The following is a 56033-nucleotide window of genomic DNA, read 5'->3' as shown; positions in this document are numbered from 1 at the left end:
TTTGGATGACAGGGCTCTACGGAATGTAATTGCCCAACCCTTGGGTTTACCCGAAGCGCTCCTCGTTCCCATTCTCAAACATCTCTCGATCGTACGAAATAGCTGCGCGCATCACGCTCGTCTGTGGAACCGCGGATTTCTGATCAGGCCGAAACTGCCTAACAAGCCCGCCGACCTAGCCGCAACCTTGGAACCGCCGGCTGGAAATGGCCCTGCTATGCTTTACAATTCGCTGGTCTTGATCGGCTTTCTTGCTGGAAAGGTGGATCCGACTTCTACTTGGGCGGCCGATCTGAAGGCGTTGCTAGCGACCCATCCGACAGGTCACCTTACGATGATGGGATTTCCGGCTGGGTGGTCTGGCCGTCCTTTATGGCTTTAGGGCAGGCGGCGATGGCAAGACATTCGATGCGATCTCCCACATTAGCGCGACACCGGCGACTGGGTCTGCCGAAGCAATACGAAACTGCAAATTCGAAACCTCAGTTTTTACCGCGACTTCAAATCCGCGCATAAAGTTCTGGATGTGCCTGAGCCAGCTTGAGCCTCGCGGCGCGCGCCACTGAGGTGGTCTCGCTTTTCTGGACAGGGTGCTAAGCTAATCCCGACCTGATGGATTGGTACGGGAATGAAGACGACGAGGAAGCGCTACAGCGCCGATTTCAAAGCCAAGGTGGCGCTGGAAGCGATCCGGGGTGACCTGACGTTGGCGGAGCTGGCGGCAAAGCACGGCGTGCACCACACGATGATAGCGTCGTGGAAACGCCAAGCGATCGACGGGATGGCGGGGACGTTCTCCGGGGCGGGTGAAGCGGCCAAGACCGTCACCGAAAGCGAGGTGGAAAAGCTGCACGCGAAGATCGGGCAACTGGTGGTGGAGCGGGATTTTTTGGCGAAAGCCTTCGGTCGATGAGCGTAGATCGGAGGCGAGCGATGGTGGAAGTTGCTCACAGCCGCCTGTCGATCTCGGCGCAATGCAGTTTGCTACGGATCAGCCGCTCTTCCTATTACTACGCTCCGGTGCCGGAAACGGACGAGACGCTGGGACTGATGAGGGTCATCGACGAGACCTTCATGGAGTGCCCATGGTACGGCAGCCGCCAGATGGCGCGGCACCTGCGCCGGGCAGGTCATCAGGTAGGGCGCCGCCGGGCTCGGCGGCTGATGGCAAAGATGGGCCTGACGCCAATCTACCAACGGCCGCGCACGAGCGATCCGCACCCGCAGCACCGGGTCTATCCGTACCTGCTGCGCAAGTTGGTGATCGAGCGGCCCAATCACGTCTGGTGTGCCGACGTGACTTACATCCCGATGCGGCGCGGCTTCCTCTATCTGGTGGCGATCATGGACTGGGCAACGCGCAAGGTCTTGGCCTGGCGGTTGTCGAACACGATGGATGCCGGCTTCTGCGTGGCGGCGCTGGAGGAAGCGTTGGGCCGCTTCGGCAAGCCGGAGATCTTCAACACCGATCAGGGCAGCCAATTTACGTCGCAGGCCTTCACCAGCGTGTTGCGCGACGCCGAGGTCCGCATCAGCATGGACGGTCGGGGCCGGTGGATGGACAACGTCTTCATCGAGCGCCTGTGGCGATCCTTGAAGTACGAGTGCGTTTACCTCCATGCGTTCGAGACTGGCTCGGAGTTGCGTGCTGGCCTTGGCCGGTGGATCACCTATTATAACACCCAGCGTCCGCACTCAGGTCTTGCCGGAAAAACCCCGGCAGAGGCCTATGGGCGGTCCGAGCAATCAGATCATGGGGGGCATGCCCCCCATGATCTGATGATCAAGCAGGCGGCATGAACGACAACCGGGATTAGCTTAACTCAGCCGCCAAACTGTCCAAGAAGGCGGGACCACCTCACCACCTCGAGTCGAGGAATGGTCGCCTCCCAGGCTGCCAACGCCGCAACCAGATGCCCGGATCGTTGCAGAATTCGATCAGCCAATTCCACGACAACGAGATTGGGTGTAGCCTCAGGGCGGACCGCCAGCAGGCGATCGAGCGCTTCGCGTTCTGCGCCCGGACCAAGCCGGTCGGCAATTATGGCTAGAGCGATCGCGGTCGAGCGCCCGACGCCGTGAAAGCAGTGAACTAGCAAAGAACCTTCCATATGGAGCCGAGCAAATTCTATCGCCGCGCCAACCTGCTCAGCGGTTGCAACGCGGATGCCAAGGCTCGTGACATCCACATCCTCAAACGTCAGGACAAGATGCGCTGGCGCAGGCTTACCTCCAAATCGAAGCCGCAAATTCTGCCGTGCATGCGGATCTTCAAGAGTGATGATGGCATCAAATCGTCGCTTGTGCCTCTTTGCCTGAGCAAGGCTTCCTACCGCGATCGAGCCAGGGACAGGTTCACTAATTTCCGAAGACATGCTTCGATCTCCCCCAGTTCGCCCAGCCTACGACGCTCACTTCGTTGCGCGCCTGAAATTCGCCTTCAGCACCTTCCCGCCGGTCTGCAAGTCATCAAGGTAGTTCGACCAGTGCCGCATCATCCTGACACGCTCGTCCCAATGAGTGCCGCGCGCATACGCTCGTCGAACATCATTGGATTCGACATGCGCCAACTGGCGTTCGATGGCGTCCGGATGCCACTTGCCCATTTCGTTCAGGAGCGTGCTTGCGGTGGCCCGGAACCCATGGGCCGTCACCTCGTCTTTCCCGAAACCGCCTTCGCAGCACCTTCGGCACGATCTTTCGCTACGCGATCGTGACCGGGCGCGCGCAGCGGGACGTGGCCGTCGATCTTCGCGGCGCCCTGATAACGCCGAAGCCGCAACACCGGGCGGCGATCCTGGAGCCCAAGGCACTTGGCGGCCTCCTTCGCGCGGTCGATGCCCATGACGGCCAGCCCACTGTGCGAATCGCGCTGAAGATGCTGCCGCATATGTTCCCGCGCCCTGGCGAACTGCGAATGGCTGAATGGAAGGAATTCGATTTCGAGGCGGCCGTCTGGACCATCCCGGCGGCGAAGACGAAGATGCGTCGTCCCCATAAAGTGCCGCTCACGCAGCAAGTCCTGGACATGCTGGCCGAACTGGAACCGATTACCGGCAGCGGCAAATATCTCTTCCCCAGCGTTCGTTCCGCTGATCGACCGATTACCGACAATACTCTCAATGCCGCGCTGCGACGGCTCGGGTTGCCGTCTCATACCGCCCGCGCACCTCAACCGTGCGGAGGACTTCCAGCAATTCGGGTGCAGTGAGGTCTGCGATGGGCCGGTTGCCAATGAGTGGGTAGGCGAGATCGAGCAGCCAGCGCATCTTCTGGAGCGTCTTGGACGCACGCCCCTCGATCTCAAGGCGGGCAAGCCACTCATCGGCGATCGCCTTGAAGGTTTCCTCTGATTTGGCCTTTGCCTCGCGAACCTTGGCCTTCCGCACTTCAGCCGGGTCTTGCCCGTCCGCCAGCGCTTCCCGCGCCGCCGTTCTCTTCTCGCGAGCCTTGGCGAGAGATACTTCGGGGTAGCTGCCAAAGGAGAGCGTCTTCTGTTTTCCGAGGAAGCTGTAGTTCATCCGCCAGAGGCGGCCGCCCGTCTCCTTGACCAGAAGATATAGGCCCAAGCCATCGGTCAGCTTGTATGGTTTATCCTTTGATTTTGCTGCATTTATCGCCGTCACCGTGAGGGCCATCATGGTATCTCCGAAATGGCAAATTGCCGGATACCATGAAAATACCATGATCAGGGGGTGGCTGACAGTGCACCCCCGGGGACGTGGGGGGACGAGGGGCTATTGAAAAACCCACGTTTTCCGCCATTTTCTGGATGGCACTGGACGCTGCTGGATGAGGAAAAAAGAACAAATGGTGCCCGGGGACGGATTCGAACCGCCGACACTGCGATTTTCAATCGCATGCTCTACCAACTGAGCTACCCGGGCATCGGGTCATCGGCGGAGGCGTCCGCCGGTTGGAGGCGTGCCTATAAGCGTCAATCCGGCTCGCTGTCCAGCCCATAATTACCGTTTTTTTGCATGTCGCTATCGGCAGGCGGGCCGGGGACGCGATAGCCCTCGCCCAGCCATTGCAGCAGGTCGCGGTCGCGGCAGGCGGGGCTGCAAAAGGGGCGCATTGCCGTATGCGACGGCTGACCGCAGACGGGGCAGGAGGCAGGCTTATGCGACATGGCCACCGGCAAGGTCCATCGTGGCCTCCGCCTTCAATGTGATCGCGCCACCGCGTCGCTTGGCTAGTAGTTCGATCCAGTCGGTCCGCTTGTGCAGAAGATCGATGATCGCGGGCGCGGCGGTGATGGTCGCGGCGCCACCCTGGCCATGGCGTTCCGCGCGGCGCAGCAGGGCCAGCGCAGCGGTCAGCACCGGATCTTCGCGCAGCAATTCCATCAGGTTCGCGCGCTCGCGGCGGCGGATGATCTGGAGGAAGCCGAAGCCGTTCACCGCCGTGCGTTCGAAGGGCAGCGGCAGGAATTTGTCGATCTGGGCGGCGGCGATCATCCGCTCGTCCTTGTTGTTCATCGTCGGCAGGTCGATGCCGATCGACCCCGAAAGCCCCATGCGCCGCACCGCCTGCGCCGCCAGCTTCGCGCCCTTGGGGCCAAGCTGCGCAGGGGGGAGCGACCCGTCGACGTCAATCAGCACCATGGCCGGCGTCAGGAACAGGCGCAGCGCGGCGTCTTCCGCGCCGACCTCGCCGCTGATCGCCTCGTCCATCAACTCGCTCCAGCCATGGGCTTCCAGCCGGTCTTCCTCATGCGCGGGGCAGGGGACGACGGGCGTGCCGGTGGCGCGGATGCGCTGGAGCAGGCTGGGGCCGGCATGGGGCTTCGATCCGGGCTGGGGCATGCGGCCCTTGGCGCGCTTGGGGCGGCCTTCCTCGGCAATCGCCTCGCGGATGATCTCGACCAGCACATTGGCGCCTTCGGACAGGCGGGGCGGGATCGGCTCCAGCAGCACTTCTTCGCCCGAGATCAGCCGAACGACGCCGCGCTTCTTGGGGATGAGGGTCGCGACCAGCCGCCCCTGCGCCACCGCGCCCGGACGAACGGCATCGCCGTCGCGCTCGATCAGCGCCTCGACCAGCTTGCCCTTTTCGATCAGCGCGGCGCGGGCCTCGCCAATGCCTTCTTCATAAAGCCATTCGGCCATGTGCGTTCCTAATCGAGGCTATAGCCAGCCGCCTTGAGCAGCGTGCGGGTTTCGTAAAGCGGCAGGCCCATGATCGCGCTGTGGCTGCCCTGTATCGTGCGGATGAGTCCCGCGGCGCGGCCCTGTATCGCATAGCCGCCCGCCTTGCCGCGCCATTCGTCGCTGGCGATATAGGCGTCGATCTCGGCCGGCTCCAGCCGCTTGAAGATGACGATGTTGGTGGACAGGCGATGCCAGGCCCGCCCTTCGCCATTGATGAGCGTGATGGTGCTATACACCTGATGCCGCCGCCCGGACAGCAAAGTGAGGCAGGTGCGTGCCTCGTCCTCGCTCTCCGTTTTGGGCAGGATGCGCCGGCCCACCGCGACCACCGTGTCGCCCGACAGGATCAGCGCACCGGGATGGCGCGCGGCTACCGCCACGCCCTTTTCCGCTGCCACGCGCGCGGCATAGGCGGCGGGCAGTTCGGCCTTGCGAGGAGTTTCGTCGATATCCGCCGGGTCGACCGCATCGGGGGCGACACCGATCTGGCCCAGAAGGTCACGCCGTCTGGGAGAAGCCGAAGCTAGAATAAGCCGCATCAGTCCTGCGGCTTATTTGAAGCGGTAGGTGATCCGACCCTTGGTCAGGTCGTAGGGGGTCAGCTCGACAAGCACTTCGTCGCCCACCAGCACACGGATGCGGTTCTTGCGCATCTTGCCGGCGGTGTGGCCGAGGATTTCGTGGTCATTTTCAAGCCGCACGCGGAACATGGCGTTGGGGAGAAGCTCCACAACCTGCCCGCGCATTTCCAACAGTTCTTCTTTAGCCATTATTGTCCCGAATTCGCAAAATCGCGCCGCCATAGCGCCAAAATGCGGAAAATGAAAGTCAGGGTTGCATGCCGAATATATCGCCGGCTTCGGCGAGGGCCGCAAAGAGCCGATCGAGCTGATCGGCGTCCAGGCAATAAGGCGGCATGAGGTAGATGGTGTTGCCCAGCGGCCTTAGCAAGAGGCCGCGTTCCAGGAAGAAGGCGCGCAGCCGCGGGGCAAGGTCCGACAGATAGCCGGCGTCGGCGGCGATCAGGTCGATTGCGGCGATCGTGCCCAGCTGGCGCGCATTGGCGAAGGCGGGGTGGGTGGCCAGCCGGGCGAGGCGCATGGCGATGCCATCGGCGAGTCGTGCGATACGGCCCAGCACATCCTCCTCCCGCCAGATGGCGAGATTCGCGGCGGCGGCGGCGCAGGCGATGGCGTTGGCGGTATAGCTGGACGAATGATAGAAGAGCCGCGCGCGATCGGTCGACAGGTGCGCGTCGAAGATCGGGGCGGTGGCCAGCGTCGCAGCCAGCGGGATCGCGCCGCCGGTAATGCCCTTCGCCACGGCCATGATGTCCGGCACGATGCCCGCTTGCTCGCACGCGAAGAGCGTGCCGGTGCGGCCCCATCCGGTCATCACCTCGTCCGCGATGAACAGCACGCCATGCTTACGGCAGATCGCCGCCATCTCGCGCAGCAGATCGGGCGAATAGGGCAGCATGCCGCCCGCGCCCAGCAGCAGCGGTTCGACGATGAAGGCGGCGGGCTTGTCGGCGCAGGCGGCCTCCAGCGCATCGATACTGGCCTGTTCCTGACCCGCTGCGGGAAAGGGGATGGTGCCGACGTCGAACAGCAAAGGCTGCCAGGCGGCATTATAGACGCCGCGCTCGCCGATCGACATCGCACCGATCGTGTCGCCATGATAGCTATGTTCCAGCACCAATATGCGGCTGCGGGCTTCCGCCAGCCCGTCCAGCGCCAGATTATGCCAGTAACCCAGCGCCATTTTCAGCGCGACTTCCACCGCCGTCGATCCGCTGTCGGAATAGAAGACATGGGCGAGTTCGGGCTGGCCCTCCGCGCGGGGGGCGATGGCGATCAGGCCGCGTGCGACTTCTTCCGCCGGTGCATGGGTGTAGGCGGCGAAGATCAGCTGGTCGAGCTGGCCGGCCTGCTGTGCAATGGCGGCGGCGATGCGCGGATGGCAATGGCCGTGTGTCGTCACCCACCAGCTCGAAATCGCGTCGATCAGCGTGCTGCCGTCGTCCAGATGCAGCGTCGCGCCCTGCGCCCGGACGACTTGGGGGATCGGCTCGTTCAGGCCATGCTGGGTGAAGGGGTGCCAGACGGGAGAGGTCATGACGGAGCCTTACGCGCGGCCGCGCGCAATTTCTACGGCTTTGCCCCGCCTTCTGCCTTGGTCGGTTCGGCCTGATTGGCGACGACGGGCGGCGGCACCATCACGGCTGGCAGCGCCACATGCACCTCGACCCGGCGATTCTTCGCCCGGCCTTCGGGATCGTCCTTGCCATCTTCGGTCGCATTGGGCGCGGCGGGGCGGGCCTCGCCCAGTGCGACGATGCTGATCCGCGCCTTGTCCACGCCCCTGGCGACCAGATAGTCCCGCACTTTTTCCGCCCGGATGCGTGACGCGACCTTGTTGTCGCCGTCATTGCCGCGCGAATCGCTGTGGCCACGCAGGGTGATCGGCCCGCTTTCCTTCATCGCCGGGGTGGCGAGCAGCGTATCGAGCGCGGTCCTGGCATCATCGTCCAGCGCCATGGGCGATGCGCCGAACCCGACCAGCGCGTCGACCGGCTCGATCTTCGGTTCCTCCACCTCCGGCACCACTTCGGGGCGCAGGATGGAGCGTTGCGGTTCCACGCCATTGTCGGCGGCGTTGGCGGCCATGATATTGGCACCATTGTCCGCTTCGTTGGCCGCGTTGCTGGCGCTGCCGTCCGATGGCGGCTGGCAGGCGGCGAGCGCCGCGCTCAGGATGATGGCGGCCGGGGCAAATCTTGTCATTCTTCCTCTCCTTTCGGCCTTTTCGGGGTTGGCGGGACATAGGATAAGATCGTGTCGCCGGGCTGCGGCGTCGGCCGCGACGCATGGGTGAAGAAGCGCAGCGCGCCATTTTTCCGCAGCAGCAGCAGCATGTCGCCATCTTCCGGCAGCGAAGCGCGGGCGGCATCATAGTCGAACTGCTCGCTGATCCGCGTCTTGCGAAAGGCCCAGCCCTGCTCCTCGCGCTCCATGATGTCCTCGACGCCATGGCCCGACGCGAAGAGGGCGCGACCGCGCAGGGATTCGGGCAGGGTGCGCGGATCGTCATCGTCGCTGGCGTCGCCCAGCTGATGCACATTGTCGCGGCCGATCTCCGGCGCGAACTCGTTACAGACCAGCGCATTATAGGCTTCGTTGTCGGTCGTCGCGGCCAGCACCTGAAACTGGGTCAGGTCCAGCCGTTCCTCGGTCGCTTCGGACAGGATTTCGCCATGATAGGTGGGGATGCCCTGATGCCGGGCCGGGGCCAGCCGCTGCCAGCTGGTGTCGGCAATGGTCACCGGCACCTCCAACTGGCGCAATTGCGCGGCCATGCCCAGACTGAACGGCGTGGCGCCCACGATCAGCAGCCCGCGCTCCGAAGCACCGGTGACCTTCAACAGTCGCGCCGCCGCCTTGATCGAAAAGCCATGGGCAATGATGGTGGCCACGACCACGGCGAAGGACAGGGTGACCAGGATCGACCCGTCGCTATAGCCGAGCCGATCGAGCCGCAGCGCGAACAGGCCGGAAATGGCGACCGCCACGATACCGCGCGGGGCGATCCAGGCGACCAGCAGCCGCTCGTTCCACGGCACTTTGGAGAAGGCGAGGCTGAGCAGCACCGTCGCCGGGCGCACGACGAACAGCAGTGCCAGCAGGAAGGCGAGGAAGCGCCATTCGAACTGCCGCAGGACATTGAGGTCGAGCGAAGCGGAGAGGATCACGAACACGCCGGAAATCAGGAGGACGGTGACATTCTCCTTGAACGGCTGGATATCACGCAGGGAATCGAGCCGCATATTGGCCAGCGCGATGCCCATCACCGTCACCGCCAGCAGGCCGGTTTCCTGCTGGATCATGTTCGACCCCACGAACACGCTGATGACTGCGACCAGCAGCACCGGGGCCTTGAGATATTCAGGCACATGGCCACGCGGGAACAGCCAGCCGATGATGCGCGCCGCGATCCAGCCCATCAGCCCGGCGACAACGGCGGCGGCCAGCAACGACAGGATGACCGACGCCAGCGTACCGCCTTCGCCGGCCCGGCGCAGATATTCATAAGTGACGACGCCCAGCAGCGCGCCGACTGGATCGTTGACGATCGCTTCCCATTTCAGGATGGCGCGGGGGCGGGCGGCGACATTGGACTGGCGCAGCAGCGGCAGCACCACGGTCGGCCCGGTCACGACCAATATGCCGGCGAACAGGATGGCGACCGGCCAGACCAGCCCCGCGACATAATAAAGGGCGAGCGACCCCAGTACCCAGCCGATCGGCGAGCCTAGCAGGACTAGGCGCGTCACCGCGCCGTCGGTCTTGCGCAATTCGCGGAAATTGAGGCTGAGGCCGCCTTCGAACAGGATCAGGGCGACGGCGACCGACACCATCGGTTCCAGCAGGTCGCCGAACACGGCGTGGGGGTGGATCAGGCCCAGCACGGGGCCGCCGATGACGCCTGCGGCCAGCATCAGCGCGATCGCCGGCCAGCCTGTGCGCCACGCCACCCACTGCGCGCCGATCCCCAATATGCCGATCAGCGCGATGGAAAGAGCTTGTTGCTGCATTGCGGCAGAATAGACGGACCGAAACGCGCGCGTCACGCCCGATATTTTTCGTGGGACGGGGAACAATCCGTCCGGCCATGTGTGGCGCGCGGCTGATGCGCAAAGAAAAAGGGCCGGTAAATGACCGGCCCTTTCCAAATTATCTTATTGCGGCTGCTGGCCGGGCTGCGCCGGAGCAGCCGGGGCTGCGGGCGCCGCAGGGGCGGCCGGTGCCGGCGGTGCGGCTGCCTGAATACGCTGCTGGAGCGCGGGGTCGGCAGCGGCGGCCTGACCGATCTGGTTGAACTTTTCAGGCGGCATGCCTGAAGCCTGCAAGGCGGCCAGCATCTTGGGCTGCTTGTCGGCGTCGGCGATCGACGTGTCCGACTGAATCTTGGTCACTTCGACCGCAGCGGCGGCGAAGGCCTTGATGTCGGCGTCGCTGAAGTTGCTGGCGCCGGCCGCAGGGGCGGCAGCGGCCGGTGCAGCCGGGGTCGCCGGTGCGGCGGCATCCTGCGCCAATGCGGGATAGGCAGCGAAAAGGGCGACCGAAGCAAGACCCGTTTTCAGCAGGGCGGTGGTTTTCAGACCCGTCAACTTTTTTCTCCTCTTGACCGATATGCTGATGAACAGACGGCCAAGCTGTTGAAATCGTTCCGGGCGGGAAAGGGCGCAACGGTGAGTCGTGCGATTCAAGGGGTAACGAGACTCGCAAAAACGGCTCGTCCCCCGGCAGGCGCTATTCGTCGCAGCCGTTATTCGCAGGTGCGGAATACACAGCGGCCCGGACTCGTAGTCCGGTCCGGGCCGCTGCCTTTGGCTTACCAGATCTTCACGCGATCCTTGGGCGCGAGGTAAATCTTGCCGCCCGGTGCGGGTTTGAACGCATCATACCATTGGTCAAAATTGCGCACGATATCGGTGCGATATTGCGACGGTGCATGCGGATCGGTGACGAGGCGCTGGCGCAGATTGGCCTCGCGATAATTGCGGCGCCACACCTGCGCCCAGCCCAGGAAGAAGCGCTGGTCGCCGGTCATGCCGTCGATCACCGGCGCGGGCTTGCCGCCCAGCGACGCATGATAGGCGTCGAGCGCGACGGCGAGGCCACCCAGATCGCCGATATTCTCGCCCATGGTGAAGGCGCCCTTCACATGCGCGCCGGGGAACGGCTCATAGGCGTCATATTGCGCGCCCAGCTTGCCGGTCAACGCCTTGAAATTAGCGACGTCCTGATCGGTCCACCACTGGTTGAGCTTGCCCGTCTCATCATATTTCGCGCCCTGATCGTCGAAATGATGGCTGAGTTCATGGCCGATCACCGCGCCGATGCCGCCATAATTGACCGCCGGGTCGGCGTGCGGATCGAAGAAGGGCGGTTGCAGGATGGCGGCGGGGAAGACGATCTCCACCATGCCGAAATTGGCATAGGCGTTGATCTCCATCGGGGTCATGCCCCATTCCCAGCGATAGATGGGCTTGCCGAGCTTCCCGATATTATAGTCGAACTCGAACTGGTTGGACCGCAGCGCATTGCCGAACAGATCGGTGCCGTTGATCGACAGGCCGCTATAGTCGCGCCACTTGTCGGGATAGCCGATCTTGGGCGTGAAGGCCGCCAGCTTCTTGTGCGCGCGCGCCTTGGCCGTGTCGCTCATCCACGGGAGCGCGTCGATGCGGCGGCCCATGGCGGCGAGCACATTCTTGACCAGCACGTCCATCGCCGCCTTGGTTTCGGGCGGGAAATATTGGGCGACATAGGCCTTGCCCACTTCCTCACCCAGCGATTCCTTGAGGAAATCGACGCCGCGCTTCCAGCGCGCTTCGCGTTCTGGCGTGCCGGACAAAGTGGTGCCGTAAAAGGCAAAGTCGGCGTTGGCGATATTTTCCGGCAGCTTGTCGGCAAAGCCATGCAGGCTACGAAGTAGCAGCGCGTCCTTCAGCACGCTGATCGGCGTCTTCGCAATCAGCGCGGCTTCACCGGTGACGGCGCTGGGCTGGGCCACCAGCAGGCTGGCCGGGGTCAGGCCGTTCGCCTTGTAATAAGCCGCGAAATCGAAGCCCGGCGCGGCCTTCTGCAAATCGGCCAGCGTCATCTTGTTATAGGTCTTGTCGGCGTCGCGGCTGTCGACCTGGGTCCAGTGGACCTTAGCCACTTCCGTCTCGAACGCCATCAGTGCGGCGGCGCGCGCCTTGGCATCGCTTTCGCCGGCCAGGGTCAACATCTGTTCCAGATGCGCGACATAGGCGGTGCGGATCGCCGCCATCTTCTCGCCCGCGTCCAGATAATAGTCGCGGTCGGGCAGGCCGAGGCCGCCCTGACCCATGGACAGGATGTAGGTTTCGGGGTCCTTGTCGTCCTGACCCACATAGAAGCGGAACGGGCCCTGCACGCCGGCACGGGCGGCCTTGGCCGCGACCTGTGCATAGCCGTTCAGATCCTTGACCGCCTTGATCTCGTCCAGCCAGGGCTTGATGGGGGTCAGGCCCTGCTTTTCGACGGTGGCGCTGTCCAGATAGCTGGCATAGGCCATGCCGATCTTGCTGTTGGGATCGGTTTTGGCGGCTTCCAATATGCCCTTGGTCCGCTCGCGCGACAGGTCGTCCAGCGTGTTGAACGCGCCATAGTTGGACTTGTCGGCCGGAATCGGCGTGTTCTTCGCCCAGGTGCCGTTGGCATAATCGTAGAAATCGTCGCCGGGCTTGACCGACTTGTCCATGCCGGTCGCGTCGAAGCCATAGCTGCCATAGGTCGGCTTGGCGGCAGTTGCGGACGAGGCGGCGGGGGTGGCGGGCTGATCGGCCTGCGCCATGGTGGCGGCCAGCGCCAGCGCGGTGGCGGCAGCGCCCAGAAGGAGAGTTTTCATCAAAGCATCCCTTGCTTGTGATAAATGGGCTTGTGACAGATGGGCGCGCGTTAGCAGGCCCGGCGTGACCGGGACTTGAACGCCCGTGCAACAGGCTTGTCCATGTCGTTGGTCGAAAATTGTCGACCGTTGAAATATTAGGGAAGGCGCTTCGGATATTGATCCATCCCGTCATTGCGAGCGCAGCGAAGCAATCCATGGTGCGCCACGATGGATTGCTTCGCTGCGCTCGCAATGACGATTCAGGTGGATCTTATCCCACTTTAGGGCAGTCGGATGTTCGCCGCGAACGCTGCCTTAAGGGACACCGGGTCTAGCCGGTCCAGATGCGGCAACCGACCGAGCGAGGGCACGCCGGCCAGTTGGGGTATGATCCGCTCATTCTCCGCATGCGGATCGCCGATGAAGGCGATGCCCGCCAGTTGCGCGCCGCGCGATCGCAGCGCCTCTATGCTGAGCAGGCTGTGGTTGATCGTGCCAAGCCCGGTGCGCGCGCACAGGATCACCGGCTGGCCCCAATAAGCGAACAGGTCGGCCATCAGCAGCGTTTCGGAAATCGGCACCAGCACGCCGCCCGCGCCCTCCACCACCAGCGGCCCGTCCACCTGTGGCAATGCCAGTTGTTCTAGGGCGATGGTGATGCCGTCAATGCGCGCGGCGAGATGGGGAGAAGCGGGCGTCTTGAGGCGAAAGGCTTCAGGCAGGATGCGTGCCGAGGGCAGGCCGGACAGCGCGGCCACCGTTTCCTTGTCCCCCTCCGGATCGACGCCGGCCTGGATCGGCTTCCAATAATAAGCGCTCAGCGCGCCGGCGAGGCCCGCGGCGAACACGGTCTTGCCGATGCCGGTATCCGTGCCGGTGACGATAAACACGCTCATTTCATCGCCTTTCGCAGCACATCGCCCAGCGCGGCGACATCGTGGCGGCCGACATTCAGGGTCAGCGAAATGCGCAGCCGACTGGTGCCGGCGGGCACGGTCGGCGGGCGGATGCCGCGCACGTCGAAGCCGGCCTCCTGCAAGGCCACCGCCACTGCCATGGTGCGCACATCGTCGCCCAGGATCACCGGCACGATCTGGCTGCGGGGCGAAGGCAGGCCCAGCGGGGCGCAGATGGCCTCGGCCGCGTCCTGCCGCAGCGTCGTCAGCCGGTCGCGCAGGTCGCTTGCCTGTTCGATCCGGTCCAGCGCGGCCGACGCGGCCACCGCCATCAGCGGCGAAGGCGCGGTCGAGAAGATGAAGGCGCGGGCGCGGTTGATGAGATAGTCGATATGGATGCGCGGGCCGCAGATCAGCGCGCCTTCCGTCCCCATCGCCTTGCCGCAGGTATGGAGCGTGATGACATTGTGCAGCCCGTCGAGGCCCGCCGACAGGCCGCGCCCGCCAGGTCCGAACACGCCGGTGCCATGCGCTTCGTCCAGCAGCAGCATCCCGCCATGGGTGGCCGCCAGCTTGGCGAGGTCGGCCAGCGGCGCCATGTCGCCGTCCATCGAATAGAGCGTCTCGACCGCGATCCAGACGCGCCCGGTGCCGCCCTCCTTGCGCCAGCCGGCGATCAGGTCGGCGAAGCTCTGCACATCATTATGGCGGGCGAACACGGCCTGTGCCTTGCCCATGCGGATGCCGTCATGCGCGCTGGCATGGATCAGTTCGTCCGCGACGATCAGGTCGCCGCGCTGCGGCAAGGTGGAAAACAGCGCCAGATTGCCGACGAACCCGTTGGCGACGAACAGGGCTGCCTGGGTGCGGAAGAAGTCGGCGGCCTTCGCCTCCAGTCCTTCATGTTCCGGCGCATTGCCGCGCAGCAGGCGCGATCCGCCCGATCCCACCGGCACGCCGCGCCCGATCGCGTCGGCGACGGCCTGGGCGATGATCGGATCGCCGGCCAGGCCCAGATAGTCGTTGGAGGCGAAGTCGCGGCCGGCACGGGGGATCAGGCGACGCAACCGCCCGCGCGACTCCAGCGCGGCAAGCTGCTTGGCATAGGGTTCGGCGGTCATGGCGCGGGCTATAGGCCCGCCCGGAAGAGGCGGCAAGTGATGCCGCCTCTTCCTGTCGTTCAGAAGCTGAAGCTCAGCGAGACGGAGGCGACATTGTCGTTGCTGTCGTCCGCATCGGGGCGGAAGCCATGCTGGTGCAGATAGCCGATTTCCGCATTCACATTCTTCGCCACCGGGGTAGTGATGGCGATCAGGTTGCGCATCCGCTCCTCGCCCTGGACCCGCTGGAAATTGGTCTTGTTGAGGTCGAAGAAGCTTTCATGACTCAGCACCAGTGCGGTCTTGCCGCCCTCGCGGAAAGGCATGACCAGCTTCACATAGGGGCGCAGCCGCCAGGCGGTGCCGTCCACACCCTCGCGCCAGCGCTCCTCCATCCGCATGCGGGCGCTGATCGAGACGCGGCCGATCTTCGCGATATTGTCGAACGTCACCTGCTGGCGGCCGCGATGCTCCATCACCGTGAAGTCGCCGCCGGCATATTGCGGGTCATGGGTATAGCCCGCCCAGACCGTCACCGCCTTGGACAGCTTGTAGCCGACCAGCGTGTTGGATTCGACTTCATACAGGCCCTTCCGGTCGTCGCTGAAGCGGGCGACGATTTCCTGCGACAAGCGCCAGTGATCGCTCAGCTTTACCGTCGCGCTGGCGGTGGTCCACAGTTGCTCGTCTTCGCTGGCATGGGCGGCCGCGGGCAAAGCAAGGGTGGCAATCAACGACAGAAGAACGAGGGTCGGGCGCATCGGGCATCATCTCCACCGCCGGCCTTGGCAGTGGCGCGCCTCTATGACGGTTACATGACTCCTTGGTTACACATGCATGTCATTTTGATGACAATGCGTGTCCACCCCGTGTCCCGTCGGCTTTTCCCGTCATGCCGGGTTATGGGCCTTCAGAAATGCGTCCATCTTTTCAAGGAATTCGATCCGGTCTGCCTCGCGAGAGAAAAAATGGTCGGCCAATGGCTGCTCGACATATATATAGTCGCGTCCTTCCACCTTGCCGGCCGCCTTCAGCTTTTCCGCCATTTCGCGCGACTGGCTGACCTGCACCCGCCGATCCTTCTTGCCGTGCATCAGCAGGATGGGGGTGGAAAATTGCGCAGCGAAATTCACCGGGGACACCGCGCCGAAATCGGGCGCCTGCTCCTTCATCCAGTCCTTGCGCGTGCCATGATACAGGAACCGCCTATCATAGCGCATCATGGCCGACAGGTCGGACACGCCGGCATAGGATATGGCACAGCGATAGCGGCTGCCGTCGCGCTGGGCGGCGCGCATGGCCGCGTAGCCGCCATAGGAGGCACCGACCATGCAGACCCGCTTGGCATCGGCGATCCCCTGCTGCACCGCCCAGTCGACCGCGTCGTTCAGGTCGTCCTGCATCGCCAGTCCCCATTGGCCTTCGCCCTTTTCGGCGAAGGCCGTGCCATAGCCGGCCGATCCGCGATAATTGGGTTGCAGTACGGCATAGCCGCGCCAGGCCAGAAACTGCACCCACCAGTCCCATTGCTCGCTGTCGCGGGCGAAGGGGCCGCCATGGGGCATCAGGATCAGCGGCAGATTCTTCGCCTCGCGACCTGCCGGCACGGTCAGCACCGCCGCGATCTCCAGCCCGTCGCGCGCCTTGTAGCGGATGGTCCTGACCGGCGCGAGGCGGGCCTTGCCGGCAAACCGTTCGCTGACGCTGGACAGCAGGCTCATCGCGCCGGCCGACGTGTCGTAATAATAATAGGCGCCCGGCTGGTTGGCGGTGCCGACATGCACGATCATTTTCTGGCCATCACGGCTGGTCGAAATGATGCGGGCACGACGGTCGCCCACGGCCTTGTCGATGTCCGCCTGAATCTTGGCCAGATTCGCGTCGAACCAATGCACGCCGGGCGCATCGGCGGTGTAGCGGACGCCGGCCAGTGCGGTGCCGGGGGCATCCTCTTCCACGCCACCCAGATCGAATCCGGCTATGGAAAAGATCTTGCGGCCCAGTTCCAGGCTGTTCAGGTCGAATTCGTATAGCGCGTCGGTCCCTTCTCTGTCGTCGCGCGCGATCGCCTTGCCCGGATCGGCGGTGAAGAGCAGTGGCACCACGAGCGATTCGTCGCGGCGCCGGTTGGCCTTGTCGACCACGCGAAAACTTGCCTTGCCATCGGGACGATAGAGCAGGGTGGCCGTGCGGTTCGCATCATTATAGCCCACGCCCATCCGCACCGTGCCGACGGCGTCGGCATACCAGTTCCTGACATGCTGCCGGGAGCCCACGACGCCGTGCATGCGCCCGGTGCTGATGTCGATTTCGTCCACTTTGGGCCAGAAGCCGGGCTGGTTGTAATAGATGGATGTCTGGTAGGACAGCAGGATGCGGGGGCTGCCATCGCGCGCCGTCCAGATGACATCGTCCGCATTTTGGGCGGCGACATTCTTGGCCAGCAGCAACACCTTGCTGCCGTCGCGTTTTACGCTGACGACGCGGCTGAGATACCACGGCACGCCCTGGACACTGGATTCATTGCCCACGCCGGCGATCAGCCAGTCGTCATTGACCCATTTCCACCAGTTGAGGTCATTGTCGCCCAGGCCCATCGAGCGGATGCGATCAGGCCCTTCATGGACGTCAGCGATGACCAGTCGCTGTTCGCCGTTGATGGCGACCCGGCTGGCGATGTGCAGGCCGTTCGGCGACAAGGTGGGGCGTTCCATCAGCGGCAGCGCGCCGAAATCCTGTACCGTCCATTGGCGCGGGGCGGCCGGTGTCGCCGGGCCGGGCGCCGGCGTCTGAGCCATGGCGTTCCCACCCAGCGCCACGCCCGCCAGCAGCAGCATGATCCGCGTCATCCGTTCCCCCTCTTGACCCCGGGCCGACTATAGGGTCGGGGGCTGGGAGCGTCATATGAAATTGACTGTTAATCAATCCCTTGTGACGGAAGGCGTCAGGCCGCATATTCCCTGGCCAGCGGCGCCAGCACGGCGCGATTGCGGCCGCTGCGCTTGGCTTCGTACAGCGCGGCGTCGGCTGCGGCGATCCAGTCGTGGCTGGTGATGCGGCCGGGGCCGATGGCGGCCAAGCCGAAACTGGCAGTGACATGCAATGGCGGATCATGGGGAATCTCCATCTCCGCGATCGCGGCGCAGAAACGGCGCGCGGCGGCCAGTGCGTCGACCTCGCTCGTTTCGGGCAGCAGCAGGGCAAATTCCTCGCCGCCGATCCGGCCGAGCGAATCGCTGGGGCGCGATAGTGCGGCGCAGCGTTTCGCCACCGCCTCGATCACCCGGTCGCCGACCGGATGGCCGTGGCTGTCGTTGATCTGTTTGAAATGATCGATGTCGAGCATCACCAGTGCGGCCGGGCGCTGGTGCCGGACATACAGCGCGATGCGCTTGTCGATTTCGGCGACGAAGGCGCGGCGGGTCATCGCCCCGCTCAAATGGTCGCGCTCGGCCAGCATGCGCAATTCCATCTGTTCGACCACGATCGGGGCCAGGCTCTTCAATATCTCTATCTGTTCGGGCGGAAAGTCGCGGGCGCGGGTGTCGATGGCGCACAGCGATCCGATATTATAGCCATCGGGCGTGCGTAGCGGCACTCCGGCATAGCTGCGGATGCGCGGATCGCCGGTGACCAGCGGATTGTCGCGGAAACGCGGGTCGTCGAGCGCGTCGGTGACGATCAGCGGCTCGTCCTGGCGGATGGCATGGTCGCAAAAGGCGGCGCTGCGCGGTGTTTCTGTCGCCTCGAGGCCGTCGAGCGACTTGAACCATTGGCGATCGGTATCGATCAGCGACACGGCCGACATGGGGACGCCGAACAGCGCGCGGACCAGGCCGGTGACCTTGTCGAACGCATCTTCGGACGGGGTGTCGAGTATCCGATAGCGCCGCAGGGCCGCGATCCGGCCGGGCTCGTCGTTCACAATGGCGTGCATCATCAAGGCATCCGCTCCACGAACCATGCCATGCCGATGGGCATGACGGAACATCCGTTGCGGCGCGGCCCGCCCCCTGATCGGCCGACCACCCCAGCAGACTGCGCTTGTGGCCTGAAGAAAGGGTTAAAAAAGGCTATGGATGCCCGATCCGCGACCGGCCGGGCCTGTCATGGGGGGAGGAGAGGCTTGCTGCCCCTCCTCCATCCCGTCATCAATCAGCCGCCATGCGCCAGCGCCGCCAGCAACAGCAGCGCAACGATATTGGTGATCTTTATCATCGGGTTGACCGCCGGGCCGGCAGTGTCCTTATAGGGGTCGCCGACCGTGTCGCCGGTCACGGCTGCCTTATGCGCCTCGCTGCCCTTGCCGCCATGATGGCCGTCCTCGATATATTTCTTGGCATTGTCCCACGCGCCGCCGCCCGACGTCATCGACAATGCGACGAACAGGCCGGACACGATGACGCCCAGCAGCAATGCGCCGAGCGCGGCAAAGCCATTGTCGCTGCCCGCCACCGCCGCGATCGCGAAATAGACGATGATCGGCGCCAGCACCGGGAGCAGGCTGGGGACGATCATTTCCTTGATCGCGGCGCGGGTGACCAGGTCCACCGTGCGGGCATAATTGGGGCGCGACGTCCCTTCCATGATGCCCTTGTTGGTGGCGAACTGGTCGCGCACATCCTTGACCACGTCGCCGGCCGCGCGGCCCACGGCGGTCATGCCCATCGCCCCGAACAGATAGGGCAGCAATGCGCCCAGCAGCAGGCCGACGATGACATAGGGATTTTTCAGGCTGAAATCGACCGGCTGGGTCAGCCCCAGCGCCGAGCCATAATAGTCCAGATCCTCGGTGAAGGTGCCGAACAGCACCAGCGCGGCAAGACCGGCGCTGCCGATGGCATAGCCCTTCGTCACTGCCTTGGTCGTGTTGCCCACCGCGTCCAGCGCGTCGGTCTTCACCCGGACGCTGTCGTCCAGATGCGCCATTTCGGCGATGCCGCCGGCATTGTCGGTGACCGGACCATAGGCGTCGAGCGCCACCACCATGCCGGCCAGCGCCAGCATCGCGGTCGCGGCGAAGGCGATGCCCATCAATCCGGCAAGCTGATAGGCGACGATGATGCCGACCACGATCACCAAAGTCGGCAGCGCGGTCGATTCCAGGCTGATGGCCAGCCCCTGAATGACGTTGGTGCCATGGCCGGTTTCCGATGCTTTCGCGATGGAGCGGACCGGGCGATAGGCGGTGCCGGTATAATATTCGGTGATGACCACCAGCAGGCCGGTGACGGCGAGGCCGACCAGCATCGCCCAGAACAGGGCCATGCCGGTATAGCCGCCGACCCCGTCCAGATCCGCGCCGAACACGGCGTTGAGGTCGCCCAGCGTATATTGGGTGGCGAAGTAGATGGCGGGCACGGACAGGATCGCCGTGGTCCAGAAGCCCTTGTAGAGCGCGCCCATGATCGACTGGCTGGCGCCCAGACGGACCATATAGGTGCCGATGATGGAGGTGATGATGCACACGCCGCCCACGATCAGCGGCAGCGCCATGAGCTTCATCAGGAAAGCATTGTCGACGCCCGTTACCAGCAATGCGGTCAGCACCATGGTGGCGCCGACGGTGACGACATAGGTTTCGAACAGGTCGGCCGCCATGCCGGCGCAATCGCCGACATTGTCGCCGACATTGTCCGCAATGACGGCGGGATTGCGCGGGTCATCCTCCGGGATGCCGGCCTCGACCTTGCCCACCAGATCCGCGCCGACGTCTGCCGCCTTGGTGAAGATGCCGCCGCCAAGACGCGCGAAGATGGAAATGAGGCTGGCGCCGAAGGCCAGCGCGACGAGGCTGTCGATCACCAGCCGGTCGTCGGGCGCATGGCCGGCGGGGCCGGTCAGATACCAGAAGAACAGGCTGATCGCGAGCAGGGCGAGGCCCGCCACCAGCATGCCGGTGATCGCGCCCGCCCGGAAGGCTACGGTCAGGCCGCTCTGCAATGTGCCGCGCGATGCTTCGGCGGTGCGCACATTGGCGCGGACAGAGATGTTCATGCCGATGAATCCTGCCGCCCCCGACAGGATCGCGCCGATCAGGAAGCCGATCGCGGAAATATGGCCAAGAAAGTAAAAGACCAGAGCGGCCACCACCACGCCGACGATGGCGATCGTGGTATATTGGCGGCCGAGATAGGCCTTGGCCCCCTCCTGAATCGCCCCGGCGATCGCCTGCATGACGTCATTGCCGGGTGGCTGGCTCAGAACCTGGCGACTGGTGAAAAGCCCGTAGAGCACGGCCAGCAGGCCGCACCCTATGGCGATATAGACAATCTGCATGGATGTTCCTCTCCCCCTGTTATGACTGTCATCGACCACTCCGCAGGGAATGACGGGCAGGCGACAGGCGTAGAGGCGGGCGGCCGGACGAGGACGGTCCGACATCGGGCACCGCGTCAATCAGCAACTGGATCATGCGCATCGCAAGCGCTCCAACCGGCTGAGAATAGGGTGCAAGGAAGCTACAGACCTGACCGCGCGCGTCAAGATGGCTGGGGGAGAGGATGGCGCATCCCCATCCTTGTGGATAAAAGAGAGGCAGAGAGAGGGGGCGGGCATGGACAATGCGGACAGCAGGCCGATCATGCGACTGTCGCGCATCATCGAGATGAATCTCGGCTTCCTGGGCATCCAATTCTCCTTCGGCCTGCAACAGGCGAATATGGGGCCGATCTATCGTTATCTGGGCGCGGATGAGGCGAGCCTGCCCTTGCTGTGGCTGGCCGGGCCGGTCACCGGCCTGCTGGTCCAGCCGATCGTCGGCGCGATGAGCGACCGAACGGTCAGCCAATGGGGCCGACGCACCCCCTATTTCCTGCTTGGCGCGATCCTGTGCAGCATCGGCCTGCTGGCTATGCCCTACAGCCCGACGCTCTGGTTCGCGGCCAGCCTGCTCTGGATGCTCGACGCGGCCAACAATATCACCATGGAACCCTATCGCGCCTATGTCAGCGACCGGCTGAACGAAAGGCAGCGTAGCGTCGGTTTCCTGACGCAAAGCGCCTTCACCGGCCTTGCCCAGACACTTTCCTATCTCGCGCCCTCGCTGCTGGTCTGGTGGGGCGCCGACGCCGATCTGGTCGACGCCAATGGCATACCGGACATCACCCGCATCGCCTTTCTGATCGGGGCGGTGGTGTCGCTTTCCACAATCCTCTGGTCGGTGCTGCGGGTGCGCGAATTGCCGCTTTCGGGGGAGCAGGTCGCGCATATGCAGGCGCAGCCATTGTCGCTGCGCACCGCTCTGCGCGATTTTGGGGCGGCGGTACGGGACATGCCACTGCCGATGCGCCAATTGGCCCTGTCCATGGCGTTCCAGTGGTTCGCGATGTTCGCCTATTGGCAATATATCGCCTTCGCGCTGGCCCGCTCGCTGTTCGGAACCGCCGATCCGGCCAGTCCGGCCTTTCGTCAGGCGGTGTTGCTGGCGGGGCAGGCGGGGGCGCTCTACAACGCCATCGCCTGCGTGGCCGCCTTTGCCATGATGCCCCTGAGCCGCCGCATCGGCGTGCGCAACCTCCACGCCCTGTCGGTCGCGCTGTCGGGCGCGGCGATGATCGCCATCCCGCAGGCGCGCGACACGGCGATGTTGTTCGCGCTGATGATTGGCATCGGCATCGGCTGGGCCAGCATGATGGGCAATCCCTATGTCCTGCTGTCGGGCGCCATCCCGCCCGAGCGGACTGGTATTTATATGGGCATTTTCAACATGTTCATCGTCCTGCCGATGCTGGCGGAAACGCTGGTCGTGCCAATCATCTATCGCCCGCTGCTGGGGAGCGATCCGCGCAGCCTGATCCTGCTGGCGGGCGTGATGATGCTGTGCGCCGGGGCGGCGACCCTGCTGGTCAGGGTCGATCCGCAGAACATTGTGAAAGCAGCAGATTTAGCCTAGTCTGCGGCCATGGACGATCAGGGTTCCGGTCCGCTCAAGAGCATCGCCGATCTGGCGCGTCTGGCCGGCGTGTCCGTGTCCACCGTGTCGCGGGCGCTGACCGGCAAGGGCGCACTGAACAAGGGCACGCGCGAGCGGATTCAGGCGCTGGCCGATCGCCATGGTTTCCGCCTGAACGTGGCCGCTCAGAATCTGCGGCTGGGACGCACCGGCGCAGTCGCCGTCTTGATGCCTTTGGGCCATGCGCGCGGCCAGCAATTGTCCGATCCCTTCTTCCTGACCATGCTCGGTTATCTGGCCGATGCGCTGACGGATCGCGGCTATGACCTGCTGCTGTCGCGGGTGCTGCCGGACCGGGACGACTGGCTCGACACCTTCATTCGCACCGGCCGCACCGATGGCGTCATCGTCATCGGCCAGTCGGATCAGGGTGCGGTGCTGGCCAGCGCTGCTGCCAAATATCGACCGCTGCTGGTCTGGGGCGAGCAGGCGCCCGGCGATGGGCCGACGACGGTGGGAACGGACAATGTCGCCGGCGGCAGGCTGGCGGCGCAGCATCTGGTTGATCGCGGCCGGCGCAAACTCGCCTTTTTCGGCGATGTCGGCGTGCCCGAATTTGCCGCGCGCCATGCCGGCTTCCTCGCCTGGCTGCCGTCCGAACTGCGCGACGATGTGGCGCTGGTCCCCAGCCCGGTGACGCCCGAAGCGAGCGAAGAGGCCGCGCGCGACTGGTTTGCGGCGGGCAACCGGCCCGACGGCATTTTCGCCGCGTCTGACGTCGTGGCGATGAGCCTGATCGCCGCCGCCGAGCAGCAGGGACTGCATGTGCCGCGCGATCTGTCGATCATCGGTTTCGACGATATTCCGCTGGCCCGGCTCGCCCGCCCGCCGCTCACCACCATCCGTCAGGATATAGAGGCGGGCGCGCATCACCTGGTCGACCTGCTGTTCCGCCGGATCGGCGGGGAAGAGGCCGGATCAGTCCAGATCGCCCCCGAACTGGTGGTGCGGGAAACGTCTTAAAGGTCCGCGATAACGATATATTGCTTCGTGAATTAATCCCATGTCATTGCAGTCTAAAGATCGGCGACGATCGCTTTCGCCGCGCGGGTGACATCGTCCCAGGTCAGGTCGAACCCGGCATCGTCGCCAAAATAGGGATCGACTACGCCCGTCCCCTCGCGCCCCGGCACCATGTCCATCAACAGGCGCAGCGTGGCCGTCCCGTCAGACGGCCGGATGCGCCGCAGCTTCTTGAGATTGTCCGCATCCAGCGCGAAGATATGGGTGAAACGGCGGAAATCCTCCGCCGTCACCTGCCGCCCGGCATAGGCGCTGATGTCGATGCCATGCTTGCGCGCCACCGCCTGCGCGCGACGGTCCGGCGCATCGCCGACATGCCAGTCGCCGGTCCCGGCCGAATCCACGACGATATCGACACCCGCCTTCTCCGCCTCCACCCGCAGCGCGGCTTCGGCCAGCGGCGACCGGCAGATATTGCCAAGGCAGACGAAGAGGACCAACGGCGTAGCCATCAGTCCGCCGCCGCCGTCGACAGGCCAAGGCCCGGCACGCCGATCGAGCGCTTGCCCGAAAAATCGGTGCGCGCGACGATGACGCCCAGTTTCTCCATATAGTCGATCAGGCGGCGGACGCGGCCCGGCGAACTGGTGCCATAGGCGCGGGCGAGCAGCGTATCGTCCGGGCAGGGCTGCCCGTCCAGCGCCGCGCGCGCGATCAGCAGGAAGGGGGCCAGCATATCCTCCGGCACCGGCTCCGCCGCGCGGATCGCATCCTGCCAGCGCACATCATCGGCATCGGCCATCCCGGCCTGTGCCATGGCGAAGCGCTTGCGGAAGGCGGGCAGGTCCAGCGGCGATCGCTTCAGCCCCTTCATCCGGCAGCGCACGCCGAAATCCTGATAGAGCGCCGACACACTGGGCGCGGCATCGCCAAGGTCGGCGACGATATCCTCCAGCACGGCGATGACGACCGGTTCATTCTCGCCGAAATCCAGTTCCGGTGCGGCGGGCTTGGCGGCGGGCGTGTCGGCCAGCGCGCGCATGATATCCTCGGCCGGGCGAACGGGCGGTTCGGGGCGCGGCGGGGGCGGCGGCAGCGCCTCCTCCTCGACCCGCGCGAACAGCATTTCCTGAAAATCGCCGCCGGTCGTGACCGGGGGCGGCATCAGCTTGTGCGTGCCGCCGCGCGTGCCGGTCTTCACCGAACCGATCTTCACCGCCACCGGCCGCCGCGCGATGGCGGGGCCAAGGCCCAGGAACCGCCCGCGTTCCAGATCGCGAATCTGCTCCGCCTGCCGCCGCTCCATGCCCAGCAGGTCGGCCGCGCGGGCCATGTCGATGTCCAGAAAGGTGCGGCCCATCAGGAAGTTGGACGCTTCGGCCGCGACATTCTTGGCCAGCTTGGCGAGCCGCTGGGTGGCGATCACGCCGGCGAGGCCACGCTTGCGGCCACGGCACATCAGGTTGGTCATGGCGGCAAGGCTGAGCCGCCGCGCTTCGTCCGACACATCGCCGGCCGATACCGGCGCGAACATCTGCGCCTCGTCCACCACCACCAGGGCGGGATACCAATGGTCGCGCGGCGCATCGAACAGGGTGGACAGGAAGGATGCGGCGCATTTCATCTGCGCCTCCAGCTCCAGCGATTCGAGGCTCAGCACCACCGAGGCGCGATGTTCGCGGATGCGCGTCGCCATCTTGACGATCTCGCGCTCATTATAGTCGCCCGCGTCGATCACCACATGGCCATATTGGTCCGCCAGCGTCACGAAATCGCCTTCGGGATCGATCACCACCTGCTGCACCATCGGCGCGCTTTCCTCCAGCAGGCGGCGCAACAGATGCGACTTGCCCGACCCCGAATTGCCCTGAACGAGCAGCCGGGTGGCGAGCAATTCCTCGACATCGACCAGCACGTCCTTGCCGTGATGATCGGTTCCTATGCTGATGCTGGCGGTCACTGATGCCCTTTGGCCCAAGCGGGCAGGGGAGTGCAAGGGCGCTTGACGCTAATCCGGTTTGACCCAGTCGAGGATGACCATGACCGACTCTTTCGGGGCTCGACCGCTCATCCAGCTTTCCTTGCAAAATTCGACGGTTTCAAGACGGCTGGGCGCAATATGTCTGGCGATCAGCAAATCCCGGACGACAGCGCGCCGCTTTACCGCTTCGTTCGAAGACGACGGAATCGAACAGATTGTGACTTTATCGTCGGGAAAACTATTCATGATGGCGACGATCAGGTCTGCGACCTGGGCTTGATCGGCCGGCGCGCTGAACTCCCCCTCAAAGCGGACATAGACGGGGCCGAAACTCAGCGACAATGCAGAGGCGGGAAGCGTCGCCATCGCCCATAACAGAGCTGACGCCAGGATCGACAAACGGGACATGGGCGGATGCTATCTGCTCGCCGGATGCAGGTCGATGCTCATTCTGTTCAACCTCCCCTTGACCATCGACATGTTGCGGTGCAGCATCGACACATTATGGAGAGAACAGCACCCGCCACGCCCGCGGCGCAGGCCGCCCCTGCGATCACGCAGAATCCCGATATCCGCTATCTGGGGCGGCTGCTCGGCGACGTCATTCGCGCCTATGGCGGAGACAAGCTCTACAAGCAGACCGAATATATTCGCTCAGCCTCGGTCGATCGGGCGCGGGGCTTGCAGGGGGCGGACCTGACCGACACCGGGCTGGATGCGCTCAGCCTGGACGACACGCTGAATTTCACCCGTGGTTTCATGCTCTTCTCGATGCTCGCCAATCTGGCCGAGGACCGGCAGGGCGTGGCGGCGGAGCCGGGCGCCGATGTCGCCTCCGCTGTCGAACGGCTTGCCGCCCACGGCGTCGACCGCAGCGCCGTGCTGGATCTGCTGTCGCACAGCCTGATCGTGCCGGTGCTCACCGCCCACCCGACCGAGGTGCGGCGCAAGAGCATGATCGACCACAAGAATCGCATCGCCGACCTGATGCATCTGAAAGACGCCGGCCGCAGCGAAACCGACGAGGGCGAAAATCTGGACGAGGCGATCTTTCGCCAGATCGCCTTGCTGTGGCAGACGCGCCCGCTGCGCCGCGAAAAATTGTTCGTGCAGGACGAAATCGACAATGTCCTGACCTATTTCCGCGACATCTTCCTCCCCGTCCTGCCGGCGCTCTATGCCCGGTGGGAACGGGTGCTGGGCGCGCGACCGCAAAGCTTTTTGCGCGTGGGCAATTGGATCGGCGGCGACCGCGACGGCAATCCCTTTGTGCAGGCGGATCAGCTGCGGTCGGCGCTGGGGCGCGGTTGCGACGCGGCGTTGGCCTTCTACATGGACGGCATCCATGGGCTTGGCGCGGAACTCTCGCTCTCGACTGAACTCGCCCATGTGCCCCAGGCGGTGCTGGCTCTGGCCGAAGCCAGCGGCGACGCCTCGCCCAGCCGGCAGGACGAACCCTATCGCCGGGCGCTGTCGGGCATTTATGCGCGGCTGGCCGCCACTTATGCCGCGCTGGTGGGGAAGGCGCCGCCGCGCCCCTCTGCGCTCAAGGGCGAAGCCTATGCCAACCCCACCGATCTGCGCCATGATCTTGTCGTCGTCGCGCAGGGGCTGGCGAGCGAGGGCGACGGTGCGTTGTCGACCGGCGGCGCGCTTGGTCGCCTGATCCGCGCGGTCGAAACCTTCGGCTTCCACCTCGCCACGCTCGACATGCGCCAGAATAGTGCCGTGCACGAGCGGGTCGTGGCCGAACTGCTCAAGGTCGCGGGGGTCGAGGCGGATTATCTCGCGCTCGACGAATATGCGCGCATCGCGCTGCTGCGCCGCGAACTGGCCAATAACCGGCCGCTCGGCGGGCGTTTTTCCGCCTATTCGGAGGAAAGTGCGTCCGAACTGGCGATCGTCCATGCCGCGGCGCAGGCGCATCGCACCTACGGCCCGCAGAGCATCACCCACTATATCATCTCCAAAGCCGAAAGCGTGTCGGACCTGCTGGAGGTGAACATATTGCTCAAGGAAGCGGGCCTGTGGCAGGCCGGCATTGACGGCGCGCCGCCGCAGGCCGCGATCATGGCGATTCCTTTATTCGAAACCATCGCCGACCTTGAAGCCGCGCCCTCCATCATGACCGCCTATTTCGGCCTGCCCGAAATCGCCGGCGTGGTGAAGGATCGCGGCCATCAGGAAGTGATGATCGGCTATTCGGACAGCAACAAGGATGGCGGCTACATCACCTCCACCTGGAGCCTGTACAAGGCCAGCCTCGCGCTCGAACCGGTCTTTGCCGATGCTGGCGCGGCGATGCAGCTGTTCCACGGGCGCGGCGGCGCGGTCGGGCGCGGCGGTGGTTCGGCATTCAAGGCGATCCAGGCGCAGCCCAAGGGCAGCGTACAGGGCCGCATCCGCATCACCGAACAGGGCGAGGTGATCGCTGCCAAATTCGGCACGCGCGACGTCGCCATGACCAATCTGGAAGCGATGACCAGCGCGACCCTGCTCGCCAGTCTGGAGCCGGAGGGGATTTCGGACCGCGACGCCGCCCGTTTCGCGGGCGCGATGGACGAACTGTCGAAGAACGCCTTCGCCGCCTATCGCGACCTCGTCTACGGCACCGACGGCTTCAAGGAATTCTTCCGCCAGCTGACGCCGATTCAGGAGATATCGGGCCTGAAGATCGGATCGCGCCCCGCCAGCCGGACCAAGAGCAATGCGATCGAGGATCTGCGCGCTATCCCCTGGGTGTTCAGCTGGGCGCAGGCGCGCGTCATGCTGCCGGGCTGGTATGGCGTGGGGCAGGCGCTGTCCGCGTTCGAGGACAAGGCGCTGCTGGCCGACATGGGCCAGCATTGGTCCTTCCTCAAATCCGCGCTCGCCAATCTGGAAATGGTGCTGGCCAAGTCCGACCTCGGCATCGCCGCGCGCTACCTGCCGCTGGTCGAGGATCAGGCAGCGGGTGAGGCGATCTTCGGCCGCATTCGTGAAGGCTGGCAACAGGCGCATGACGGGCTGCTCGCCGCGACCGGCCAGTCGCGCCTGCTGGAAAATAACCCGGCGCTCGACACCTCGATCCGGCTGCGCCTGCCCTATATCGAGCCGCTCAACCTGTTGCAGGTCGAATTGCTCAAGCGCCATCGTGCGGGTGAGGATGATGCGCGCATCAAGGAAGGCATCGAACTGTCGATCAACGCGATCGCCACCGCGTTGCGCAACAGCGGGTAGGATTTCCCCTATTTACAACCTCGATGGGATGCCTGCTACACCAGCCCCAATTTCGTCAGCTCGCTCATCAGCGCCGGCGGCATCGCGTCCAGATCGTCGGCCTCGCCGCCGTCCAGATCGGCCGGCGCGTCCTTGTCCTCCAGATAGCGCCAGCCCTGATGCGCGCGCTTGGGCTTGGCCCGCACCGGGATCAATTTCGGCTCCAGCCTGATCCAGTAACGGCCCTGCCCCGTTTCCTCGAAACCCAGGATCGGACTGCGCCCGACCAGCATATGCCCGTGAATCCAGTAAAGCGACCCGCCCGCCATTTCCTCCACCCGCTTGGGCAGATAACGGGTGCTGGTCCGCGCTTCCCCCGCATGGCTTTCCAGCCAGGCGCGCAAGGTGGCGGGGCTTTCGGCGCCAAAGGCGATCTTGGTCATGTGCAACGGCATGGATCGGCAGATGGGTGACGCGACCCCGCGGGTCAATGCGGCATCAGGTCAGGAAGAGGGTGGCCAGTCCCAAAAAGGTGAAAAAGCCCATCGAATCGGTCATCATCGTCACGAACACCGCCGATGACACGGCCGGGTCGATATTGCTGCGGTCCAGCGTGACGGGGATCAGGACACCCGCCAGTCCCGCCACCATATTGTTGATGAGGATCGCGGCGGCGAACACCAGCGACAGGCCGATCTGGCCATAGACCAGATAGGAACCGATCCCGATCAGGACGCCAAGCACCGATCCATTGGTCGCGGCGATGCGAAATTCCCGCACGATCATGCGCAACGTGTTGGAACTGGTGACCTGATTGGTGGCGATGGCGCGCACCATCACCGCAAGCGTCTGGGTGCCGGCATTGCCGCCCATGCCCGACACGATGCCCATCAGCGCCGCCAGCATCGCCAGATGCTCGATCGTCTGTTCGAACAGGCCCACGACCGATGCGGCGATCATCGCCGTGCCCAGATTGACCACCAGCCAGACCAGCCGGGTACGTACGGTCATCAGGATCGGCTGGTTGATGTCGCCTTCGCCCGCACCCGACAGGCGCAGGATATCCTCGCCGGCTTCTTCGGAAATGATGTGGACGACGTCGTCGACCGTGATCATGCCGACCAGCCGCCCCGCATTGTCCACCACGGCGGCGGAGATGAGCGCATATTTCTGGAAGCGCAGCGCGACTTCTTCCTGGTCCATGTCGACCGGGATCAGCGTCTGCTCGCGCTTCATCAGGTCGGCCATGGCGATGCCGCGCGGGCAGGTCAGCACCCAGCTCAGCTGGCAATAGCCGATCGGCCGGTGCATCGCATCGACGACGTAGATTTCCCAGAAATCGCGGGTCAGCTCGTCATTGTCGCGCAGATAGTCGATCACCTGACCGACCGTCATATGTTCGGGCACCGCGACCAGATCGCGCTGCATCAGGCGGCCGGCGGATTCTTCCGGATAGGACAAAGCGGATTCGATCGCGGCGCGATCTTCCGGCTCCATCGCCTCCAGCACGGCCTGCTGGTCGGCCTCCTCCATATCCTCGATGATGGCGACGGCGTCGTCGGTATCGAGTTCGGCGGCAAATTCGGCGACCTGCTGCGGCAGCAGCGCGCCGATCAGGTCGTCGCGGACATAATCGTTCAGCTCGGACAGGACTTCCGCGCCGACCAGATCGCCCAGCGCGGCTGCCACCTCGGCGCGCCGCTCCGACGGCGTCAGTTCCAGAAGGTCGGCAATGTCGGCCGGATGCAGCGGCGACACCAGGTCACGCGCCGTCTCGCTGTCGCCTTCCTCCACCGCGTCGAGCACGGCGGACAGGAATTCGGGCTTCAGCCGGTCATCCTCGTCCAGGCTCGTCTCGGCCTGTTCCAGGATGATGTCTTCGTCAGTCTCGTCCCCATGCAACAGGGGTTCGGCTGTATCGCCGCGCTCGCTCATGGCGCCCCCTACTGTCCGGTTCCTGTAACATGGGGCTGCTTTCGCTTATGCACCATCGAATTGCAATGGGGGTCTGGCCGGTTACGACCCTTACTCACAAGAAACTTCCATCCCCTTTTGAAGCCTCTATATGGGGGCATCACTCCTTCAACACCGAGAGGAAGCCTCATGGCCGACGAAACGCTTACATTCACCCTCGACAGCGGCGGCGACGTCGTCATCAAACTGCGTCCCGACCTCGCCCCCGGCCATGTCGCGCGCATCGTGGAAAATGCCAAGGAAGGCTTTTATGACGGCGTCGTGTTCCACCGCGTCATCGCCGGCTTCATGGCGCAGGGCGGCGACCCGACCGGCACCGGCATGGGCGGCCATCCCAACAAGCCCGACCTGAAGGCGGAATTCAGCCGTGAACGCCATGTCCGTGGCGTCTGCTCGATGGCCCGTTCGTCCAACCCGAACAGCGCCAACAGCCAGTTCTTCATCTGCTTCGACGACGCCACCTTCCTCGACGGCCAGTACACCGTCTGGGGCGAAGTGACGTCGGGCATGGAGCATGTCGACGCCCTGCCCAAGGGCGAGCCGCCGCGCACGCCGGGCAAGATCCTCAAGGCAACCGTCGCTTAAAGCGCTTTCTAAGCAGATGGAATCATCTGCTGACTCGGAAAGCGCGGCAAACCAAAAACTTAGAGCAGCCGCGCCGGTGCAATCGGATCGCAAGCTGCTCTAGAGCATCGTGCGGAAAAGTGGGGACCGGTTTTCCGCTTAAAACGATGCGACAACAAAACTTAGAGCATGCGATCCGCGTCGAATTTAACGCAGCATGCTCTAAGGAACGGGCCAAACGGATGGCAAAAGGCGCCCGATCATACGATCGGGCGCCTTTTTTCATGTCAGTCGCTGGCTGCTTCCGGCGTCAGGGCTTTTTCGCCATGCCGTCCGTCATGGAAATGGCATGGCCCGCCTCTGCGCCATTATCTGCGCCGGGCATATGTGCCGGGGGAACATAGGCGCCGATCGATTCGATATGCCAGCGCCGCTGCTCCGCCGTCGATCCTTCTATGTCGTCCACCCGGCGCAGTTGCACCTGCCGCAGCACATGCCAAGGCTTGCCGTTGGCGGCGATGCGGCCGTAGACCTGCACCGGCACCGTGACATAGATTGACCCGGCAGCGCCCTCCGGATCGGACGGCGCGCCGATATTGGCGTGAATCTCGCTGAAGCCACGGAAGCGCGCCGCGAAATGCGCTTCATCCTGCGATCCGATCGCGCCGCTCTGATCCCACAGATCCTGCGCATCGACGAAGCGCTTCTCTTCCAGCAGGCCATAATAGCCCTGCACCACCTGCGCCGCGCCCTGCGCGCTGTCGGGCGTGATCGATCCTTCGACAATCGGTTCGGGATCGACCGGCAGGCCGCCGGGCGTGCCCGGCTCCGGCGGGTTCAACGGTTCCATCAGGGCCATCGCCTCGGCCCGGACATTATTGCCCAGTTGCGCCGCATTGGCGCCATTGGCCAGATTGTCGATCGCGCTCTCCTCCCGCCCGTCGCAGGCCGCGACGAGCAGGAGGGGCAGCAGAAACATGGTCTTCGTCGATACCCGCATCAGTTAGGGCGTACCCGCGCTGCCGGTTCGCGTCCACCACCCGATCGCATGCCGCCGCCCCAACTGCGCTGCGGGCGCGGCTGGTTCATTTGCGGCCGGCTGGGCCGGGGTTGCTGCACCTGCGGCTGGCGCAAGCCGGGCTGGGGCGTCGGGCGCCCCCCATTTCCGGTGCCGTCATTGCCGCGCCAGCGGTTTCCGCCCTGGCCCGGCGTGCGATCCCGGCCCCAGTTGCGGTCGGGCCTGTTGCCATCGGGGGTAGTCGTGTCTTGCGGCGGTCGTGGCGGACGGGTCCAGTTGCCCGGCCGGCCATCGCGATCCCGCCAGTTGCCGTCGCGGTCGCGCCAGTTGCCGTCGCGGTCCCGATCGCGCCAGCGGTCATCGTCGCGGCGGTCGCCCCGGCGCCCTTCCCAATAACGGCGCTGGCCATCATTCCACCGGTGACGTCGACCGCCCCGATCGTAGACATAGTAGCCGCTGCCCGGATAATAATAATTGTCGTACCAGCCGCTGTAGAGGCCGGGCTGATAATAGCCCGACGGCCCATAATAGCCGTCGCCATAATAGCCACCGCCGCCATAATAGCCGGTGCCAACATTGACGCCGCCATAGCCATAACCGTCGTCATAGGCGCAACCGCCCAGTGCCAGCGCACCCGCCAGCCCGATCACAGCCAGAAACCGATGTCGGATGCCCGTCATCGCCTTTCTCCTCATCTCCATCTTCTGTCAGGCGTAACGCAGTCCGCTTGAATTGGTTGTGAATGGATTATCCTTTATGCACCAGCGTTTATCGCAGGTTCAGAAAAAGCCCCTTTCGTTCATCGGGCTGACAGAAAGCGTGTTCTTTCCGTCACATAATCGCCTTTTGCCGCGCTTTTATGATCTGTTCAGGAAACCTTCCGCCCCGGCCGGCCATTATCTCCCCTGTCGACAGCAGCCGCTTTGAGCGCTCGCATCGGCCCGGCGGGTCCAAACCGCCGCATAAAATCCACGATAGAAAAAGGGTCATACCCATGAAGACACTGCTTTTTTCGGCAGCCGCTGCCGCATGCCTGTTGCCCGCCGCCGCGATGGCCCAGGATGATGCCGGTTCCTCCACCCGCCGTATCGAACCCTATGTCGGCGTGATGGGCGGCGTGCATAATTTCGACAGCGAAACCGGCAAGGAAGGCATCCCGCCCGTCGGCTATAAGGGCCGCATGGTCGAAGGCGTCGCCGGCGTGAACTATAATGTCGCCGGCCCGGTCGTCGTCGGCGTAGAAGGCACCGCGTCCAAGGGCGTGTCGGGCGATATCGACTGGGAATATGGCGTGGCGGGCCGCGCCGGGATCAAGGCGGGCAAGGACAGCCTGATCTTCGGCAAGGTCGGGTATAAGTGGGTCAATTTCGACGCGCTCGGCCCCGACAGCCCTGACTTCCATGGCACCACCTATGGCGCAGGCGTCGAACTGTCGCCCGCCGACATGGGCGGTTCAGCCCAGAGCAGCAATATCCGGCTGCGCGTGCAGGCCGACACGATGGGCAATTTCCGCTCGATCCGCCCGATGGCGGGCGTCGTCGCGAAATTCTGATCTTTATCGGTTAGGCGGGGGCGGGTCTGCGCGATCCGCCCCGTCATCTGGTCAACCTCCTGTCCGATATCCTCTTGAGCCAGGAGTTTGGGGTGCGGAACGGTTTTTAGGACTGCAACCGTTCCGCATTCCCACATCGCCTTCTGCGCCGGGCCAGTCATGGACGCTGGCCAAAGGCCGGCAACCCCGTCATCCCCTATCGCACAACGCAAAAAAGCGGCCCGGTTAGGGGCCGCTTCTTATGCCGAAACGAATCGAGAGAATCAGGCTGCGACGGCAGCCTTCTTCTTGACGATGTCGCGCTTCAGGCGACGTGCCTTCAGCGACAGCTTGTCGTCGCTGGTCTTGACCAGCCAGTTGTCCAGGCCGCCATTATGCTCGACCGAACGCAGACCATGGGTCGACACGCGCAGCTTCACGGTGGTTTCCAGCGCTTCGGAGATCAGCGACACGTTCTGCAGGTTCGGCAGGAACACGCGCTTGGTCTTGTTATTGGCGTGGGAAACATTGTGACCCACCTGGCGACCCTTACCGGTCAGCTCGCAAATGCGCGACATAGTCAATCAACCTTTGAAATTCGGGTTCGTTCGGAAAGCCGCGCCGATAACGGGATTCGTTCATCCCGTCAACCCGGCGCATGGCTTCATTCGGCCGTATCGCAACCCTTTTGCGGGGATGCGCGTTGAAAGCCCGTTAACGCAAAGGAGGCCGACATGCGAATCATTGGTGGCTTACTGGTCATTATATTGCTCGTTCTCGCCGGCGGCATCGCGACCGGCTTCATCGATCTGCAAAAGACGCAGGATGGGCGCCTGCCCGAAATCGCGGTGAAGGAAGGGGCGCTGCCCAAATATGAGGCGAACGTCGCCAAGGTGGAAGTCGGCACCCGCAAGGAAACGGTCGACGTGCCCACGGTTGACGTGAAGAAGCCCTAACTTTCTTCCAGCTCCAACTTTCTTCCGGCCCCAACTTCTTTCCGGGCGGACAATCCTGTATCGGGCGGGGCCGATGGCTCCGCCCTTTCCCTTGCCTGCGCCGATGCGCCGTGCGCTCGATCTCGCCCATGCGGCAGAAGCGGCGGGTGAAGTGCCGATCGGCGCCGTCGTGACGAAGGATGGCGCCATCATCGGCGAGGGCGAGAATCGCAACCGCCGCGACAATGATCCCACCGCCCATGCCGAAATCGTCGCGATGCGCGCGGCCGCCGTCCATCTGGGCGACTTTCGCCTGACCGGCTGCGACCTGTGGGTGACGCTGGAACCCTGCCCGATGTGTGCGGGCGCCATATCCCACGCCCGCATCGCCCGCCTTTATTATGCCGTGGGCGACCCCAAGGGCGGCGCAATCGAGCAAGGGCCGCGCCTCTTCGCCCAGCCGCAATGCCTGCACCGCCCCGAAGTCTATGGCGGTCTTGCCGAAGCCGAAGCCTCAGCGTTGCTTCGCGACTTTTTTGCCGCCCGGCGCTGAATAATCGATTCTGTAAAGCTGATAGGGCAGCGTCATGCCCGTCTTCAGTTCCACCGGCACCAGCCAGTTCGGAATCGTGCCCCGCATCAGCCCGGCATAGAAGCCGCGCGGGCTGCGCGACTGGTAGATGGTGCCTTCGGGGAACCAGGGGCAGACCAGCAGATAGGTGGCATGATGCTTCGCCGCGATGGCGCGGAAGCCACCCGCCGGCCCGTCATAGGCATGGTGCATGTCGAGGATGGTCGCGCCGTTCCGATGATAGGGACCGGCGACTGCGCTATGATGGGTCGTCGCGATCAGGCGCGGGCCAAGATCGACCATGGTAAAGATGGTCGCGGGCGGCAACTGGTCCAGCACTTCCAGCGCGGGCAGCGTGCGACAGCGGCCATTGGCCTTCTTGATCGATTCGGTGCGCGCGACGGCGGAGGGGCGCCAGGGGCGGGGCGTCGTGCCGGTCGCCTGCTGGTAGAGCTTCACGACCTGCGGATAGAGCGGATAGGCGCAGGCGATCGCCACTAGCAGCGCTATGCCTGCCCCGGCTGCGATCCGCACCCGCCGCGTACCGGTGACGATAGCGGCGACCAGCCGATGCGCGGCCCAGGCGGCAGGCGGGATTGCCAGCAACTGCGCCGCCGGCCCGGCACGTAGCTGCCAGAAGAGCAGGGCGGTGGAAAAGACCATCATCGCGCCGACCGTTGCCCAGGCCCAGAGCCGTTCCGTGTCGCGCCGTGCATCCCACAAGGCCCAGAGCAGGCCGATCAGCCCCGCCACCGGCACCGCCAGCAACGGCACGACCATGGATTGCGCCTGCGCCGTGATCGGCTTGGCCTCCCGGATGTTGGCGAGCCACAGCCGCTGGAGTTCGGGCGAAATCTGATAGGGGGTCAGGCATTGCGGCCAGTTCATGTAGAAGAAGACCGCCACCGCGCCGCCCACGACCGCGCCGGCCACCAATCGCACGGGCCATGTCCGCAGCGGCGCGATCGACAGGATCACCATGCCGGCGCCCGCCGCGCCGAATACCGACACCCAGATGGGCGATATGGCATCGCACACCATGGCCCGGTTGGCATAGCTGGCGAACAGCAGATAACAGAGCGACGTCGCCCCCGCGAGGCTGAGGCCATAGGGCAGCATGCGCCGCTCCGCGCCCGGCCGGAATACCCAGCGCAGCGCGATCAATCCGCCGCCCGCCGCCAGATAGACGATCATCTCCATGCCGATGGCCACCGACAGCGCGCTGCTGATCCCGGCCATCAACCCGCCGCGCAGCCGGTTTTCGTCGATCACCCCGGCCAGCATCGTCACCGCCAGCGCCAGTTGCCAGCCATGATGGTCGATCCGCATCGGCGCATACATGCCCAGCCCCATTTGCGCGGCGAGCGGCGCCAGCACCGCCAGCAACCAGCCATGCGGCCCGGCCAGCCGCCGCCCGATAAAGCCCAGGCTGAGCATCAGCAGCAAGAGCGGCAGCAGCGGCGCGATGCCGCAGGCCAGCCGATCGGCCAGCCCCTGATCGAGGAAGGCGCGGAAGAAGAGGATCAGCCCCGCGATCGGGATATCGACCAGCCGCGACCAGTGGATATTGGCGCCGCCCGGCGGATCGAGCCGATATTGGCGCAGATCGTACCAGCCCTGCCCAGCCAGCCAGTCCTTCACCTGCACATAGCGGATATTGTCGTCGGTATCGCTCAGCACCAGCCAGTGAATTGCGGGCCAGCGCGTGACGAGCATCGTGACCGCAATGACGATCCAGATCAGGAAGGTCAGCCATTTCCAGTGCCGCTGCGCATAGGCGGTCAGGATCGGCACCCAGTGCAGGGCGCGGGCGCGCAGGCTATCGCGGCTAGGCAAGGTCATGGCGGTGGATTAGACGCTCCGCATCAAAGCGCAACGGGGCATGCCATGAAATATCTGTCACGACTTTATGCAGAGCATGGCGCGCTCTTCTGGCAGATCGTCCGCTATGGCGTGACCGGCCTGTTCGTCACCGCCTGCCAGGCGGCGATCTACTGGAGCCTTGCCGCGCTCGTCGGCCTCCATCCGCAGGCCGCCAATTTCATTGGCTATCTCGCCGCCGTCGCGATCGGCTATGTCAGCCACAGCCTCTTCACCTTCCGCGGCCATGGCGGGGAGGCGAACCATGCGGCGCGCGGCGCGAAATTCATCATCGTCTCGCTGGTCAGCTATGCGCTCAACGCGCTCTGGGTATTCCTGTGTGTCACCCATATGGGCTGGCCGGAATGGTCGCCCATACCCGCCATGCTTTTCGTCACGCCGGCGGTGATGTTCGGGTTGAACCGGCAATGGGTGTTTCGCTGATCGACCGCCGTCAGTCAGGCGACCAGCGCATTGACCCGTTCGGCCACGACTTTCAGGTCAGCCACGAAACGCGCCTGCTCTTCCGCCTGGCGGTGCGGATCGGGTAGCCGCAGCAAATAGCTGGGATGCACCGTCACCCATGCTTCCGCGCCATCCGCCAGTGCGATCGCGGCGCCGCGCGCGCGGCTGATCGTCACCGCCTTGCCCAGCATCGCCCGCGCCGCGCTGGCGCCCAGCGCGACGATGATGCGCGGCCGAATGAGGTCGATTTCCTGCCCCAGCCACCAGCGGCACGCCTCGATCTCGCCGGCGTCGGGCGACTGGTGCAGGCGGCGCTTGCCCTGCCGCTCGAATTTGAAATGCTTGACCGCATTGGTGACATAGGCGCGGGACCGGTCCACCCCGGCCTGCGCCAACGCCCGATCCAGCAACTGCCCCGCCGGCCCGACAAAGGGACGTCCGGCCAGATCCTCCTGATCGCCCGGCTGCTCGCCGATGAACATCAGCGGCGCGTCCAGTGGGCCTTCGCCGAACACCATCTGCGTTGCGTCCCGGTGCAGCGGGCAGCGGGTGCAGCCCCTTGCCTCATCGCGGATCGTCGCCCAGACGGTCGCGACATCACCCCGCCGCTTCGGCGCTTTTTCCGGCAGCGGCGCGGTCGCGATCATCGCCGCCTCACGCGCCTGCGCCCCGGCGATCAGGTCCGGGATCAGCGCCGCCTCGGGCAGGTTGCGCCAGTATTTTTTCGGCATTTCCGACAGCATCGCTCCGGTCTTGAGCCGGGCGGGGTTGAAGATTGCGCTGTAATAGCCTTTCCACAGGGCCTCCACCGGATCGCCATCCGGCGCGTCGCTTCGCTGCGCACCGGGGCTTTGCGTCAACGCGGCGCCATCCCAGTGAATGCTGATCTCCGGCGTCAGGATCGACCAGCGCATCGATGCGAAACGGCGCATGAAGAAGCCCGCATTGGCACGCACGATATGATGCTCCGGCTCGAACCAGGCGACGAAGCGCGCGCCCTCTTCATCCGCCATTTCGCGAAAGCGCACGAAGGCGCGCATCTTGTGGATGTCGCGCCGCACCGCCTTGGCCAGCACGTCCACCCGGCGCAGCAACGGATCGGCCTTGTCCTCCATCAGCCCCGGTCGCGCGCGCAGCCGGCACAGCAGCGCATAGAGCAAGGCGAAGCGTTCTGGCTCGCAATGCAGGATTGCCTTCTCGGCCAGATCGACAAAGGCGCGCGGCACGGAAAAGCCCGCATCGGGCTGCTCAGGCGGCAGCGGCGTGTCGCCGAACAGGTCGGCGCTCTGCTCACCAACCTGCCACACGATATCGGCCGGATCGACGCCCACCAGCGCCAGCCGCCGTGCCGCCGCCCGCCAGCCGTCAAAATCGTCCGGCGCGGTCAGTGCGATGCGGTACATGTGCGCCTGTCGTACCATGATCCGCTCGTTTCGAGCGGTGGACTGGTCCTCAATCCTCGGCCTGTGCCCGCTCCAGTTCGGCGGGCTTGCGCTTGGCGAACAGCTTGCCCAGCCGCTCTTCCTCGGCCGCCGACAGTTGCTTGGCGGCGTCGGGGAACATCTCTTCTTCCTCCTCCTCGATATGGTGGAGGTAGCGTTTCTTCATCTCGGCGAACTTTTTCCGCCAGGCTTCGCCATTGAATTTCAGTTCGGACAGCTCTTCCAGATAATCGTCGATTTCCTTGTGCTCGGACACGCTGTGCTGCGCATCCTCGCGCAGGTCCGGTTGCGCCAGCATGGTGGCATAAAGCGACTCTTCCTCGGCCGCCGCATGGGCGGTCACTTCGACCGTGAACTGCTCGAACAGCTTTTCCAGCCGCTCTTCGTCCTTCTCGCGCTCGGCCTCCGCCATCTTGGCGAACAACTGGCGATGGGCGTCGTGATCCTGCTTCAGACGGTCGAAAATGGTGGCGTCGGCCATGGATGTTCCTCCTCGTTCGAGGAAGGACAACGACGGTCGCGGCAATTGGCTCCGAAGGATTAGCCGAACAGGAAGCGGAAGATGATCGCGACCGGAATCCACAGCAGCGCGCCGATGATGCTGGCGCCCCAGAGCTGTACCACATCCCGGCGGAACCGCAGTGCCATGCCGTCCTGCGGCAGGCCGCCTTGCTCCAGCATCTGCCAGCGCCGCTCCAGTCCGCGCGCGGCGACGCCATAGCCGCCAATGGCGACGATGATGCCAAGGTGCAGGACCAGCGAGCCGCCCATCTTGGCGACGATGAAGATCTGCGCAAGGCAGAAGACGACCAGGGCGGCGGCAAGGTGCGAACTGATGCGCTTGGCGAAACTCTTACCCTGCGCGCGATTGCCGATTGCGGTCGCCAAGACCTCATTCTCCTTTTGTGACCCTGGCAACAGAATTTCATGTGTCGTGCGCGCAATCAACCCAAAATGACCAGCCGGAACGGCAATTATGCGAATAAATCGAGCTGCCGCGCAGGCGGCGCCAGGCTGGCGCGCAGATCGGCGCGGTCGGTCAGCGCCACCGGCCGCCAGTCCGCCGTCACCAGGAAGGGGCGCAATTTGCGGATGGACGTGGTCAGCCGCGCGACATCCTCCAGCCGCAACCGGCGATGGCGCCGGCTCGCCACGATGCGGTCCACCGCCTTCACGCCCAGTCCCGGCACCCGTAGCAAGGCCTCGCGCGGGGCGCGATTGACGTCGACGGGGAAGGCGGCGCGATGGTTGAGCGCCCAAGCGAGCTTGGGATCGATATCCAGCGGCAGGCAACCCGTCGTCCTGTCGGTCGCCGCCGCAATCTCCCCGGCATCATAGCCATAGAAACGGATCATCCAGTCCGACTGGTACAGTCGATGTTCCCGCATCAACGGGGGGCGCCTTAACGGCAGCACCGCGCTGGGCGAGGGGATGGGGGAAAAGGCGCTATAATAGACGCGGCGCAATTTGTGCCGGTCATAAAGGTTGCTCGCCTTTTCGATGATCGCCCGGTCGTCGGCGGCGTCCGCGCCCACGATCATCTGGGTCGACTGGCCGGCAGGCGCAAAACGCGGCGCGCTCTTATATTTGCGCCGCGCATCATGCCCGTCCTCGATCTCGCCCCGCAAATGCCCCATCGCCCCCTCGATCCGCTTGCCGTCCTTTTCTGGCGCCAGCCGTAGCAGGCCCGTTTCGGTGGGCAATTCGACATTGATCGACAGCCGATCCGCATGGAGCCCGGCCAGCCGCAGCAAGTCCGGATCGGCATCGGGAATGGTCTTCAAATGGATATAGCCGCGAAAATCATGGTCCTCGCGCAGCGACCGGGCGACCTCGACCATCTGCTCCATCGTATAATCGGACGATCGGATGATCCCGGACGACAGGAACAGTCCCTCGATATAGTTGCGGCGATAGAAGTTGAGCGTCAGCGCCACCACCTCCTGCGCGGTGAAGCGCGCACGGCGCACATCGCTCGACCGGCGGTTGATGCAATAATGGCAGTCGAAAATGCAGCTGTTGGTCAGCAGGATCTTGAGGAGGGATATGCAACGGCCGTCCGGCGCATAGGCATGGCATATGCCCATCCCTTCGGTCGATCCGATCCCCTTGCCGTCGCGGCTGTCGCGCTTGGCCGTGCCGGACGAGGCGCAGGAGGCATCATATTTGGCCGCGTCGGCCAATATTTCAAGCTTTTGACGGGTGGAGAGTTGCGCCATATGTTCCTGATATGTTCAGGATACGGCGCTGTCCATAATCTCGATCAAGACATGCCCCAAGGGACAGGGGGTATCGTCCCCGGTGCCGCCGGCAAAGGTCGCGCCAGGACGCGGGCTACAGGGTGCCGCCGCCGACATGTCGCCGGCGGCGGCCTTTGTGTCAGGCCGGTTCGTGGGCGGCGTTGGTCAGGCGCGCGACGATCGCGGCCTTGATCGGGCCGGCGCGGGGACCACGGCGGACGCGCGGCAGGCAGTCGGGATAGGCCGCTTCGGCCTGGTCCACGGTCATGTGGATGTCTTCGGGGAAGCGTGCGGCATAATCCGCCGCCTGGTCGAAGCTCTTATATTTGGGATGATGCTTGAAGCTTTCCGACGCGACGCCTTCGGAAATCAGCATCGTGTGGCGCGCCAGGCGGACATGCCAATATTGCACCTGGGTTTCGGCGAAATCGATGACGATCGACTGGCCGTTGACCAGGGTGCGGGCGGGGATCATCACGTCGCCAAAGCCGATGGCATGGCCGGGCGATACCACCAGGTCGCGGGTCGGCAGGCGGCCGTCCAGCGCGCCGGCACGGATGCGGATCGGCAGATGTTCGGGCATGAAACCGCCACGCGCACGCGGCACGGTGGTGCAACCGACCCACAGGACCGGTTCGGCCGTGCCGTCCAGCGTTGTCAGCATGTCGCCCGCAACCAGATCCTCGACCGCCTTTTCGTTGCCATCGGCAAGCAGCAGGCGGGTGCCACGCTGGAAGCAGACCGGCATCGGGCCATTGTCGATCGCATAGGTGCCGGCCGGATATGTATTATTCATCGTGTTGAAATAATAATTGCCGCCACTATCGGTTGTCAGAAATCCCCCGTCAAAATGGCCGACATAGGAATCCGTCGGCGTGCCATCCGAATAAGTGATATTGTCGCCGGCTTCGAACGTGTTGTCCGTTTCACCATCGGTCACATTGACTGTGGGTGTGCCGAAGTTTTGAGCCGCTCCGCTGATCGTCATCGTGCCGGATGCGGAATCATATGTGACTGTATAATAATAGTTGGAAGTATAATCCGCCATCATCATTCCCCTGTTGTTGCACGGGAAGATTATCAAAAACTTCTGATAAGGAAAGAATATTTCATATCATTATGAATTTTTGTGATTTGAATAAAATATCGGCCGGAGAAGGAATAAAAATCGGTCACCATCCGTATATCGCGCACCGCCCGCGCCAGCCATGATCGTGCATTCGCAATTGGCCGGCCGGCGATGCTGAAGTTGCTGGCGATGGCCGCGCCGGCCTGACACCTGGCAAATCCCCTGTGGCCCATTCAGGGAGGGGGGCGGCCATTCTCGCCGCTCTTGCCATCCCGCCGCCGCCCCGCCATCACGCGCGGCATGACATGGCAATTCTGGATCGATCGCGGTGGCACCTTTACCGATGTGGTGGCGCGCGCGCCCGACGGGCAACTCCATACCGCCAAATTGCTGTCGAACGATCCGGAACGCTATGCCGATGCGGCGGTGGAGGCGGTGCGCCGCCTGACGGGCGCCGGATCGGGGGCAGGATCGGCGGGCGCCATCCCGCCCTGCACCCTGCGCATCGGCACCACCATCGCCACCAACGCGCTGCTGGAACGCAAGGGCGAGCCGGTGCTGCTGGCCATCACGCGCGGCTTTCGCGACGCGATCCGCATCGGCACCCAGGAACGGCCCGACCTGTTCGTGCGTCACATCCGCTTGCCCGACCCGCTCCATGCCGATGTGATCGAGATGGACGAGCGGCTGATGGCTGACGGCACGGTCCGCACCCCGCTGGACGAAACCGCCGCCCGCGCTGCGCTGCAATCCGCCTATGACAGGGGCCTGCGCGCCATCGCCATCGTGCTGATGCACGGCTATCTTTATCCCGCGCACGAACAGCGACTGGCCGCGATAGCCGCCGACATCGGCTTCACCCAGATCAGCACCAGCCATGACGTCGCCCCGCTCATCAAGCTGATCGGGCGCGGCGACACGACGCTGGCCGACGCCTATCTCTCCCCCGTCCTGCGCGCCTATGTCGATGGCCTGCGCGCTGCACTGGGCGCGGATGCCGACATGCTGTTCATGCAGTCGAGCGGCGGCCTGACCGACGGCGCGCTGTTCCGGGGCAAGGATGCCGTGCTGTCCGGCCCCGCAGGCGGCATCGTCGGCCTCGCCCGCACGGCGGAGCAGGCGGGCTTTGGCGAAGTCATCGGCTTCGACATGGGCGGCACCTCGACCGACGTGTCCCATTATGCCGGTGCTTACGAACGCGACAATGAAGCCCGTGTCGCCGGGGTGCGTCTGCGCGCGCCGATGATGCGCATCCACACCATCGCGGCGGGCGGCGGCTCCGTCTGTGCCTTCGTCGACGGCCGCTTCCGCGTCGGCCCGGAAAGCGCGGGCGCGATGCCCGGTCCGGCCTGCTACCGGCGCGGCGGCCCGCTCACCATTACCGACTGTAACGTCATGCTCGGCAAGATCCAGCCGGCTCATTTCCCCAGCCTGTTCGGCCCGGACGGCGACCAGCCGCTCGACACGCAGGCCGTGGCGGATCGCTTCGCCGCCCTCTGCGCGCAGGTGCAGGCGGACACCGGCCGCGCCATGACCCCGCGCGAAGCGGCGCAGGGCTTCATCGCCGTCGCCGTCGCCAGCATGGCCAATGCGATCAAGCGCATCTCCGTCGCGCGCGGCCATGATGTGTCGCGCTACACGCTCGCCAGCTTCGGCGGGGCCGGGGGGCAGCATGCCTGCCTCGTCGCCGACGCGCTGGGCATGGACCGGGTGATGATCCATCCGCTCGGCGGCGTACTCTCCGCCTATGGCATGGGCCTGGCCGACCGCCGCGCCGTGCGGGAACGCACACTGGCGCTGCCGCTGGGCGATGCTGCGCTCGGCGCTGCTCTTGCCACGCTGGCCGACGATGCCCGCGCCGATCTGCCCCAGGCCGACCGCATCGAAACCCTGCTGCGCCTGCGTTATGATGGCACCGACAGCCTGTTCGATGTCGTGCTGTCCGACCCGGCAATGATGCGCGAAGATTTCCTCGCCCAGCATCAGGCGCGCTTCGGTTTTGCGGGCAAGGGGACGATCCTGATCGACATGGCCCGCGTGGAGGCGATCGCCTCGACGCAGGAAGCCATGGACGGCATCGTCACCATCGCCGCACAGGCTGCCCCGCCCATCGCCCATGTCGACTATGCCGGTGTCCCCGCGCCCGTCCACGACCGCGCCACCCTCTCGTCGGACAGCATGATAGATGGCCCGGCGCTCATCATCGATCCTGTCTCCACCACGGCGGTCGAGCCCGGCTGGCGCGCGCAACTCGACCCGCACGGCAACCTCATCCTCACCCGCCACATTCCCCGCGCCCGGCCGGACAGCGAAGACGCCACCACCGTCGATCCGGTCCGGCTGGAGGTGATGGGCGGCCTGTTCATGGCCATAGCGGAGGAAATGGGTGCCGCGCTCCAGCACAGTGCCTCCTCGGTCAACATTCGCGAGCGGCTCGATTTCTCCTGCGCGCTGTTCGACGCGGCGGGCAATCTGGTCGCCAATGCGCCGCATATGCCGGTGCATCTGGGCAGCATGGGCGACAGCATCCGCACCATCATGCACCGTCGTGGTACGGATGCAGGCGGCCAGCCGATCGACGGGCGCGGCATGCTGCCGGGCGACGTCTATGCGCTCAACGCCCCCTATGATGGCGGCACGCACCTGCCTGATGTCACCGTCGTCATGCCGGTGTTCGTCGGCGAAGCCGGCATGCCCGCCTTCTATGTCGCGGCGCGCGGCCATCATGCCGATATTGGCGGCATCACCCCTGGCTCCATGCCGCCGGGCAGTAGCAGCGTAGAGGAAGAGGGCGTCGTCCTCGACAATCTGCTGCTGGTCGATCGCGGTGATTTCCGGGAGGCCGCGATCCGCGCCCTGCTGGCGTCGGGATCATGGCCGGCCCGCAACATCGATCAGAATATCGCTGACCTCTCTGCCCAGATCGCCGCCTGTGCCAAGGGTGCGAGCGAACTGCGCCGCATCAGTGACGCTTATGGCGTCGACACCATATCGGCCTATATGGGCCATGTGCAGGACCAGGCCGAAGCCGCCGTCCGCCGCCTGATCGATCATCTGTCCGATGGCCGTTTCAGCTATGCGATGGATAGCGGCGCGACGGTCCAACTCGCCGTCCATGTCGACCGTGCGGCCCGCGCCGCGACCATCGACTTTACCGGCACGGCGGACCAGCGGCCCGACAATTTCAACGCTCCTGCCTCGGTCGTGCGCGCCGCCGTCCTCTATGTCGTGCGCACCCTGATCGATGAGGCCGTGCCGATGAACGACGGGTGCCTGAAGCCCATCACCATCATCGTGCCCGAAGGATCGATGCTGCGCCCGCGCTTCCCCGCCGCCGTGGTCGCGGGCAATGTGGAAACCAGCCAGGTCGTGACCGACGCCCTGTTCGGCGCGCTCGGCGTGATGGCCGGCGCGCAGGGGACGATGAACAACTTCACCTTCGGCAATGACCGGCACCAATATTATGAGACGATCGCGGGCGGCGCCGGCGCCGGCCCCGATTTCGACGGTGCCGACGTGGTGCAGACGCACATGACCAATAGCCGCCTGACCGACCCTGAAATCCTGGAAACCCGTTTCCCGGTGCTGCTGGAGGCATTTTCGGTGCGCGCCGGGTCGGGCGGGCAGGGCCGTCATCCCGGCGGCAATGGCGCGCTGCGCCGTGTCCGCTTCCTGGAGGATATGACCGCCGGCATCCTGTCCAATCGCCGTATCGTGCCGCCCTTCGGCCTCGCCGGCGGGGCGCCGGGCGCGCCCGGCCGCAACAGCGTGGAACGGGCCGATGGCAGCATCGAACCGCTCGGTCCCACCGCCACGATCCAACTGCGCGCGGGCGATGCCTTCGTCATCGAAACGCCGGGCGGCGGTGGCTTCGGCGATTGATCCCGATCAGGGTCTGATCGCTTGACAAGCGCCCCGTTCAGGTCTGTTCTGCTGTCGGGGGAGTGGGGCATGACGCCGGACTCAACAACGCAGATCAGATGGGGTGTGGGGGCCGCGCTGCTGGCGGTGGCGGTCGTCGCCATATTGGCGCTCGTGCCCGATCCCTTCTTTCGCCAGCGGGTGATCGCCACTACGCTCGACGATGTGGAGGGCGTGTCGCCGGGCGTGCAGGTCTATTTCCGGGGCGCCCCGGTCGGCGCCGTCCGTTCCGTCGATCTCAACCGCCAGAACCGCACCTTCGCGGTCGCCATGGGCATCGACCGCAACTGGCAGCCCTCTGCCTGCGCCTTCGCCACCGTGGCCTCCGCCAATCCGCTCACCGCGCCGCGCATCGAACTGGTGGCATTGGAAACCGCCGCTACACAATGCGCCGCCGCGCGCCGCGCCTATGGCTGCGATCCGGTGCCGGGCGGGCGTGACGGCGCGACTTTGACCGGCTGCCGCCGCCCGGCCGACCTGTTCGAAACCGCTGCGCTCGCGATTGGCGAAGCGGCGAATGTCGCGCGCACCGCCAACGCCATGGCGCAGAAATTGTCCGGCCTGTTGCAGGGCGATGGCACGGGCGGCGCGGTCGACATGGCGCAGGTCGCCCGCAACGCGACGCAGACGCTCGCCGCGCTCAACAGCCTCAGCACGCAGTTGGACCGCAGCTTCACCCCCGGCCAGGGCGACATTGCCGTCACCCTCTCCCATGTTCGTCAGGCGACCGGCCGCGCCTCTGAAATCGACGTTGCGGCGCTGAACGGCATCTTGCGCGAAACCCGCGCGCTGGTGGCGCAGAATCAGGCCAGCATCGCCGGCCTGCTGGCCGAAGGAAAGAGCAGCGCGGGCGAAGTACGCACCATATTGGAGGGGGCGTCGGCCTCGCTGGTAGCGACCAGCGCCAATCTGGAGCGCACCAGCAGCAGCCTCGGCGCGCTCAGCGAGCGCCTCGCTGGCGATCCTACCTATGCGATCCGGGGCCAGCGCTATGCCGATCCGCCCCCGCCGGGAGGCCAGAAATGAAGCCCATCGCCCTCATGCTCCTGTCTGCCCTGTCCGCCTGCGCCGCGCTCAAGGGCGGGGACACGCCCGTCACCATGCGCCTGTCGCCGGCTTTCGCCCCCGGCCTGCCGGTCGCCAGCCCCAGCTTCACCGTCGCCCCGGTGCAGGCGCGCGGCCTGTCGGGCGGGTTGCGCTATGCCTATGTCGATGCCGCCGCGCCCGGCGAAATCCGTCAGGCCGCCACCTATTTCTGGGAAGAGCCGCCGGCCGACAGCCTGGCCCGCGCGCTGGTCGCGGGTCTGCGTACCCGCTTCGCCACGGTCACCGGCCCGTCGCTGCCGCTCGCCGCCGACCGCCGTATCGTGGCGACGCTGGACCGGTTCGAGGAAGTGAGCGCCCCGGCCGGCGCACAGGCCGTCATCGCCTTCGACGTGACGCAGGTGGCGCAGGGCAAGGCGATCTGGGCCAGCCGTTATTGCGCGACCCGGCCAATCCCGTCGGCCGCCGGCACCGCCCGCGCCGCCGCCTTCCAGGCTGCGATCGAACAGGCCGTCGCCGCCTTCGTTCAGGATGTCGCGTCCGGTACGGTCACCGCCGCCTCCTGCTGAATCAGCCTGCCGCGCTCCAGCCGATAGATGCGCTCGCACAGTCGCCTGGCCAGCGCCGCATCCTGCGTCAGCAGCAGCAGCGCCCGCCCCTGCGGCACGATGCGCCGCCGCACTTGCGATTCCAGCGTGTCGCCGCGCGCAAAGGCCCCTTCGAACGGCTCGTCCAATATCAGCAATTCGGGATCGCGCACGAAGGCGCGGGCCAGTTCCGCGCGTCGCCGCTCGCCTGCCGACAGCGCATCGGCGCGGGTCGCCGCCATCTGCTCCAGCCCGAATTCCAGCAACAGCCGGTCGATTCGCCGCGCCATGCGCCCGCTGCCGCTGTCCATCGCCAGCCGCATATTCTCCTCGATGCTGAGCTCGCCCAGCAGCGACCCGCCCTGCATCGCCACGCCGCAGCGCGCGCGCAGCAACCGCCGCGCATCCGGCCCGGCCGCGTCCAGCGCCACGTCCATCAGGCGCACCGTGCCGCTGCCCGGCGGCGCCAGCCCGATCGCCAGTTTCAGCAGCCAGCTTTTCCCGGTCCCGCTATCCGCCAGGATCGCCACTCGCTCTCCCGGCCCGATGATGAGGTCCACCCGGTCGAGCAGCCGCGTACCGCCCAGCACCAGACTGACCGCCTCGAACGCCAACAGCTTACTCACGACAGGGCGGTCCACAGCGCCGCCGCGCTGAATATCCCCAGCAATCCGGCGGTAAAGGCGGTGGTGGCGCGCCGGCCGATGTCGGCGGGCGACCGCACCGGCTTCGCGCCCACCGCGCTCCCCACGGCAAAGGCGATCAGGGCATAGAGCAGCAGCTTGGCCATGCCGGTCAGCATCGCCTGCGCTGCGTCATGGGAGAAAGCGAAACCGCTCCACAGCGCCCAGCCGATATTGGCGATCATCGCCAGCGGCAGCGCGCAGCCGATGATCGCCGCAATCCCGCCCAGCGCCATGTGGATCGGCGCGGACAGCAGCACGGCGACCAGCGCCGGCCCCAGCGCATGCGCCACCGGATCGCGCCCCAGCGCTTCCAGCGCGTCGATCTCCCGGTTGAGAGCCATCGCCCCCAGCCGCGAGGACAGCGCCACCGTCACGCTGCCGCAGGCGAACAGGCCGACCAGCAACGGCACGATGTCGCGCAGCAATATCTCCGCCAGCGCGCTCAGCACCGGGATCTGCGCATTATAAAGGGCGAGCAGCCGCGCTGCGCCGATCCCGGCGATGATCCCCGCCAGCATCGCCAGCGGCAGCAATGTGCGCAACGGCCGCCAGACATGCAGCGGCAGACCATCGGCCAGTTGCCGCCCGGCCAGCCTGTCGCCGGCGATCACCCGCCGTCCCATGCCGGTGCCGGCACGCATCGTCAGCCAGGCCCCGGCGCCGATCGCCGCCAGCAGCTTGGCGGGGCCGGTCAGCCTGTCCATGGCGCCCGGCCTATCCCGCCATCCGCGCTGATCGTCACGGCCCGCTTGTCGTCCATCGGCCGGTTCGCCAGCAACAGGTCGGCGTCCGCCGCCAAAGCCGTTCCCGTGCCGGCATGGATGCTGTCGGCGCCCTGCATCAGCGCGGCGGCGGCCAGCGCCTCGGTCGGCGGCAGGGGATCGATGATGGCCTGCACATGCGCATCCAGGATCGGCTGCACCAACTGTCCCTGCCGCTGCAACGCCACCAGCAGGTCGCGCGACCAGCCATCGGACAGGTTACCGGCAAAGACCGGCGCCCGGTCGGGATAATGGGCGCCGATCGCCGCGATCAGCGCTGCCGGATCGGGCGCGGTATCCTCACCGCCCGGTTGCAGCAATATGCGCAGCGTCCGCAGCGCCCGCCGGCCGGAGGCCCCCAGCAGCCGCGCCATGATCCGCACCTGCTCCCGGTCCAGATCCTTGATCGCCTCGCTCAGCGCATCATAGGGCACGATATCGGGATGCAGCCTGCGGGCATCGTCGCGCACCGGGCCATGGGTCCATCCCTGCACCAGCTTGGCCGCCATCCAGCGATCATGTTCGGCCCGCGACAATTGCTCCAGCTCGTCCGGGGTCAGGGCCAGCGACGGGCCGCTGCCCTCCACCAGCCGCGCGCCGATGTCGCGCAGCTTCAGCTGATAGCAATCGGCCACCAGCCGGTTATCGTCGCGAAAGCTTTCGGGCAGGTCTTCCCATTCCTGCATCGACGCCCGCGCGCCGATCCGCTCGCCCTCGGCAAAACGCCCCTCCAGATAGAAATCATGGATCGACCGGGCCAGCGCGTCATGCCGGTCCTGCAACAGCATGTCGGGATCGGCCAGGTCGGCGAGGCTGCCGAACGGAAACAGGCCGGCGCCGACATGATGGTCGTGCGACCCGGCCATGCGCACATGGATCGGCGGGGCGGGCAGGGCGGCGGCGCGGTAGCGGGCATCGACCGCCAGCGCCACCGCCAGCGCGCGATCGTCATCATTCAGGTCGATGAGGATGGCGACCGGTTCCCCGGCCTGCGCGACATGGGCATCGATCAGCCCAGCCATCCCCGCCGGATCGAGCCGGGCCTCCACGAAGCGCAGCGGCGACAGGCTGTCGGCGCCAGGATTGCGCGCGCGAAACGCCGCCTCGCCCGGCGCGGCATCGGCCATATGGATGGCAAAGTCCGGCTTGCCACCGTCGCGATAATGGCCGCCCGCCAGCGTCCGCAGCACATAGCGCTCGATGAGCGGGGTGAAGCCGATTACCAGCACCCCGCGCCCCGCCTGCCCCTCGCGCGCGAAGGCGTCGATCGGCCGGGCCAGCGCCAGGTGCCGCGCGGCAATGTCGGGCAGCGCCGCCAGCCGCACCCGCGCGGTGCGCCGGTCGCCATGGTCGAATCGCTGCTCGACGCTGCGCCGCAGGTCGAGGTCGTCGACACGCAGGATGATGTCGATCGGATCGCCCGCCGGCCGCACCGCGGCCGCTCGTGTCAGCAGGGCGGAGGCCAGCGCGATATTGCCGCGTGCCTCGCTCGACAACAGCATTGCCGCCCGCGCCTTGTCCAGCGCCAGCGCGGCGGCGCTGTCCCCGGCCACGCCCTGTTCCACCTCCGCCGCGCCCGCTTCCAGCGCATCGCCGATCCACCGACTCCGCCGGTCCTGCGGCCACAGCAGCACGCGCCGCCCGTCTGCCAGCGCGCCCTGCGCCGCCTGCGCCGCCAGCCCGCCGCTCTCGTCCCCGGCGATCACCAGATGCGCGCCCCGCGCCCGGATCAGCGCCAGCCGCAGCGGGTTGCGCAATTGCTCCCACGCCAGCGCCGCCGTCGACCAGAATGTCAGCAGCGGCAGTGCCCAGCGCGCGATATTCAGCGACAGGGGCAGGTCGCGCCCCTCCAGCACCTGCGGAAAGCTGCCGACGATCAGGCGCAGCGCGCGCAGCCCATCCTGCATCACGGTGGTGGGCAGGCGCGCTTCGGCATAGGCCTGCGCAAAGCCCCAGCTGCCGAGCAGGAAGGCGATCGCCATCGCGCCGAAACGGACCACCGGCGCCACCGGGGGCAGGCGGAGCCCCCCGGTCCTTTTGCGTCCCTTATGTCGCCGGTCCCCCATGACCGGGGTCAATTGCTGGTCTGGAGCCGGACGAAAGCCGCCGATACGCCGTCGCCCTGATGCGCGGCCAGCTTGGCGCGCAGCCGGGTCAGGAATTGCCGTTCGGTCCCGTTCACTACCTCGTCATCGCCGAACAGCGGCTTGGCGGAGGCCAGCGCGACGATCATCTCCGGGCCAAAGGGCGGCGCCACCTGATAGCGTTGCACCGTTTGCGACAGGCCGATGGTGACGCGGCGCAGGCCCTTGCGATCGGGTTCGGGATGGCCGCGATGCAGTTCCACCGCGCTGCCGTCCGCCTGAAGATAGATGATGCTGAGATAAGGGCGCGCTGCATTGGTGGTCGCGCTGACGCCGAAAATGTCGTTTTCCTGCATCGCGACCGGGTCGCCGGCGCGCGTCTGCCCCTCCGCCGTCAGCACGCTGATCGCCGTGCCTTCGCGCCCCAGCGGCGCAGCCAGCGTCAGCGCCGCCTCGCATTGCGGCCAGGGCAGATGGCGCACCGCGAAGCTGCGGCCGGGATCGGCCTTGGTCGACGCTTCGCGCAGCGCGGCGATCGCGTTCATGTCGCCGGAAAAGCCGGTCACGCTCCTGCCCTGCACCGACACGGCGCCGCATGGCATGGCCGCCATCTGGTCGGCAAAGATCTGCGCATCGCTGCGCGGCGGCGGGGGCGGCGTGCCGGGTACGGCCGGGCCCATCGGCGCTTCCAGCGAATAGGCTTCGCCGCTCAGCAGCTTGAACGTGTCATAGCCGATCCAGGCATAGCCCTTGTCGCCCCATCCGGCGCCCCAGCTGTTCATGATGCGCAGCGCCTGGCGATCCTCGTCATAGCCCACGATCGCCATCGCATGATAATTGGCCTTTTCCGGCTTTTCTGCGCGGGCATAGATGCCATCGCCGCGGAACGCCTTGAAATCGGCCGCCACCGGCATGGCGAAGATCACCGGTGCGCCGCGCGCCAGCGCACCCTTCACATCGTCCAGGACGATCGGCGTGCGCCAGTCGTCCTTCACCTCGCGGTCGACCGCGCGCCAGTCGAGCAGGCGGAAATTGCCCGCCTTGGCCTTCAGCGCGTCGGGCGCGGGGATGGCGCATTTGGTCATGTCGTCGGGGAAGTCGGCCAGACTGACCGCCCCCTCATTCTTCAACAGGGTCAGCGCCTGGACGATGCTGATCGTGCCGGTGCAGGGCGACCCCGCCGGGCGCAGCCGGTTATAGACATAGGCCGGGCTCATCTGGTCGGCCGGCTCGTCCGGCTGCACATTCTTGTCGCGGAAATTGAGGAAGGTGCGCGCGGCATAGGTGGTGGCCCAGGCGACGCAATTGGGCTGCGGTCCCTGCGATCCGGGCGGGGGATAGGCGTTGGACAGGTCGACCTGCTTGGGCAGGTAGGCGCGGAACCGCCCCTGTTTGGGCAGCTTGGCATAATCTTCGGGAGAAACGGGTTCGGCGCCCGTCATGAACTGGCTGTCATCGGCCTGTTGCGCGGATGATCCAGCGGCGCAAAGCGCCAGCAGGACCGGCGCTCCCCATGTCACGAGACGGCGTGTCATCGCCCGTTCCTCCCCTGATTCCAAGCTGTTAGAAACGGTAGCCGATGGTCAGCGTCACCGCGTCGAAATCGAAATCATGCGAAAAGCTGCTGACGCCATGGGTGTAGATCAGGCCGATGCGCAACTGCTCGGCACGGCTCTTCTGCTCCACCTCGCGGGTGCGGATGCCCATGCTCAGCGCGGCTTCATGCACATTTTCATAGGCTTGCGGATCGCCGGACAGCTTGGTCCAGGTGTAGCTTGCGCGCAGCGATCCCTGCCGCCCGCCGAACATCCGCCCCTTGAACGGCAATTGATAGGCGATGCCGTTGCGGAACGACCAGACATCTTCCTTGAAATAGAAGAAGGGCTTCTTGCCGATGCCGGTATCGGTCGTGGTGGACCATCCGACCATGTTGCCGATGGTCAGGTCGCCCCGGCCGACCTGCGCGATCTTGTAGCGGCTGGTGGCGGACAGGGTCAGCACTTCGCTGCTGGCGCCGAACGATCCGTCATTGTTCGACACGCCAAAGGCGACGCGTGGCGTGATGAGCCAGTTGGGCTGAACCGGCAGCTCGACGCCGGCCGACAGCGTGCCCAGCACCGCCGTATCACCCTTGTTCACATGCAGGACGTTCAGGATCGGGTCGACCAGCACGCGGGCGCGGCTGCCCTCGAACGGGCGGAACGCCTTCTGGTAGCGCAGTTCGTAGCGCTCGCCCTCGATCCCGGCCGATCCCCAATAGGTAAAGGCGCCGCCGATCGTGTCGGCATCGCCCTCCATGTCGAATCCGGGCGTGTCCGGATCATCGTCATAATCAAGGTCGTTGAGATTGAGCGCAGTCGTCACCGCCGTATGTTGCAGGCTGTTCGGGCTGCCGATGCTCGCATAATAGGGCGAAGCAAAGGCCGTGCCCGGCACCAGGACCGCCACCGCGGCCGCGATCAGAAACTTGTTCATCGATGTCACCCCTCATCCTGCGCCGGAATTCCCAATCTCCGGCGCAAACCCTCAATTCATCCCCGGATCAGGCCCGGATCACGACGATCCCCCGATTTCGTCCTGTTCCAGATCGCGCACGACGCGCAATCCTGCATCCTGCCGGCGCTTGCCCGGCGGTACGGTAAAGCGATTGGCCGATCGCAGCGCGTCGGGCGCGCTCTCGAACGATCCGCCGCGCATGATCCGCCCCTTGCAGGACGTATCGGTGCAGCCCGACGTCCATTCCCACATATTGCCCTGCATCTGGTTGAGGCCGAAGGCATTGGCGGGATAGCTGTTCACCGCCTCGGGATAGCCGCGATAGGGTGCGGTATCGGAACCGTGATAGCGGGCGGTATGATCGTAATTGGCCATGGACGGGCCGATATCGTCGCCCCAGGGAAAGGCCGTGGGTGCGCCCGCACGGCTGGCATATTCCCATTCCTGCTCGCTCGGCAGGCGATAGGCGCGGCCCGACTGGACCGTCAGCCAGGCGACGAAGGCTTGCGCATCCTCATAGCTGATGTCGCTCGCCGGGATCAGCGGATTGGGATTTTCCTTCGACCAGTTGCCCAGCTTCGTGCAGGCATTGTCGCGCACGCAGGCATTCCATTCGGCGATCGTCACTTCATAGACGCCGATGGCGAAGGGGCGGTCGATCTTCACATCGGCCTGTGCGGGTTCGTCCCCGCCCCGGCCCGGTTCCGACACAGGCGATCCGAACGGCGTGATCCCGGCCGGGATCGCCCGCATCCACGGGCAGTTGGCGCAATCGTAGAAACGGTCGCTCGCCGCCCGGTCGCAACTGATGAAACAGGGGGGCGCACCCTGAAGGCCATAGTCGAAGGTCGGCTTCTGGAAATTCTTGGCCGAAGACAGCGCGACCCGGTCGGACACGCGCTTCAGCGCATCGGCGATATTCTGCTGCGGCCGGCGGATTTCCTCGGCCAGCACCTTGGAAAAGATGCCGTCGTCGAACGCGACCTGATCGGCGCTGGTGGAAAAGGCGACCAGATAGCCCTGATCCGGCCGGATCGCGGCGGCGGGCGCACGCACCATGCGGCGCAGCCCCTTGCTGCCGGCCAGTTCGCCGACCGCGCTCGCCTCGGTCCCCGTCTCGGCGGCGATCATCTGCGTCAGCGAAGGCGGCGGCGCGGGCAGCACGTTGCGGCACATGTCGAGCACGATCAGCACCGTCTTCGCGCCCGATCCCAGCAGGTTATGGGTCAGCGCCGCGCGGGTCATCGTTGCGCTTTCGGGCGTCAGGTCGCGACCGGCATCGACCGGCAACAGCATGACGTCGCCATAGCTGCCCAGCGCCGCGCCATGGCCGGAAAAATAGAGCGTGCCGAACGCCTTGGGCCCGGCGGCGGCCAGCTTCGCACGGAAATCGGCGACGGCCTCCTGCATCGCCGCGCGGGTCAGGTCGCGGCGCACCTGCACCGGGCCGGTCCCGCTGGCATCGACGAAGCCGGTGGCATTGAGCGCGGTCGCCACCTTGTCGCCGTCGGTATAAGTGGAGCCGAGTTTGTCGAAGGACTGGTAGGCGCCGTTGACGATCACCAGTGCCAGCCGCGGTTCGTCCGCTGCACGCGCAGGCCCCGCCAGCGCCAGCAGCAGCGTCGCCAGCATGGCCGCCAGCGCGCGGAGCCAGCCGCGCCCGCCCCCCGGCTGAATCTGGCTCATCGCGCGGCCTTGCGCGGCGCGAATTCGACCTGGGTCACGACCTGATCGACGGCGTCGACATGCAGCACCGCGTCATAGCGGCGCGCGGCCTTATAGGGTTCGGCCGGTCCGCCGCCGAACAGCTTGGCGAAGAAGCCGCCGAACCCGCGACCTTTCTGGCAATAGGGCTCAACGCTCACGGTACCGCCGCTTTGCTTCACCTCATTGAGCCAGGCGCCCAGCGGCAACGGCGCCTCATTGTCTGCCGGATAGGGGGTGTCCATGTCGACCACCACGGTCCGGCCGCGCCGCAGCTTGCCCTTGAGCGCCCGGTCGAAGGCGGCACCGTCGCCGAAGCGCAGGGTCGGCCTGGCCACCGGGCGGTCGCAGCTTTTGAGGACGGGCAGCGCCACCGCCTGCTTGCCGGGATCGGCAGCGGGGCCGGGCGCGACC

Annotated in this window: 53 protein-coding genes and 1 tRNA gene (2 of these 54 cut by a window edge); 14 read left to right on the top strand and 40 right to left on the bottom strand. The window is 65.4% G+C overall.

The annotated features are described in order from the left end of the window. Both ACNHGR_RS13215 and ACNHGR_RS13210 read left to right on the top strand, forming a co-directional pair. Window positions 1-382 carry the final stretch of an Abi family protein gene (locus ACNHGR_RS13215; protein ID WP_229742735.1) on the top strand. Its footprint begins 575 nt before the window's first position, so the window shows 382 of its 957 coding nt (coding positions 576-957); its start codon lies beyond the left edge, outside the window; the stop codon is at window positions 380-382. Window positions 383-628: 246 nt separating this feature from the next. Beyond that, a protein-coding gene (locus ACNHGR_RS13210) for an IS3 family transposase (protein WP_475284339.1) occupies window positions 629-1800 on the top strand; the annotation gives its coding sequence in 2 pieces (ribosomal slippage) (window positions 629-893 and window positions 893-1800; 1173 coding nt in all). Window positions 1801-1823: 23 nt separating this feature from the next. Here the strand turns inward: ACNHGR_RS13210 and ACNHGR_RS13205 are convergent. Continuing rightward, window positions 1824-2375: a tyrosine phosphatase family protein gene (locus tag ACNHGR_RS13205; RefSeq protein ID WP_475286648.1), complete on the bottom strand. Its 552-nt coding sequence runs from the start codon at window positions 2373-2375 to the stop codon at window positions 1824-1826. A 36-nt stretch (window positions 2376-2411) separates the two neighbouring features. Then, the gene (locus ACNHGR_RS13200) at window positions 2412-2654 is read right to left on the bottom strand and encodes a tyrosine-type recombinase/integrase (protein ID WP_475288495.1); all 243 of its coding nucleotides are present in this window, start codon (window positions 2652-2654) and stop codon (window positions 2412-2414) included. Window positions 2655-2878: 224 nt separating this feature from the next. On the opposite strand from ACNHGR_RS13200, the gene ACNHGR_RS13195 reads away from it, so the two are divergent. After that, window positions 2879-3211, top strand: a complete 333-nt coding sequence (locus tag ACNHGR_RS13195) for a tyrosine-type recombinase/integrase (protein WP_475288424.1) — start codon at window positions 2879-2881, stop codon at window positions 3209-3211. Here the strand turns inward: ACNHGR_RS13195 and ACNHGR_RS13190 are convergent. The 17 genes from ACNHGR_RS13190 to ACNHGR_RS13110 all read right to left on the bottom strand — a co-directional run bounded on the left by ACNHGR_RS13190 (window position 3120) and on the right by ACNHGR_RS13110 (window position 20850). Further along, window positions 3120-3641, bottom strand: coding sequence for a tyrosine-type recombinase/integrase (locus tag ACNHGR_RS13190; RefSeq protein WP_475286647.1), 522 nt, complete (start codon window positions 3639-3641; stop codon window positions 3120-3122). The genes ACNHGR_RS13195 and ACNHGR_RS13190 overlap by 92 nt on opposite strands. A 170-nt stretch (window positions 3642-3811) precedes the next feature. Further along, window positions 3812-3887: transfer RNA gene (locus ACNHGR_RS13185), tRNA-Phe, on the bottom strand. 50 nt (window positions 3888-3937) lie between these two features. Beyond that, window positions 3938-4132, bottom strand: coding sequence for a DNA gyrase inhibitor YacG (locus ACNHGR_RS13180; RefSeq protein ID WP_475288422.1), 195 nt, complete (start codon window positions 4130-4132; stop codon window positions 3938-3940). Continuing rightward, on the bottom strand, window positions 4122-5111 hold the full coding sequence (locus ACNHGR_RS13175) for a ribonuclease (RefSeq protein ID WP_475286645.1): 990 nt from the start codon (window positions 5109-5111) through the stop codon (window positions 4122-4124). The genes ACNHGR_RS13180 and ACNHGR_RS13175 overlap by 11 nt, the downstream gene beginning before the upstream one ends. Before the next feature lie 8 nt (window positions 5112-5119). Further along, window positions 5120-5692 (bottom strand): Maf family protein, encoded by a 573-nt coding sequence (locus tag ACNHGR_RS13170; protein ID WP_475286643.1) that lies wholly within the window; start codon window positions 5690-5692, stop codon window positions 5120-5122. A gap of 12 nt (window positions 5693-5704) precedes the next feature. Beyond that, window positions 5705-5923, bottom strand: a complete 219-nt coding sequence (gene infA, locus ACNHGR_RS13165; protein WP_003049127.1) for a translation initiation factor IF-1 — start codon at window positions 5921-5923, stop codon at window positions 5705-5707. Between the two features lie 58 nt (window positions 5924-5981). After that, a complete protein-coding gene (locus ACNHGR_RS13160; RefSeq protein WP_475286641.1) occupies window positions 5982-7271 on the bottom strand; it encodes an adenosylmethionine--8-amino-7-oxononanoate transaminase in 1290 nt (429 codons plus the stop codon). Window positions 7272-7303: 32 nt separating this feature from the next. Beyond that, window positions 7304-7939: an OmpA family protein gene (locus ACNHGR_RS13155; protein ID WP_475286639.1), complete on the bottom strand. Its 636-nt coding sequence runs from the start codon at window positions 7937-7939 to the stop codon at window positions 7304-7306. Further along, the gene (locus ACNHGR_RS13150) at window positions 7936-9747 is read right to left on the bottom strand and encodes a cation:proton antiporter (protein ID WP_475288421.1); all 1812 of its coding nucleotides are present in this window, start codon (window positions 9745-9747) and stop codon (window positions 7936-7938) included. The genes ACNHGR_RS13155 and ACNHGR_RS13150 overlap by 4 nt, the downstream gene beginning before the upstream one ends. 144 nt (window positions 9748-9891) lie before the next feature. Continuing rightward, window positions 9892-10323, bottom strand: a complete 432-nt coding sequence (locus ACNHGR_RS13145; RefSeq protein ID WP_184267945.1) for a DUF4168 domain-containing protein — start codon at window positions 10321-10323, stop codon at window positions 9892-9894. Between the two features lie 224 nt (window positions 10324-10547). Then, window positions 10548-12593, bottom strand: a complete 2046-nt coding sequence (locus tag ACNHGR_RS13140; RefSeq protein ID WP_475286637.1) for a M13 family metallopeptidase — start codon at window positions 12591-12593, stop codon at window positions 10548-10550. A gap of 263 nt (window positions 12594-12856) precedes the next feature. Beyond that, the gene (gene bioD, locus ACNHGR_RS13135; RefSeq protein WP_475286636.1) at window positions 12857-13471 is read right to left on the bottom strand and encodes a dethiobiotin synthase; all 615 of its coding nucleotides are present in this window, start codon (window positions 13469-13471) and stop codon (window positions 12857-12859) included. Next, window positions 13468-14592: an 8-amino-7-oxononanoate synthase gene (locus ACNHGR_RS13130; protein ID WP_475286634.1), complete on the bottom strand. Its 1125-nt coding sequence runs from the start codon at window positions 14590-14592 to the stop codon at window positions 13468-13470. The genes bioD and ACNHGR_RS13130 overlap by 4 nt, the downstream gene beginning before the upstream one ends. 59 nt (window positions 14593-14651) lie before the next feature. Further along, window positions 14652-15332: a DUF2490 domain-containing protein gene (locus tag ACNHGR_RS13125; protein ID WP_184267939.1), complete on the bottom strand. Its 681-nt coding sequence runs from the start codon at window positions 15330-15332 to the stop codon at window positions 14652-14654. Between the two features lie 129 nt (window positions 15333-15461). After that, window positions 15462-17420, bottom strand: coding sequence for an alpha/beta hydrolase family protein (locus tag ACNHGR_RS13120; protein WP_475286632.1), 1959 nt, complete (start codon window positions 17418-17420; stop codon window positions 15462-15464). Between the two features lie 95 nt (window positions 17421-17515). Continuing rightward, window positions 17516-18511, bottom strand: coding sequence for a sensor domain-containing diguanylate cyclase (locus ACNHGR_RS13115; protein WP_475286630.1), 996 nt, complete (start codon window positions 18509-18511; stop codon window positions 17516-17518). 215 nt (window positions 18512-18726) lie between these two features. Beyond that, a complete protein-coding gene (locus ACNHGR_RS13110; RefSeq protein WP_475286628.1) occupies window positions 18727-20850 on the bottom strand; it encodes a sodium-translocating pyrophosphatase in 2124 nt (707 codons plus the stop codon). Window positions 20851-21127: 277 nt separating this feature from the next. Here ACNHGR_RS13110 and ACNHGR_RS13105 point away from each other — a divergent pair, with 277 nt between their 5' ends. Together ACNHGR_RS13105 and ACNHGR_RS13100 are read left to right on the top strand one after the other, a co-directional pair. Continuing rightward, a complete protein-coding gene (locus ACNHGR_RS13105) occupies window positions 21128-22465 on the top strand; it encodes an MFS transporter (RefSeq protein WP_475286626.1) in 1338 nt (445 codons plus the stop codon). A 9-nt stretch (window positions 22466-22474) separates the two neighbouring features. Beyond that, a complete protein-coding gene (locus tag ACNHGR_RS13100) occupies window positions 22475-23488 on the top strand; it encodes a LacI family DNA-binding transcriptional regulator (protein ID WP_475286624.1) in 1014 nt (337 codons plus the stop codon). A gap of 53 nt (window positions 23489-23541) precedes the next feature. Here the strand turns inward: ACNHGR_RS13100 and ACNHGR_RS13095 are convergent, their stop codons facing one another. The 3 genes from ACNHGR_RS13095 to ACNHGR_RS13085 are packed head-to-tail and all read right to left on the bottom strand — an operon-like array spanning window position 23542 to window position 25877. Continuing rightward, entirely contained in the window at window positions 23542-24000 is a 459-nt protein-coding gene (locus tag ACNHGR_RS13095; RefSeq protein WP_475286622.1) for a low molecular weight protein-tyrosine-phosphatase, read from the bottom strand. Next, a complete protein-coding gene (locus ACNHGR_RS13090) occupies window positions 24000-25448 on the bottom strand; it encodes a helicase HerA domain-containing protein (RefSeq protein WP_475286620.1) in 1449 nt (482 codons plus the stop codon). Before ACNHGR_RS13090 ends, ACNHGR_RS13095 begins: the two co-directional genes overlap by 1 nt. A gap of 48 nt (window positions 25449-25496) precedes the next feature. Then, window positions 25497-25877 (bottom strand): hypothetical protein, encoded by a 381-nt coding sequence (locus ACNHGR_RS13085; RefSeq protein ID WP_475286618.1) that lies wholly within the window; start codon window positions 25875-25877, stop codon window positions 25497-25499. A 96-nt stretch (window positions 25878-25973) separates the two neighbouring features. Between ACNHGR_RS13085 and ppc the strand changes: the two genes are divergently transcribed. Continuing rightward, window positions 25974-28688 carry a phosphoenolpyruvate carboxylase gene (gene ppc, locus ACNHGR_RS13080; RefSeq protein ID WP_475286616.1) on the top strand — a complete coding sequence of 905 codons (2715 nt, stop codon included), beginning with the start codon at window positions 25974-25976 and terminating at the stop codon, window positions 28686-28688. A 35-nt stretch (window positions 28689-28723) separates the two neighbouring features. Here the strand turns inward: ppc and ACNHGR_RS13075 are convergent, their stop codons facing one another. Both ACNHGR_RS13075 and mgtE read right to left on the bottom strand, forming a co-directional pair. Then, a complete protein-coding gene (locus ACNHGR_RS13075; RefSeq protein ID WP_184267919.1) occupies window positions 28724-29122 on the bottom strand; it encodes a DUF1489 domain-containing protein in 399 nt (132 codons plus the stop codon). 43 nt (window positions 29123-29165) lie between these two features. Further along, on the bottom strand, window positions 29166-30602 hold the full coding sequence (mgtE, locus tag ACNHGR_RS13070; RefSeq protein WP_475286614.1) for a magnesium transporter: 1437 nt from the start codon (window positions 30600-30602) through the stop codon (window positions 29166-29168). 168 nt (window positions 30603-30770) lie between these two features. On the opposite strand from mgtE, the gene ACNHGR_RS13065 reads away from it, so the two are divergent. After that, the gene (locus ACNHGR_RS13065; protein WP_184267915.1) at window positions 30771-31226 is read left to right on the top strand and encodes a peptidylprolyl isomerase; all 456 of its coding nucleotides are present in this window, start codon (window positions 30771-30773) and stop codon (window positions 31224-31226) included. A gap of 289 nt (window positions 31227-31515) precedes the next feature. Here ACNHGR_RS13065 and ACNHGR_RS13060 read toward each other — a convergent pair whose 3' ends face one another. Further along, window positions 31516-32184 carry a hypothetical protein gene (locus ACNHGR_RS13060; RefSeq protein WP_475286613.1) on the bottom strand — a complete coding sequence of 223 codons (669 nt, stop codon included), beginning with the start codon at window positions 32182-32184 and terminating at the stop codon, window positions 31516-31518. A 20-nt stretch (window positions 32185-32204) separates the two neighbouring features. After that, complete coding sequence (locus tag ACNHGR_RS13055; protein ID WP_475286611.1) at window positions 32205-32903, bottom strand: peptidase; 699 nt, start codon at window positions 32901-32903, stop codon at window positions 32205-32207. 314 nt (window positions 32904-33217) lie between these two features. Here ACNHGR_RS13055 and ACNHGR_RS13050 point away from each other — a divergent pair, with 314 nt between their 5' ends. Continuing rightward, the gene (locus ACNHGR_RS13050) at window positions 33218-33775 is read left to right on the top strand and encodes an opacity protein (protein WP_184267909.1); all 558 of its coding nucleotides are present in this window, start codon (window positions 33218-33220) and stop codon (window positions 33773-33775) included. 263 nt (window positions 33776-34038) lie between these two features. On the opposite strand, the gene rpmB is transcribed toward ACNHGR_RS13050, so the two are convergent. Next, window positions 34039-34332 carry a 50S ribosomal protein L28 gene (gene rpmB / locus ACNHGR_RS13045; RefSeq protein ID WP_184267907.1) on the bottom strand — a complete coding sequence of 98 codons (294 nt, stop codon included), beginning with the start codon at window positions 34330-34332 and terminating at the stop codon, window positions 34039-34041. 156 nt (window positions 34333-34488) lie between these two features. Here rpmB and ACNHGR_RS13040 point away from each other — a divergent pair, with 156 nt between their 5' ends. Further along, window positions 34489-34710 (top strand): hypothetical protein, encoded by a 222-nt coding sequence (locus ACNHGR_RS13040; protein ID WP_184267905.1) that lies wholly within the window; start codon window positions 34489-34491, stop codon window positions 34708-34710. Between the two features lie 73 nt (window positions 34711-34783). Then, window positions 34784-35242 (top strand): nucleoside deaminase, encoded by a 459-nt coding sequence (locus ACNHGR_RS13035; RefSeq protein ID WP_184267903.1) that lies wholly within the window; start codon window positions 34784-34786, stop codon window positions 35240-35242. On the opposite strand, the gene ACNHGR_RS13030 is transcribed toward ACNHGR_RS13035, so the two are convergent. Then, window positions 35204-37102 carry a hypothetical protein gene (locus ACNHGR_RS13030; RefSeq protein ID WP_475286608.1) on the bottom strand — a complete coding sequence of 633 codons (1899 nt, stop codon included), beginning with the start codon at window positions 37100-37102 and terminating at the stop codon, window positions 35204-35206. The genes ACNHGR_RS13035 and ACNHGR_RS13030 overlap by 39 nt on opposite strands. A 45-nt stretch (window positions 37103-37147) precedes the next feature. Between ACNHGR_RS13030 and ACNHGR_RS13025 the strand changes: the two genes are divergently transcribed. Beyond that, the gene (locus ACNHGR_RS13025) at window positions 37148-37564 is read left to right on the top strand and encodes a GtrA family protein (RefSeq protein ID WP_184267899.1); all 417 of its coding nucleotides are present in this window, start codon (window positions 37148-37150) and stop codon (window positions 37562-37564) included. A 14-nt stretch (window positions 37565-37578) separates the two neighbouring features. Here the strand turns inward: ACNHGR_RS13025 and ACNHGR_RS13020 are convergent, their stop codons facing one another. The 5 genes from ACNHGR_RS13020 to ACNHGR_RS13000 all read right to left on the bottom strand — a co-directional run bounded on the left by ACNHGR_RS13020 (window position 37579) and on the right by ACNHGR_RS13000 (window position 42315). Next, a complete protein-coding gene (locus ACNHGR_RS13020) occupies window positions 37579-38988 on the bottom strand; it encodes a UdgX family uracil-DNA binding protein (RefSeq protein ID WP_475288419.1) in 1410 nt (469 codons plus the stop codon). A 49-nt stretch (window positions 38989-39037) separates the two neighbouring features. Beyond that, complete coding sequence (locus ACNHGR_RS13015; protein ID WP_184267897.1) at window positions 39038-39508, bottom strand: hemerythrin domain-containing protein; 471 nt, start codon at window positions 39506-39508, stop codon at window positions 39038-39040. A gap of 59 nt (window positions 39509-39567) precedes the next feature. Further along, entirely contained in the window at window positions 39568-39915 is a 348-nt protein-coding gene (locus tag ACNHGR_RS13010) for a hypothetical protein (protein ID WP_475286606.1), read from the bottom strand. Window positions 39916-40001: 86 nt separating this feature from the next. Further along, a complete protein-coding gene (locus ACNHGR_RS13005) occupies window positions 40002-41246 on the bottom strand; it encodes a putative DNA modification/repair radical SAM protein (RefSeq protein WP_475286604.1) in 1245 nt (414 codons plus the stop codon). Between the two features lie 160 nt (window positions 41247-41406). Next, window positions 41407-42315: a Hint domain-containing protein gene (locus ACNHGR_RS13000; protein ID WP_475286602.1), complete on the bottom strand. Its 909-nt coding sequence runs from the start codon at window positions 42313-42315 to the stop codon at window positions 41407-41409. 321 nt (window positions 42316-42636) lie between these two features. Between ACNHGR_RS13000 and ACNHGR_RS12995 the strand changes: the two genes are divergently transcribed. The 3 genes from ACNHGR_RS12995 to ACNHGR_RS12985 all read left to right on the top strand — a co-directional run bounded on the left by ACNHGR_RS12995 (window position 42637) and on the right by ACNHGR_RS12985 (window position 47870). Beyond that, a complete protein-coding gene (locus ACNHGR_RS12995; protein ID WP_475286600.1) occupies window positions 42637-46218 on the top strand; it encodes a hydantoinase B/oxoprolinase family protein in 3582 nt (1193 codons plus the stop codon). A 69-nt stretch (window positions 46219-46287) separates the two neighbouring features. Further along, entirely contained in the window at window positions 46288-47283 is a 996-nt protein-coding gene (locus tag ACNHGR_RS12990) for an MlaD family protein (RefSeq protein WP_475286598.1), read from the top strand. Next, entirely contained in the window at window positions 47280-47870 is a 591-nt protein-coding gene (locus ACNHGR_RS12985) for an ABC-type transport auxiliary lipoprotein family protein (RefSeq protein ID WP_475286596.1), read from the top strand. The genes ACNHGR_RS12990 and ACNHGR_RS12985 overlap by 4 nt, the downstream gene beginning before the upstream one ends. On the opposite strand, the gene ACNHGR_RS12980 is transcribed toward ACNHGR_RS12985, so the two are convergent. The 7 genes from ACNHGR_RS12980 to ACNHGR_RS12950 all read right to left on the bottom strand — a co-directional run. Continuing rightward, on the bottom strand, window positions 47828-48514 hold the full coding sequence (locus tag ACNHGR_RS12980) for an ATP-binding cassette domain-containing protein (protein ID WP_475286594.1): 687 nt from the start codon (window positions 48512-48514) through the stop codon (window positions 47828-47830). The two genes, ACNHGR_RS12985 and ACNHGR_RS12980, sit on opposite strands and share 43 nt — an antisense overlap. Then, entirely contained in the window at window positions 48511-49278 is a 768-nt protein-coding gene (locus ACNHGR_RS12975; protein WP_184267881.1) for an ABC transporter permease, read from the bottom strand. Before ACNHGR_RS12975 ends, ACNHGR_RS12980 begins: the two co-directional genes overlap by 4 nt. Next, window positions 49266-51401 carry a RyR domain-containing protein gene (locus tag ACNHGR_RS12970; RefSeq protein WP_475286592.1) on the bottom strand — a complete coding sequence of 712 codons (2136 nt, stop codon included), beginning with the start codon at window positions 51399-51401 and terminating at the stop codon, window positions 49266-49268. Before ACNHGR_RS12970 ends, ACNHGR_RS12975 begins: the two co-directional genes overlap by 13 nt. Window positions 51402-51409: 8 nt before the next feature. Then, a complete protein-coding gene (locus ACNHGR_RS12965; protein WP_475286591.1) occupies window positions 51410-52954 on the bottom strand; it encodes a C1 family peptidase in 1545 nt (514 codons plus the stop codon). 28 nt (window positions 52955-52982) lie between these two features. Continuing rightward, window positions 52983-53894, bottom strand: coding sequence for a hypothetical protein (locus ACNHGR_RS12960; protein WP_475286590.1), 912 nt, complete (start codon window positions 53892-53894; stop codon window positions 52983-52985). A gap of 78 nt (window positions 53895-53972) precedes the next feature. After that, window positions 53973-55601, bottom strand: coding sequence for an SUMF1/EgtB/PvdO family nonheme iron enzyme (locus ACNHGR_RS12955; protein ID WP_184267872.1), 1629 nt, complete (start codon window positions 55599-55601; stop codon window positions 53973-53975). Further along, a protein-coding gene (locus tag ACNHGR_RS12950; RefSeq protein ID WP_184267870.1) for a hypothetical protein crosses the window boundary here: on the bottom strand, window positions 55598-56033 show its 3' portion. The gene runs 218 nt beyond the window's last position; only the last 436 of its 654 coding nucleotides appear in the window; the start codon falls outside the window, past its right edge; the stop codon is at window positions 55598-55600. The genes ACNHGR_RS12955 and ACNHGR_RS12950 overlap by 4 nt, the downstream gene beginning before the upstream one ends.

The organism is Sphingobium sp. RS1, assembly GCF_056156825.1.
Note: the sequence above shows the minus strand (reverse complement) of the source record. Positions and strands in the feature narration are given on the sequence as shown.

Excerpts from the sequence above, each read along its gene's own strand:
- ACNHGR_RS13205 (WP_475286648.1), bottom strand. The coding sequence starts at position 2,375 with ATGTCTTCGGAAATTAGTGAACCTGTCCCTGGCTCGATCGCGGTAGGA.
- ACNHGR_RS13195 (WP_475288424.1), top strand. The coding sequence starts at position 2,879 with ATGCTGCCGCATATGTTCCCGCGCCCTGGCGAACTGCGAATGGCTGAA.
- ACNHGR_RS13190 (WP_475286647.1), bottom strand. The coding sequence starts at position 3,641 with ATGATGGCCCTCACGGTGACGGCGATAAATGCAGCAAAATCAAAGGAT.
- ACNHGR_RS13180 (WP_475288422.1), bottom strand. The coding sequence starts at position 4,132 with ATGTCGCATAAGCCTGCCTCCTGCCCCGTCTGCGGTCAGCCGTCGCAT.
- ACNHGR_RS13175 (WP_475286645.1), bottom strand. The coding sequence starts at position 5,111 with ATGGCCGAATGGCTTTATGAAGAAGGCATTGGCGAGGCCCGCGCCGCG.
- ACNHGR_RS13170 (WP_475286643.1), bottom strand. The coding sequence starts at position 5,692 with ATGCGGCTTATTCTAGCTTCGGCTTCTCCCAGACGGCGTGACCTTCTG.
- infA (WP_003049127.1), bottom strand. The coding sequence starts at position 5,923 with ATGGCTAAAGAAGAACTGTTGGAAATGCGCGGGCAGGTTGTGGAGCTT.
- ACNHGR_RS13160 (WP_475286641.1), bottom strand. The coding sequence starts at position 7,271 with ATGACCTCTCCCGTCTGGCACCCCTTCACCCAGCATGGCCTGAACGAG.
- ACNHGR_RS13155 (WP_475286639.1), bottom strand. The coding sequence starts at position 7,939 with ATGACAAGATTTGCCCCGGCCGCCATCATCCTGAGCGCGGCGCTCGCC.
- ACNHGR_RS13150 (WP_475288421.1), bottom strand. The coding sequence starts at position 9,747 with ATGCAGCAACAAGCTCTTTCCATCGCGCTGATCGGCATATTGGGGATC.
- ACNHGR_RS13140 (WP_475286637.1), bottom strand. The coding sequence starts at position 12,593 with ATGAAAACTCTCCTTCTGGGCGCTGCCGCCACCGCGCTGGCGCTGGCC.
- bioD (WP_475286636.1), bottom strand. The coding sequence starts at position 13,471 with ATGAGCGTGTTTATCGTCACCGGCACGGATACCGGCATCGGCAAGACC.
- ACNHGR_RS13130 (WP_475286634.1), bottom strand. The coding sequence starts at position 14,592 with ATGACCGCCGAACCCTATGCCAAGCAGCTTGCCGCGCTGGAGTCGCGC.
- ACNHGR_RS13125 (WP_184267939.1), bottom strand. The coding sequence starts at position 15,332 with ATGCGCCCGACCCTCGTTCTTCTGTCGTTGATTGCCACCCTTGCTTTG.
- ACNHGR_RS13120 (WP_475286632.1), bottom strand. The coding sequence starts at position 17,420 with ATGACGCGGATCATGCTGCTGCTGGCGGGCGTGGCGCTGGGTGGGAAC.
- ACNHGR_RS13115 (WP_475286630.1), bottom strand. The coding sequence starts at position 18,511 with ATGATGCACGCCATTGTGAACGACGAGCCCGGCCGGATCGCGGCCCTG.
- ACNHGR_RS13110 (WP_475286628.1), bottom strand. The coding sequence starts at position 20,850 with ATGCAGATTGTCTATATCGCCATAGGGTGCGGCCTGCTGGCCGTGCTC.
- ACNHGR_RS13105 (WP_475286626.1), top strand. The coding sequence starts at position 21,128 with ATGGACAATGCGGACAGCAGGCCGATCATGCGACTGTCGCGCATCATC.
- ACNHGR_RS13100 (WP_475286624.1), top strand. The coding sequence starts at position 22,475 with ATGGACGATCAGGGTTCCGGTCCGCTCAAGAGCATCGCCGATCTGGCG.
- ACNHGR_RS13095 (WP_475286622.1), bottom strand. The coding sequence starts at position 24,000 with ATGGCTACGCCGTTGGTCCTCTTCGTCTGCCTTGGCAATATCTGCCGG.
- ACNHGR_RS13085 (WP_475286618.1), bottom strand. The coding sequence starts at position 25,877 with ATGTCCCGTTTGTCGATCCTGGCGTCAGCTCTGTTATGGGCGATGGCG.
- ppc (WP_475286616.1), top strand. The coding sequence starts at position 25,974 with ATGGAGAGAACAGCACCCGCCACGCCCGCGGCGCAGGCCGCCCCTGCG.
- ACNHGR_RS13075 (WP_184267919.1), bottom strand. The coding sequence starts at position 29,122 with ATGCCGTTGCACATGACCAAGATCGCCTTTGGCGCCGAAAGCCCCGCC.
- mgtE (WP_475286614.1), bottom strand. The coding sequence starts at position 30,602 with ATGAGCGAGCGCGGCGATACAGCCGAACCCCTGTTGCATGGGGACGAG.
- ACNHGR_RS13065 (WP_184267915.1), top strand. The coding sequence starts at position 30,771 with ATGGCCGACGAAACGCTTACATTCACCCTCGACAGCGGCGGCGACGTC.
- ACNHGR_RS13060 (WP_475286613.1), bottom strand. The coding sequence starts at position 32,184 with ATGTTTCTGCTGCCCCTCCTGCTCGTCGCGGCCTGCGACGGGCGGGAG.
- ACNHGR_RS13055 (WP_475286611.1), bottom strand. The coding sequence starts at position 32,903 with ATGACGGGCATCCGACATCGGTTTCTGGCTGTGATCGGGCTGGCGGGT.
- ACNHGR_RS13050 (WP_184267909.1), top strand. The coding sequence starts at position 33,218 with ATGAAGACACTGCTTTTTTCGGCAGCCGCTGCCGCATGCCTGTTGCCC.
- rpmB (WP_184267907.1), bottom strand. The coding sequence starts at position 34,332 with ATGTCGCGCATTTGCGAGCTGACCGGTAAGGGTCGCCAGGTGGGTCAC.
- ACNHGR_RS13040 (WP_184267905.1), top strand. The coding sequence starts at position 34,489 with ATGCGAATCATTGGTGGCTTACTGGTCATTATATTGCTCGTTCTCGCC.
- ACNHGR_RS13035 (WP_184267903.1), top strand. The coding sequence starts at position 34,784 with ATGGCTCCGCCCTTTCCCTTGCCTGCGCCGATGCGCCGTGCGCTCGAT.
- ACNHGR_RS13030 (WP_475286608.1), bottom strand. The coding sequence starts at position 37,102 with ATGACCTTGCCTAGCCGCGATAGCCTGCGCGCCCGCGCCCTGCACTGG.
- ACNHGR_RS13025 (WP_184267899.1), top strand. The coding sequence starts at position 37,148 with ATGAAATATCTGTCACGACTTTATGCAGAGCATGGCGCGCTCTTCTGG.
- ACNHGR_RS13020 (WP_475288419.1), bottom strand. The coding sequence starts at position 38,988 with ATGTACCGCATCGCACTGACCGCGCCGGACGATTTTGACGGCTGGCGG.
- ACNHGR_RS13015 (WP_184267897.1), bottom strand. The coding sequence starts at position 39,508 with ATGGCCGACGCCACCATTTTCGACCGTCTGAAGCAGGATCACGACGCC.
- ACNHGR_RS13005 (WP_475286604.1), bottom strand. The coding sequence starts at position 41,246 with ATGGCGCAACTCTCCACCCGTCAAAAGCTTGAAATATTGGCCGACGCG.
- ACNHGR_RS13000 (WP_475286602.1), bottom strand. The coding sequence starts at position 42,315 with ATGGCGGATTATACTTCCAACTATTATTATACAGTCACATATGATTCC.
- ACNHGR_RS12995 (WP_475286600.1), top strand. The coding sequence starts at position 42,637 with ATGACATGGCAATTCTGGATCGATCGCGGTGGCACCTTTACCGATGTG.
- ACNHGR_RS12990 (WP_475286598.1), top strand. The coding sequence starts at position 46,288 with ATGACGCCGGACTCAACAACGCAGATCAGATGGGGTGTGGGGGCCGCG.
- ACNHGR_RS12985 (WP_475286596.1), top strand. The coding sequence starts at position 47,280 with ATGAAGCCCATCGCCCTCATGCTCCTGTCTGCCCTGTCCGCCTGCGCC.
- ACNHGR_RS12975 (WP_184267881.1), bottom strand. The coding sequence starts at position 49,278 with ATGGACAGGCTGACCGGCCCCGCCAAGCTGCTGGCGGCGATCGGCGCC.
- ACNHGR_RS12970 (WP_475286592.1), bottom strand. The coding sequence starts at position 51,401 with ATGGGGGACCGGCGACATAAGGGACGCAAAAGGACCGGGGGGCTCCGC.
- ACNHGR_RS12965 (WP_475286591.1), bottom strand. The coding sequence starts at position 52,954 with ATGACACGCCGTCTCGTGACATGGGGAGCGCCGGTCCTGCTGGCGCTT.
- ACNHGR_RS12960 (WP_475286590.1), bottom strand. The coding sequence starts at position 53,894 with ATGAACAAGTTTCTGATCGCGGCCGCGGTGGCGGTCCTGGTGCCGGGC.
- ACNHGR_RS12955 (WP_184267872.1), bottom strand. The coding sequence starts at position 55,601 with ATGAGCCAGATTCAGCCGGGGGGCGGGCGCGGCTGGCTCCGCGCGCTG.